This window comes from Ramlibacter sp. (assembly GCF_050250995.1).
Taxonomy (GTDB): Bacteria; Pseudomonadota; Gammaproteobacteria; order Burkholderiales; family Burkholderiaceae_C; genus Ramlibacter.
In genome coordinates this window covers 1-56668 of sequence record NZ_JBFWNP010000004.1, presented here as the reverse complement: position 1 = coordinate 56668, position 56668 = coordinate 1, and the positions used below count along the sequence as shown (strand labels likewise).

At 69.0% G+C, this 56668-nt stretch carries 50 protein-coding genes (1 of these 50 cut by a window edge); 22 read left to right on the top strand and 28 right to left on the bottom strand.

Annotated elements, in window-relative coordinates; translation table 11 throughout:
* The 8 genes in view from AB7E83_RS05610 to AB7E83_RS05575 are tightly spaced (at most 41 nt apart) and all read right to left on the bottom strand, a layout consistent with a single transcriptional unit that may run on beyond the window.
* Window positions 1–5, bottom strand: partial view of a glycosyltransferase gene (locus AB7E83_RS05610; protein WP_428566299.1) — the 5' end (the start) only. The gene continues 724 nt to the left of window position 1, outside the view; only the first 5 of its 729 coding nucleotides appear in the window; it begins with the start codon at window positions 3–5; its stop codon lies off the left edge, out of view.
* 41 nt (window positions 6–46) lie between these two features.
* Window positions 47–1726, bottom strand: coding sequence for a M10 family metallopeptidase (locus tag AB7E83_RS05605; RefSeq protein WP_428566296.1), 1680 nt, complete (start codon window positions 1724–1726; stop codon window positions 47–49).
* Between the two features lie 35 nt (window positions 1727–1761).
* Window positions 1762–2607 carry a SapC family protein gene (locus AB7E83_RS05600; RefSeq protein WP_428566294.1) on the bottom strand — a complete coding sequence of 282 codons (846 nt, stop codon included), beginning with the start codon at window positions 2605–2607 and terminating at the stop codon, window positions 1762–1764.
* Entirely contained in the window at window positions 2604–3944 is a 1341-nt protein-coding gene (locus tag AB7E83_RS05595; RefSeq protein WP_428566291.1) for a TolC family outer membrane protein, read from the bottom strand. Before AB7E83_RS05595 ends, AB7E83_RS05600 begins: the two co-directional genes overlap by 4 nt.
* On the bottom strand, window positions 3941–5308 hold the full coding sequence (locus AB7E83_RS05590) for an HlyD family type I secretion periplasmic adaptor subunit (RefSeq protein WP_428566290.1): 1368 nt from the start codon (window positions 5306–5308) through the stop codon (window positions 3941–3943). The genes AB7E83_RS05595 and AB7E83_RS05590 overlap by 4 nt, the downstream gene beginning before the upstream one ends.
* A 34-nt stretch (window positions 5309–5342) precedes the next feature.
* Entirely contained in the window at window positions 5343–7085 is a 1743-nt protein-coding gene (locus AB7E83_RS05585; RefSeq protein WP_428566287.1) for a type I secretion system permease/ATPase, read from the bottom strand.
* A 7-nt stretch (window positions 7086–7092) separates the two neighbouring features.
* A complete protein-coding gene (locus AB7E83_RS05580) occupies window positions 7093–8865 on the bottom strand; it encodes a type I secretion system permease/ATPase (RefSeq protein WP_428566284.1) in 1773 nt (590 codons plus the stop codon).
* Window positions 8862–9464, bottom strand: coding sequence for a hypothetical protein (locus AB7E83_RS05575; protein ID WP_428566282.1), 603 nt, complete (start codon window positions 9462–9464; stop codon window positions 8862–8864). The genes AB7E83_RS05580 and AB7E83_RS05575 overlap by 4 nt, the downstream gene beginning before the upstream one ends.
* Window positions 9465–9569: 105 nt before the next feature.
* Between AB7E83_RS05575 and AB7E83_RS05570 the strand changes: the two genes are divergently transcribed.
* Complete coding sequence (locus tag AB7E83_RS05570; protein ID WP_428566279.1) at window positions 9570–10076, top strand: tetratricopeptide repeat protein; 507 nt, start codon at window positions 9570–9572, stop codon at window positions 10074–10076.
* Between the two features lie 10 nt (window positions 10077–10086).
* Here the strand turns inward: AB7E83_RS05570 and AB7E83_RS05565 are convergent, their stop codons facing one another.
* The 7 genes from AB7E83_RS05565 to AB7E83_RS05535 all read right to left on the bottom strand — a co-directional run bounded on the left by AB7E83_RS05565 (window position 10087) and on the right by AB7E83_RS05535 (window position 21220).
* The gene (locus tag AB7E83_RS05565; RefSeq protein WP_428566276.1) at window positions 10087–11325 is read right to left on the bottom strand and encodes a glycosyltransferase family 4 protein; all 1239 of its coding nucleotides are present in this window, start codon (window positions 11323–11325) and stop codon (window positions 10087–10089) included.
* Window positions 11326–11363: 38 nt separating this feature from the next.
* The gene (locus AB7E83_RS05560) at window positions 11364–11996 is read right to left on the bottom strand and encodes a class I SAM-dependent methyltransferase (RefSeq protein WP_428566273.1); all 633 of its coding nucleotides are present in this window, start codon (window positions 11994–11996) and stop codon (window positions 11364–11366) included.
* A 7-nt stretch (window positions 11997–12003) separates the two neighbouring features.
* Window positions 12004–13887 carry a tetratricopeptide repeat protein gene (locus AB7E83_RS05555; RefSeq protein WP_428566271.1) on the bottom strand — a complete coding sequence of 628 codons (1884 nt, stop codon included), beginning with the start codon at window positions 13885–13887 and terminating at the stop codon, window positions 12004–12006.
* Window positions 13888–13967: 80 nt separating this feature from the next.
* On the bottom strand, window positions 13968–16352 hold the full coding sequence (locus AB7E83_RS05550) for a beta strand repeat-containing protein (protein WP_428566268.1): 2385 nt from the start codon (window positions 16350–16352) through the stop codon (window positions 13968–13970).
* A gap of 261 nt (window positions 16353–16613) precedes the next feature.
* The gene (locus AB7E83_RS05545; protein WP_428566265.1) at window positions 16614–17969 is read right to left on the bottom strand and encodes a tetratricopeptide repeat protein; all 1356 of its coding nucleotides are present in this window, start codon (window positions 17967–17969) and stop codon (window positions 16614–16616) included.
* A complete protein-coding gene (locus AB7E83_RS05540) occupies window positions 17932–19860 on the bottom strand; it encodes a CHASE2 domain-containing protein (RefSeq protein WP_428566262.1) in 1929 nt (642 codons plus the stop codon). Before AB7E83_RS05540 ends, AB7E83_RS05545 begins: the two co-directional genes overlap by 38 nt.
* A 22-nt stretch (window positions 19861–19882) precedes the next feature.
* Entirely contained in the window at window positions 19883–21220 is a 1338-nt protein-coding gene (locus AB7E83_RS05535; protein WP_428566260.1) for a FecR family protein, read from the bottom strand.
* A gap of 135 nt (window positions 21221–21355) precedes the next feature.
* On the opposite strand from AB7E83_RS05535, the gene AB7E83_RS05530 reads away from it, so the two are divergent.
* The 7 genes from AB7E83_RS05530 to AB7E83_RS05500 are packed head-to-tail and all read left to right on the top strand — an operon-like array spanning window position 21356 to window position 29153.
* A complete protein-coding gene (locus AB7E83_RS05530; RefSeq protein WP_428566257.1) occupies window positions 21356–22042 on the top strand; it encodes a Crp/Fnr family transcriptional regulator in 687 nt (228 codons plus the stop codon).
* 15 nt (window positions 22043–22057) lie between these two features.
* Window positions 22058–22861, top strand: a complete 804-nt coding sequence (locus AB7E83_RS05525) for an ABC transporter permease (protein WP_428566254.1) — start codon at window positions 22058–22060, stop codon at window positions 22859–22861.
* A complete protein-coding gene (locus tag AB7E83_RS05520; protein WP_428566251.1) occupies window positions 22851–24077 on the top strand; it encodes an ABC transporter ATP-binding protein in 1227 nt (408 codons plus the stop codon). The genes AB7E83_RS05525 and AB7E83_RS05520 overlap by 11 nt, the downstream gene beginning before the upstream one ends.
* Complete coding sequence (locus AB7E83_RS05515; RefSeq protein ID WP_428566249.1) at window positions 24074–25120, top strand: hypothetical protein; 1047 nt, start codon at window positions 24074–24076, stop codon at window positions 25118–25120. The genes AB7E83_RS05520 and AB7E83_RS05515 overlap by 4 nt, the downstream gene beginning before the upstream one ends.
* A complete protein-coding gene (locus tag AB7E83_RS05510) occupies window positions 25117–25869 on the top strand; it encodes a hypothetical protein (protein ID WP_428566246.1) in 753 nt (250 codons plus the stop codon). The genes AB7E83_RS05515 and AB7E83_RS05510 overlap by 4 nt, the downstream gene beginning before the upstream one ends.
* 58 nt (window positions 25870–25927) lie before the next feature.
* Window positions 25928–28093, top strand: coding sequence for a methyltransferase domain-containing protein (locus AB7E83_RS05505; RefSeq protein WP_428566244.1), 2166 nt, complete (start codon window positions 25928–25930; stop codon window positions 28091–28093).
* Window positions 28071–29153, top strand: coding sequence for a glycosyltransferase family 2 protein (locus tag AB7E83_RS05500; RefSeq protein ID WP_428566241.1), 1083 nt, complete (start codon window positions 28071–28073; stop codon window positions 29151–29153). The genes AB7E83_RS05505 and AB7E83_RS05500 overlap by 23 nt, the downstream gene beginning before the upstream one ends.
* On the opposite strand, the gene AB7E83_RS05495 is transcribed toward AB7E83_RS05500, so the two are convergent.
* Window positions 29137–30210 (bottom strand): acyltransferase family protein, encoded by a 1074-nt coding sequence (locus tag AB7E83_RS05495; protein ID WP_428566239.1) that lies wholly within the window; start codon window positions 30208–30210, stop codon window positions 29137–29139. The genes AB7E83_RS05500 and AB7E83_RS05495 overlap by 17 nt on opposite strands.
* Before the next feature lie 48 nt (window positions 30211–30258).
* Here AB7E83_RS05495 and AB7E83_RS05490 point away from each other — a divergent pair, with 48 nt between their 5' ends.
* The 7 genes from AB7E83_RS05490 to AB7E83_RS05460 are packed head-to-tail and all read left to right on the top strand — an operon-like array spanning window position 30259 to window position 38033.
* Window positions 30259–31236 (top strand): glycosyltransferase family 2 protein, encoded by a 978-nt coding sequence (locus AB7E83_RS05490; protein WP_428566237.1) that lies wholly within the window; start codon window positions 30259–30261, stop codon window positions 31234–31236.
* The gene (locus AB7E83_RS05485; protein ID WP_428566234.1) at window positions 31233–31580 is read left to right on the top strand and encodes an EamA family transporter; all 348 of its coding nucleotides are present in this window, start codon (window positions 31233–31235) and stop codon (window positions 31578–31580) included. Before AB7E83_RS05490 ends, AB7E83_RS05485 begins: the two co-directional genes overlap by 4 nt.
* The gene (locus AB7E83_RS05480) at window positions 31577–32920 is read left to right on the top strand and encodes a DUF2142 domain-containing protein (RefSeq protein WP_428566232.1); all 1344 of its coding nucleotides are present in this window, start codon (window positions 31577–31579) and stop codon (window positions 32918–32920) included. Before AB7E83_RS05485 ends, AB7E83_RS05480 begins: the two co-directional genes overlap by 4 nt.
* 5 nt (window positions 32921–32925) lie before the next feature.
* Entirely contained in the window at window positions 32926–34605 is a 1680-nt protein-coding gene (locus AB7E83_RS05475; RefSeq protein WP_428566230.1) for a PIG-L family deacetylase, read from the top strand.
* Between the two features lie 13 nt (window positions 34606–34618).
* Entirely contained in the window at window positions 34619–35974 is a 1356-nt protein-coding gene (locus AB7E83_RS05470) for a hypothetical protein (RefSeq protein ID WP_428566228.1), read from the top strand.
* Window positions 35974–37149 carry a glycosyltransferase gene (locus tag AB7E83_RS05465; protein WP_428566226.1) on the top strand — a complete coding sequence of 392 codons (1176 nt, stop codon included), beginning with the start codon at window positions 35974–35976 and terminating at the stop codon, window positions 37147–37149. Before AB7E83_RS05470 ends, AB7E83_RS05465 begins: the two co-directional genes overlap by 1 nt.
* The gene (locus AB7E83_RS05460) at window positions 37146–38033 is read left to right on the top strand and encodes a glycosyltransferase family 2 protein (protein ID WP_428566224.1); all 888 of its coding nucleotides are present in this window, start codon (window positions 37146–37148) and stop codon (window positions 38031–38033) included. The genes AB7E83_RS05465 and AB7E83_RS05460 overlap by 4 nt, the downstream gene beginning before the upstream one ends.
* 15 nt (window positions 38034–38048) lie before the next feature.
* On the opposite strand, the gene rfbC is transcribed toward AB7E83_RS05460, so the two are convergent.
* From rfbC to AB7E83_RS05435, 5 genes are all read right to left on the bottom strand, one after another.
* Window positions 38049–38603: a dTDP-4-dehydrorhamnose 3,5-epimerase gene (gene rfbC / locus AB7E83_RS05455; RefSeq protein WP_428566221.1), complete on the bottom strand. Its 555-nt coding sequence runs from the start codon at window positions 38601–38603 to the stop codon at window positions 38049–38051.
* Window positions 38600–39487, bottom strand: a complete 888-nt coding sequence (gene rfbA, locus AB7E83_RS05450; RefSeq protein WP_428566218.1) for a glucose-1-phosphate thymidylyltransferase RfbA — start codon at window positions 39485–39487, stop codon at window positions 38600–38602. The genes rfbC and rfbA overlap by 4 nt, the downstream gene beginning before the upstream one ends.
* Before the next feature lie 55 nt (window positions 39488–39542).
* Complete coding sequence (gene rfbD, locus AB7E83_RS05445) at window positions 39543–40436, bottom strand: dTDP-4-dehydrorhamnose reductase (protein ID WP_428566215.1); 894 nt, start codon at window positions 40434–40436, stop codon at window positions 39543–39545.
* A 7-nt stretch (window positions 40437–40443) separates the two neighbouring features.
* Complete coding sequence (rfbB, locus tag AB7E83_RS05440) at window positions 40444–41499, bottom strand: dTDP-glucose 4,6-dehydratase (RefSeq protein ID WP_428566212.1); 1056 nt, start codon at window positions 41497–41499, stop codon at window positions 40444–40446.
* A 98-nt stretch (window positions 41500–41597) separates the two neighbouring features.
* Entirely contained in the window at window positions 41598–43583 is a 1986-nt protein-coding gene (locus AB7E83_RS05435; RefSeq protein WP_428566209.1) for an SDR family oxidoreductase, read from the bottom strand.
* A 148-nt stretch (window positions 43584–43731) separates the two neighbouring features.
* On the opposite strand from AB7E83_RS05435, the gene AB7E83_RS05430 reads away from it, so the two are divergent.
* The 4 genes from AB7E83_RS05430 to AB7E83_RS05415 all read left to right on the top strand — a co-directional run bounded on the left by AB7E83_RS05430 (window position 43732) and on the right by AB7E83_RS05415 (window position 46303).
* The gene (locus AB7E83_RS05430; RefSeq protein WP_428566207.1) at window positions 43732–44238 is read left to right on the top strand and encodes a phasin family protein; all 507 of its coding nucleotides are present in this window, start codon (window positions 43732–43734) and stop codon (window positions 44236–44238) included.
* Window positions 44239–44271: 33 nt separating this feature from the next.
* Window positions 44272–44943 carry a TetR/AcrR family transcriptional regulator gene (locus AB7E83_RS05425; RefSeq protein WP_428566204.1) on the top strand — a complete coding sequence of 224 codons (672 nt, stop codon included), beginning with the start codon at window positions 44272–44274 and terminating at the stop codon, window positions 44941–44943.
* A 33-nt stretch (window positions 44944–44976) separates the two neighbouring features.
* Complete coding sequence (locus AB7E83_RS05420) at window positions 44977–45750, top strand: hypothetical protein (RefSeq protein ID WP_428566202.1); 774 nt, start codon at window positions 44977–44979, stop codon at window positions 45748–45750.
* 94 nt (window positions 45751–45844) lie between these two features.
* Window positions 45845–46303: a hemerythrin domain-containing protein gene (locus tag AB7E83_RS05415; protein ID WP_428566200.1), complete on the top strand. Its 459-nt coding sequence runs from the start codon at window positions 45845–45847 to the stop codon at window positions 46301–46303.
* A 22-nt stretch (window positions 46304–46325) separates the two neighbouring features.
* On the opposite strand, the gene AB7E83_RS05410 is transcribed toward AB7E83_RS05415, so the two are convergent.
* Window positions 46326–47828: a wax ester/triacylglycerol synthase family O-acyltransferase gene (locus tag AB7E83_RS05410; RefSeq protein ID WP_428566197.1), complete on the bottom strand. Its 1503-nt coding sequence runs from the start codon at window positions 47826–47828 to the stop codon at window positions 46326–46328.
* A 50-nt stretch (window positions 47829–47878) separates the two neighbouring features.
* Between AB7E83_RS05410 and AB7E83_RS05405 the strand changes: the two genes are divergently transcribed.
* Window positions 47879–48133, top strand: coding sequence for an acyl-CoA-binding protein (locus tag AB7E83_RS05405; protein ID WP_428566194.1), 255 nt, complete (start codon window positions 47879–47881; stop codon window positions 48131–48133).
* A 20-nt stretch (window positions 48134–48153) separates the two neighbouring features.
* Here AB7E83_RS05405 and AB7E83_RS05400 read toward each other — a convergent pair whose 3' ends face one another.
* The 4 genes from AB7E83_RS05400 to argE all read right to left on the bottom strand — a co-directional run bounded on the left by AB7E83_RS05400 (window position 48154) and on the right by argE (window position 52998).
* On the bottom strand, window positions 48154–48564 hold the full coding sequence (locus AB7E83_RS05400; protein ID WP_428566191.1) for a polyhydroxyalkanoic acid system family protein: 411 nt from the start codon (window positions 48562–48564) through the stop codon (window positions 48154–48156).
* Window positions 48557–49615, bottom strand: coding sequence for an aminopeptidase (locus tag AB7E83_RS05395; RefSeq protein WP_428566688.1), 1059 nt, complete (start codon window positions 49613–49615; stop codon window positions 48557–48559). Before AB7E83_RS05395 ends, AB7E83_RS05400 begins: the two co-directional genes overlap by 8 nt.
* A 35-nt stretch (window positions 49616–49650) precedes the next feature.
* Window positions 49651–51729, bottom strand: a complete 2079-nt coding sequence (locus tag AB7E83_RS05390; RefSeq protein ID WP_428566686.1) for a molybdopterin-containing oxidoreductase family protein — start codon at window positions 51727–51729, stop codon at window positions 49651–49653.
* Between the two features lie 81 nt (window positions 51730–51810).
* Window positions 51811–52998 carry an acetylornithine deacetylase gene (gene argE / locus AB7E83_RS05385; RefSeq protein WP_428566188.1) on the bottom strand — a complete coding sequence of 396 codons (1188 nt, stop codon included), beginning with the start codon at window positions 52996–52998 and terminating at the stop codon, window positions 51811–51813.
* A gap of 60 nt (window positions 52999–53058) precedes the next feature.
* Here argE and AB7E83_RS05380 point away from each other — a divergent pair, with 60 nt between their 5' ends.
* Both AB7E83_RS05380 and AB7E83_RS05375 read left to right on the top strand, forming a co-directional pair.
* On the top strand, window positions 53059–54255 hold the full coding sequence (locus AB7E83_RS05380; RefSeq protein WP_428566186.1) for a M20 aminoacylase family protein: 1197 nt from the start codon (window positions 53059–53061) through the stop codon (window positions 54253–54255).
* Window positions 54252–55355 carry a M14 family metallopeptidase gene (locus AB7E83_RS05375; RefSeq protein WP_428566183.1) on the top strand — a complete coding sequence of 368 codons (1104 nt, stop codon included), beginning with the start codon at window positions 54252–54254 and terminating at the stop codon, window positions 55353–55355. The genes AB7E83_RS05380 and AB7E83_RS05375 overlap by 4 nt, the downstream gene beginning before the upstream one ends.
* Window positions 55356–55428: 73 nt before the next feature.
* Here the strand turns inward: AB7E83_RS05375 and AB7E83_RS05370 are convergent, their stop codons facing one another.
* The gene (locus AB7E83_RS05370) at window positions 55429–55872 is read right to left on the bottom strand and encodes a hypothetical protein (protein WP_428566180.1); all 444 of its coding nucleotides are present in this window, start codon (window positions 55870–55872) and stop codon (window positions 55429–55431) included.
* Window positions 55873–55877: 5 nt separating this feature from the next.
* Window positions 55878–56668, bottom strand: a 791-nt coding sequence (locus tag AB7E83_RS05365; RefSeq protein ID WP_428566177.1) for an RHS repeat-associated core domain-containing protein, incomplete at its 5' end; no start/stop codon positions are given.

The following is a 56668-nucleotide window of genomic DNA, read 5'->3' as shown; positions in this document are numbered from 1 at the left end:
CTCACTATCGATATCGTGATGCTGCGCGAATGATCCACGTTTCTATTCAAACACCGGTCCACGCCGGCTCTGCGATGCCTGCCAGCGCCACCGGCCCCAGGTTGTTGTAGTCGATTGTCAGCCGGCCCGCCAGCGTCGCCGCCGCCTGGCCGTACACGGCATCGCCCTCGAGGTTCGCCAGGAGGTTGACGAGATTCAGGACGACCTGGCCGCGGGCAACACTGTACACCGTAAAGATAATGTCGACCGCGTCCCGCAATGCGGTATAGCTTTCCCCCGGCACCGCGCCCCCGAGCGTGTTGGCCTCGATGCCCAGGCGCAGCAGCACGTCCGCGGCGAGCTGCGCGCTGGGCACCTCTGTAAATCCGCGCCCCACGGCGAGTGCGAAGGCCGACGCGCCCTCGGTGGCGACCGTCGTGGCCGAAGCCTGGTACTGGCTGCTGCCGGGGGCGAAACCGTAGAAGGCCTCGCTGATGCCCAGCACGATGCGGGCCGTGCCCTGCACGGGCGCCGCGATCGCGAGGGCGCTCGCGCCGCGGGCGCCATCCGAGAACTGGAACTGCTCGACGCCCGAGACCACGTCGATGCCGTCGCGCGCAGCCAGCCGGTCGGCCACCGTGTAGCGACCGGTCGCCGAATTGAAGAGCACCACGTAGTCGGCCGCGGCTCCGCCGTAGAGGGCTATGTCCACGCCCGCGCCGCCTTCGATCCGGTCGTTGGCCGCGGCGCCCTGCAGAGTGTCGGTGCCTGCGCCGCCATCGAGCTTGTTGGCCACGCCATTGCCCGTGACGCGGTCGTTGCCCGCGCCGCCCGTCGCGTTCTCGATGGTTGCCGCATCCGCGATCCAGATGTTCGACACCTGCGTGGTCCGCGCGCCGACGGCGTTGAGCACGAAGACCGCATTGCCCATGGTGGAGCCGGCCCCGGAGCGCAGGTCGATGACGCAGTTGTCGGCCCCGCTGTAGCTGAAGGCGTCGATGCCGCCGCCGTCCCACACCGTCTGGTGGTAGTCGGCGCCCTGGGCGAAGACGTAGGCCGAATCGCCCGCGTTGTACGAAGCGTTCGCGCCGTAGAGCTGCTGCATCGCCAGGATGTCCAGCCGCATCGGCGTGGTCGGGCGGTACGTGAAGTCGCTGTCGATGTCGCCCGAGGCGGCGCTGTACGACATGACGGTGTTGCTCAGGTTGTCCAGCGCGGCGCCGAGGACGGCCGCGTTGCCGGGCACGCCGCTGAACGGATGCTTCAGGCCCAGCGCGTGGCCGGTTTCGTGGACCATCGTGAGATAGTTGTACGTGCCTTCGGCGAAGCTGCGGGACCGCTCTGTATAGCTGAACCACACGTCGCCCCCGGAGGCCTGCCCGGGCGAGTAAGCGTGCGCCTGCGCGTCCCCGATGTCGGAGAAGCCGAAGCGGATGTCGCCGCAGGTGTTGCCGCTGTCCGGCAGCAACTGGAAGGTGATCTGGGCGACGTTCGCCCATTTCGCGAGCGCCGAGGTCGCCGCCGCCTGTGCCTGCGAGCCGAACACGCCGAAGCGAAAGCTCCAGGGTTCGGCCGAGGGCGAGCCATACCCGATCGTCGGGTCGGTCGAAAAGCTGCTGGTCGACGTGAGGAAACTGTACGAGACGGCGCCACTGGCCCAGCGCGTGCCGTAAAGAAGCGCGTTGACGGTGGGGTCAGCGCCCAGGGCCTGCTCGATCGAGCCGAGCCCGCTGGAGGGTGTCGCCATGGAACTGCGGAGGCTGGGGCCCTCGCGGGCGGATTTCAGGAGAACCGCAGGGTATCACCGCCTTGCAGGAACGACAGGTCCAGATCGCCACCGGACGTGACGGGCATCACGGGCGGATTGCGGGAGGCGAAACGGGCTCGGCCGAGCTCGCCCAGAAGGGCGATGTGCTGCGTCGACAGCAGATGCGCATAGATGGCGGTCAGCGCTCCGGTTTCACGGAGTTTCAAAAATTCATCGGAGCTCAACGCGGCGAGTTTCTCCTCGTCCACGCGCAGCAGCCCCTCGGTGCGGCGCTCGCCGTTGTCCGTCTTCACCTGGATCGCCCAGGGCACGAGCACGCCCGAGGCATGGATGGCGTCGCAGGCGCGGGCCATGGCCTGGCGGGCATTCTCGAGCTGGGAGAGGAAATCGAAAACCTGTCCGACCACCCCGGCGAGCTTGCCTTCGGCATCGAAGAACGGCTCGCCCGCGCCCCCCACCTGCACGCGGCCCGCCGCCTCGTCGACGCACAGCACCCGCCGGCCATCGGGCGCCGGCAGCAGCAGGAAAGGGCGGGAGCGCAGCATCGCGGGCACGTAGCCGCCGATCCAGCGCCCGTCCGCGCCGACAAAGAGATTGACGCCCGGCTCGAGACCGAGCACGGCGACGCTCGCCACCGTGCCGGGCTGCTGCACGAATGCGATCGGCAGCGTGACCGCGGCCCGCGCGAGCTCCATGCCGACCAGCGGCACGATGACCTGGGGCGCGGCCCAGTCGTAGGAAACGTAGCGGTGCCAGCGGCGCTCGGTGTGGCGTGCGGGGGTGACGGGATGAAGGGTGGACGTCTGCGCGGTCTCGGCGTTCTGCGCGCCGCGCGGATCCTGGGAGTCGGGGTTGCTCAAGGTTTCAGCCATGCGTTGATTTCGTCGAGGACGGCCGATCGCTCGCCGCCCGCCAGCGCGTTCAGGCGAACGCGCGATACGAGGTAGACATAGCGCGCCTGGGCCAGGTCGCGCTGCGCGGTCGCGAACTGCTGCTCGGCATTGAGCACGTCGACCAGCGTCCGCGCGCCCGCGCGGAACGACATGCGGCTCGACTTCACCAGCTGCTCGGCCGAGCGCACGGCCTGCTCGAGCGCGCGCACCTTCGCCACGCCCTCGGTCACGCCGCGGAACTCGCGGTGGATGCGCACGCCGAGGTCGCGGCGCGTGGCTTCCAGCGCCTCGCCGATGCGCAGCCAGTCGGCGTTCGCCTGGCGGATCTGCGACTGCACGTAGCCGCCGGAATAGATCGGGATGTTGACCTGCAGGCCCACCGACTTGTTGTCGAACTGCGAGTCGATGCGCGTGGGGTTGTCGCTGTCGCTGCGCGAGATCTGCACGATGCCGTCGACAGTGGGATAGTGGCCCGCGCGCGCCTTGTCGATCTCGAAGCGCGCCGCTTCCCGCTGCGCCGTCAGCGCCCGGATCTCGGGGCTGTTCGCTTCCGCCCGCGCGGTCCACTCGTCCAGCCGGTCGGGTTGCGGCGCAACGAGCTTCATCGCCGCCGTATCGAGGCGGGCGAGTTCGCCCAGCGGCTGCTCCACGAGCACCTGCAGCTCGCGCCGGGCGAGGTCGAGCGCCTGGCGCAGTTCGAGCTCCTGCGCGAGCGCGAGATCGAGCCTCGCCTGCGCCTCATCGATGTCCGTGCGCGTCCCCGCCCCGCCCGCCAGCCGCTGTTGCGCAGCGGCGAGCTGAGTGCGGTAAGCGGCCTTCTGCGCGTCGACCAGCTGCAGCTGGTCGGCGGCCAGGAGCGCTTCGAGGTAGGCGCCGCCGACTTTCGCGACGAGGTTCTGGTGCTCGCGCTCGAGGTTCGCGTTCGCCTCGTCGACGATCGCGTGCGCCTGCCGGTAATCGGCCCACAGCGCCATGCGGAAGATCGGCTGGCGCAGCTGCACCGTATCGCTGGCGCTCGTGTAGCGCTCACTGTCCTCGAGCACGCGCCCCAGCGCCGGCTGACGGCTGTGAAGCCAGTTGAGGTTGCGCGAGACGCTGGCCGATATGTTGGGCAGCAGCTGGGCGCGCGACTGCGGCAGGCGCTCGCGCCGAGCATCGGCGGCCGCGCGAGCGGCGCGGATGTTCGCGTCGTTGGCGAGCGCGGCGCGCCATGCCTCGGACAGGTCGATCGCATGCGCCGGAACGAACGCGCAGGCGAGCGCGGCTGCGGGAAGAAGAGTACGCAGGGGATGCGGCAAGCTCATTCCTCCTTCATGGACGCGGCGACGCGCTTCGTCAGCGGGTTCAGCAGGTACGTGAGCAGCGAGCGCTCTCCCGTGGTGAACACCACCTCGACCGGCATGCCCGGCTGCATGCGGCGCGCGCCGAGCTTCTTCACGCCCTCGGGCGTGACCGACGCGCGCGCGAGGTAGTAGGACTGGTTGGTGGCCGGGTCCGTGAGGAGGTCGCGCGAGATCGAAGACACCTTGCCCTCGACCACGAGCTGCGGCGAATGCGCGAACGCCGAGAAACGCACGTCGACCGGCTGGCCTTCGTGGACGCGGTCGATCATGTGCGGCGCCACGCGCGCCTCGAGCACGAGCGGCTCGTCCTCGGGAACGATGTCCATCAGCTTCTGGCCCGGTTGCAGCACGCCGCCGACGGTCTGGATCGCGAGCCCGACGACCTGGCCGCTCGCCGGCGACTTGATGTCGATGCGCTCGAGATCCTGCTGGAGCGCGCGGAACTTGCCCTCTTCCGCGATCACGTCGCGGTTGACATCGGTGAGCTGCGTCTCGAGCTCCTTGCGGTATTCCTGCTGGCGCTGGATGCTGCGCTGCTTCAGCTCGCCGATGGAGCGCTGCGAGCGCGTGATGTTGCCCAGCAGCTCGGCCATCGACGAATTCATGTCGGCCACGCTGCGCTCGAGCTCGAGCTGGCGGTTGCGCGGCGCATAGCCATCCTTCACGAGCGATCGCGTGTTGCCCAGCTCCTCGTTGACCAGCGCGAGCTGCGCCTTGCGGCTGACCAGCATGCTCTGCAAGGCCTGGATCTGCGCCTCCTGGCCCTGGATGCTTTCCTGGATGCCCTGCAGATCGGCCCTGAGCGACGCGCGGCGCGACTGGAACAGCTGTTCCTGCGTCAGGATCTGCTGGCGGATGAGCGGATCGGACGCGGCCTCCGAGAGTTCGGGATGGAACTTGATGGCGCCCGCTCCCGCCTGCTCGGCGACGAGCCGGGCATGGATCGCGCGCAGGCCCAGGTAGCGCTGGCGCGTGGCCTCGTAGTTGGCCTTCGCCACCGCGGGGTCGAGGCGCACGAGCAGCTGGCCTTCCTTCACGCGGTCGCCCTCGCGCACGAACACCTCCTTCACGATGCCGCCGGAGATGTGCTGCACCGGCTTGCGCTTGGTGTCGACGGAGACCATGCCCTGGCTCGGCACGCCTTCGTCGAGCGGCGCGAAGGCGGCCCAGACGAGGAAGCCGCCGAAGAAGAGGACCAGCGCGCCAATGCCGATGCGGCTGGCCCGGTTGCGCTCGCGCGTGAAGTGCTCGTCGCGTTCGTTGCGCGCTTCCGTGCCCGCCGCGAGGCCGGCATTCAGGGGGTTGGCTTGTTCGTTCGATGCCATGGGCGGTTCGTCCGGTGGGAATTGGGGGCCGCGCTCACGCGGGATTCGGAAGGGTGGCGCCGTCGCCGGCCGCCGATGCGGGGGCGGGCGGCGCGGCGGGCGAACGAAGCGCGGCGAGCACTTCGTCGCGCGGGCCGTCGGCCATGACCATGCCATTGCGCAGGAGGATGACGCGGTCGGCGGTGGCCAGGGCCGAGGGACGGTGCGTGATCAGCACGACGGTCCGCCCGCGGGTCTTGAGCTCCTGCACCGCCTTGGCGAGCGCGGTTTCCCCGGCGTCGTCGAGGTTTGCGTTCGGCTCGTCGAGCACCACGAGCGCCGGGTTGCCGTAGATCGCGCGTGCCAGGCCGATGCGCTGGCGCTGGCCGCCCGAGAGCAGGTTGCCCGCCTCGCCGATCGGCGTGTCGTAGCCCTTGGGAAAGCGCAGGATCATCTCGTGCAGGCCCGCCGAGCGCGCGGCTTCGATCACGCGGTCGGAGTCGAGGTCGGTGAAGCGGGCGATGTTGTCGGCGATGGAGCCCTCGAACAGCTCGACGTCCTGCGGCAGGTAGCCCAGGTGCGGGCCGAGCTCGACGCGGTTCCAGCCGGCCAGCGGCAGTCCGTCGAGCAGGACTTCGCCATGCACCTCGGGCCAGATGCCCACCATCACCCTCGCGAGCGTCGACTTCCCCGAGCCCGACGGCCCGACGATCGCGACGGTCTGCCCCGCGGGAATTTCGAAGCTCACGTTCTTGAGGATCGGCTCGGCGCGGTTGGCCGCGGTGGCGACGGCGTCGCGCAGCGTCACCCGGCCCTCGGGCGCGACACGCCGCAGCGCGGGGTCCTGCTCGGGGTACTGCTCGAGCAGCTTCTCGAGCCGAAGGTAGGCGCCCCGCGCGCTCAGGAAGCTGCGCCAGGTGCCCACGAGCATGTCGATGGGCGCGAGCGCGCGCGTCATGAGCACGTTGGCCGCGATCATGCCGCCGGCCGAGAGCTGCCCGTCGATCACGAGCAGCGCGCCGGCGCCGAGCGAGAGCGACTGCTGGGTATAGCGCAGGAACTTGCTGACGGCCGTGATGCGGTGCGTGAGGCCCTGCGCAGAGCCGTGGCGGTCGAGCGCCTCGGCGTGCTGGCCGCGCCAGCGCTTCGCGAGGTTCGGGATCATGCCCATCGACTCGAGCACTTCGGCATTGCGCAGCTTGCTCTGGAGGTAGGCGGTGGCATCGGCCTGGGCGCGCTGCGCCTCCTCGGCCGGCCGCAGGCTGCGGCTGTGGCCATACCAGGCCACGCCCATCTGGACGATCGCGAAGCCGACCGCGAGCCAGCCGAGCAGCGGATGCATGATGAAGGTCACCGCGATGTAGATCGGGGCCCAGGGCGCGTCGAACATCGCGAAGATGCCCGCGCCGGTGATGAACTGGCGGATCTCGATGAGCTCCTGGAACGCCCGCGACGGATTGCGCGTGAGCTGACCGAGATAGGACTCGAAGCTCGCGTTGAAGACGCGCGTGCCCAGCCGCTCGTCGAGGCGCATGCCCGCGCCCACCAGCACTTGCGAGCGCAAGCGCTCGGAGAAAGCCATCACGCCGAACAGGAAGAGCGTGATGAGCGAGACGGCGACCAGCGTGAACTCGCTGTAGCTCACGAGCACGCGGTCGTAGACCTGCAGCATGTAGAGCGTGGGCGCGAGCATGAGCACGTTGGCCACGGCGGACAGCAGGCCGACGATGACGAACTCGCGGCGGAAGCTCCAGAGCGTGGCGCCGAGTTCGCTGCGATTGAAGAAGTTGGAGCGCATGCGGGCCTCAGGCGACGACGAGGGTGGAACCGGACGACGCGGGCCGGGCCGGGCCGGCCTGCGGACCCTGGCCCTGGGCCTGCGCGGCGGCGCGCGCGAGGCCGGCGAGCACTTCATCGCGCGGCCCGAAGGCATGCTGCGCGCCATCGCGCAGCACGAGCATCTTGTCCGCGACCTGGAGCACGCTGGTGCGATGCGTCATGACCACGAAGGTCGTGCCGCGCTTCTTCATTTCCATGATCGCCGAGGCGAGCGCGGCGTCGCCGGCATCGTCGAGCGACGAGTTCGGCTCGTCGAGCACCACGTAGACCGGATCGCCGTAGAGAGCGCGCGCGAGGCCGACCCGCTGGCGCTGGCCGCCGGAGAGGATCGCGCCCTCGCGGCCGACCGCGCTGTCGTACCCGTCGGGAAGCGTAAGGATGTACTCGTGCAGGCCGACCAGGCGCGCCGCCGCCTCGACCTTCGCCGCGTCGACGGCGCCGAAGCGCGCGATGTTCTCGGCGATGGTGCCGTCGAACAGCTCGATGCCCTGCGGCAGATAGCCGACGTACGGGCCGAGCTCGGCCTTGTCCCAGTGGAAGACGTCGACGCCGTCGAGGCGCACCTTGCCGGCGGCCGCGGGCCAGATGCCCACCAGCAGCCGCGCGAGCGTGGTCTTGCCGGACGCCGAGGGACCGACGACGACGAGCACTTCGCCCGGCGCGATCTGGAGCTGGATGCCGCGCAGGATCGGGGTCTGCGAGCCGGGCGCGCCCGCGATGAGGCTTTCGACCTGCAGCGCGCCGCGCGGCTGGGGCAGCGCCATGGTCGGAGGCCGGGCCGGCAGCGCCTGCAGGAGCTGGTCAACACGCCGCCACGACTCGCGCGCATTCACCACCAGCCGCCACTGCGCCACCAGCTGCACGAGGGGTTGCAGGACGCGGCCGCCCAGGATCGAGGCCACGATCATCATCCCCGCGCCACCGTGCATCTCGTTGCGCAGCAGCAACCAGGCGCCCAGCCCGAGCAGCAGCGACGCCATGGTGGTCGAGACGAACTTGCCCATCGCCTGGTAGGCGCCCGCGCGGTCGGAGGCCACTGCCTGCAGGTTGAGCATGGTGCGCTGCTTCAGCATCCAGCGCTTGTGGATGTCGCGCAGCATGCCCATCGACTCGATCACCTGTGCATTGCGCAGCGAACCGTCGGCGTATTGCTGCGCCTCGATGGCAACGCGGTTGGCCATCGCGAGCGGGGGCTGCGTGCCGCGGTCGTTCAGCCAGCCGATGAAGGTCTGCACCAGCGCGCCGACGACGGCGGCCCAGCCCAGGATCGGGCTGATGAGGAACATGAGCGCGAGGAACACGATCGAGACCGGCGCTTCCATCGTGGCCATCAGCGCAGGCGAGGTGAGGAACTCGCGCAGCGTGCGGAAATCGGCCAGCGGCTGCGTGCTGCCGCCGGGCACGCGGCGCAGGTTGGCCTCGAAGCTCGCATTGAAGATGCGCTCGGACAGGCGGCGGTCGATGGCGACGCCGGCCGCATGCATCAGCTCGCTGCGCGCCCACTCGAGCACTTCCATCAGCATGAAGGCGGCGACCACGACCACCGTGAGCATGGTGAGCGTGAGGTGGTTGCGGCTGTTGACCACGCGGTCGTAGACCTCGAGCATGTAGCCGCTCGGCGCGAGCACGAGCAGGCTGGCCAGCACGCTGAACCAGAGGGCGCGAATGAAGATGGGGCGCTGCTCGGCGAAGGCCGCGCGCAGTTCGCTTTCGGCGGAGCCGGGTCGTGCGGGCGTCATGCGGCGGCCTCCACCATCACGTAGTCGGGAATGCGGCCGTCGTTGGCGGCCGCGAAGGCGGAAGGCGCGCCTTCCTCCTCGGAGAACATGAAGCAAAGCTCGAAGCGATCTTCCGCCGCGCGCGACAGGACGATCTCGCGCAGCTTGCGTTCGCCGAACAGGGCTTCCGATTCCGGCCCGAGCGCGAGCTGGAAATGGATGCGCCCGTCGAGGGTGTACATCGACAGCTTGCCGTCCTTCACGCTCAGCGTGTGACGGTCGAAGTACACGGGACAGGTGTCCGCGAAATTGAGCAGCGGCAGTCGCCCCGGGGCAAGCCGCGCCAGGTTGAAGGGACTCTCGGGATGCTGGAAGACCTGGCGGCTCGTGCGCGAGACGGAGTAGATCGCATTGCACGCCATCTGCGAGCCGAGGTGCGGAAACCGTTCGCGCAGAGTCTTGTAGGCGAGGTGATGGAGGGTCACCCGATTCCAGCAGCGCGTCTGCCGCACCACGGGCGCGAGCGCGTTGCAGGCCTCGGCGAACGCCGCCTGCAGCGCGAGGAGGCGCGCGGACTGCTCCGGCGTGGTGTCGAGGGGAATCCGCAGGAAGGAGTTCATATAGGAGGCGGATTGTAGGGCTTCCTATATGAATTGCCGTCAGCTCGACAACAGCGTTCCGGATAATCGGCGGTCCATCAGTGAACTTCTCACGATCGCGATCGAATGTCCACGACCAATCCTTCCTTCGAAGATGCCCTGCGCCAGGCGATCGACCACCACCGGGCTCGCCGCTTCCACGAGGCCGAGGTCCTCTACCGCGCGATCCTCCGCGAACATCCGGCCAACCCGGATGCCAATCACAACCTCGGCTTGCTGGCCGTCGAGGCCGGCCGACATGCGCAGGCCCTCCCGTTCTTCCGCGCTGCGGCCGAATCGCATCCCTCGTTTCCGCAGTTTCGCGTTTCCCTCGCGACGGCACTGCTGGACACGGGCGACCGCGCCGGGGCGCTGCAGGCGCTCGACGATGCGGCGGCGCAGGGCGTGAAGGCAGAGGCGCTCGACGTACTTCGCCAACGACTCGGCCAAGTGGGCGCGGTCGACCGCCTGATGGCTTCGCTGCAGGCGATGGTGGCCTCGGGCCAGCTGGTCGAACCGGGGACGATCGGCAATCGGGCACAGCGGCGCGCCGCGGCTCGCCAGAAGCCGGCAGGCAGGCGCCGCAGGTCTTGAGCCACCGGGCTCAGGCGCCATTGGCGGCTGCGAGCCCTTCCACCCACGCCACCTGCCTCGGCAGGCAAAAACTCGCGAGGTCGTAGTTCGCACGGATGTGGGTGCGCGCGTTGCGGCCCAGCCGCTCGCGTGCCGCTTCGTCGCCGAGCAGCGACGCGATTTCGCGCGCCAGCGCATCGCCATCGAAGAACGGCACGAGTCGGCCCGTGTGGTCGTGGCGGATGACTTCCCGCACCGGCGCGGTATCGCTCCCGACGATGGCGCAGCCGATGCTCATCGCCTCGAGCAGGCTCCAGCTCAGCACGAAGGGGTAGGTCAGGTACACGTGGACCGCCGATAGCTGAAGCAGCGCGACGAACTGGCCGTACGGCAGGGTGCCGAGAAAGGAGATTCGTTCCAATTCGCCGGGCGAGATCCGCGGCCGGATTTCCGACAGGAAGATGTCGCGCCACGTCGCTCCCTCGGGCGGCGCCTTGCCGTAGCCGGTGCCGGCGCCGCCGACGATGAGTACGCGCGCGCGCGGCCGCTCGCGCAGCAGGCGGGGCAATGCGCGCATGAAGACGTGGTAGCCGCGCTGCGGCTCGAGGTTGCGGTTGACGAAGGTGACGACTTCGTCGCCGCGCGTCAGCGGGACGCCGCCCACGGCGAGCGACACCGCGGGATTCGGCGCGAGGCCCTGCGTGTCGATGCCGTCGTGGACGACGGCGATGCGATCGCGAAACGGCTGCGGGAAAGTGTCGGCCTGCCACTGCGTGGGCGCGACCCCCGCATCGGCCACCTCGAAATGCAGCAGGTTGTTGATGTTCTTGAGCCTCATGCGTGCGGCGGTCTCGTCGCCCGAGGAGAATTCCGGGTCGAATCCGATGTCGCCGCCCTGCTCGCGATAGAAATACTCGCAGTACATGCCCAGGCGCGCCTCGGGCCACGCATCCTTCAGGAACAGGCTCTCGCCCCAGCCCGGGTGCGCGACGACGACATCGGGGACGTAGCCCTGCGCACGCATCGCGCGTGCGGCCTTCAGCGCGGCCTCGCCGCGAATCGTCTTCGTCTCGAAGTCCACCAGCCACGGGTGGATGGCCGGTGTGCTGCCGCGACTCGCGCCGTACGCGACCTGCTTCACGCCCTGCCAGAGCGGCACGGCATCGGCGCGCATGGTCATCGCCGTGACGTCGTGGCCGCGCGCGGCGAGCGCAGGGGCGAGGTGCCTGAACTGCCCGGGAAAATTCTGGTGGACGAAGAGGATGCGCACGCGCCAGCTCTCGGCTCTCAGCTCTCGGCTCTCGGCTCTCAGGCGGGGAAGTGCTCCGCGGCAAGCGCCCGGATCTCGTCCTCGTTCCGCACGCGCTTCGAAGCGAGCGCCCAGAGGTCGAAGGCCTGCGGCCGCGCAAGCGTTGCCACGGTCACGAAGCCCGCGACCTGCAGCGTCGCGTCGAGCACGCGGCGCGTGAAGCCGCAGCGGTGCGCCATGTAGAGGTTGCCCGCCGCGAGGGCGGGACGGTGGCCGTAGAGGATGTCGATGGGCGCAATGGGTCCCATCGACGACACGTAGGCCGGCTCCGTGAGCTTGTCCTGCGCGACGAGCGCGCAGACGGCGGCGAGGTCCGGACACGTGATCACGGCGAAGCCGTCGTCGTCGAGCACGCGCAGGAATTCGGCGAGTGCCAGCGGCACTTCGTGCGGATACAGGTGCTCGATGTTGTGGCTGGAGAAGATCGCCTGCACGCTTCCCGTGGACACGGAGGACATGTCGGTCATCGTGCCGACGACGTCGGGCAGCACGTCGGCATCGATGTCGAGGCGAAGTTCGCGCCACTGTGGCGTGTTGAAGCCGCGCGTGGTGTATTGCTTGTTCTGCCGGCCGCTGCCCACGTGCAGGAAGGTCGGCATGGGGGCTTCCGTGGCACGGATGGGGGTCGACATGCGGCGATTATCCGCGAGCGACCTCGCACCATTGCCGCCACATGCCCCGGTAGGCGGCCTCGACTTCGCGGGCGTTGCGCGCCTCGTCGAGCAGCGGCGAAAGCCGCATCCGTTCGCGCAGCTGCGCCCGCGTCGACGCCAGCCTCGCGGGATCGCGCGCCAGCGCAACGGCCGTGTCGACATACGCGTCGGGGTCGTGCGCGACGAGTTCGGGCACCCCCACGGCCCGCAGCAGGGCGCGGCCCATGCGGCTGGAAAATCGCGGCGCGAAACCGCCCCCCTCTCCCGTGCAGGTCACCAGCGGCACGCCCATCCACAGCGTCTCGTAGCTCGTCGTGCCGCCATTGAATGGAAACGGATCGAGCGCGATGTCGATCTCGCCATGCATCGCCCAGAAGCGCTCGTGCTGCATCTTGTCGTAGGCATCGATCCGGTTCGCCGCAACGCCTCGTGCCTCGAAGAATCGCGCCGTCGCGCCCCGCGTCGCGCCCGCCGGCAGGCCGATGGCAAGCCGGCTGCCCGGCACCTGCTGGAGAATGCGGGCCCAGCATTCGAGCGCGGGACGGGACACCTTCGAATAGCGGTTGAGATGGCCGAACGTGACGACGCCCTTGCGCTGGAACGGCGGCGGCGCCACCTCCGGCATGCCGAGGAGCGGCCGCCAGCCCCACATCCCGGTGTCGAGCCGCCAGCTCCGCTCGGTGTAGTCGGCGTCCGCGTCGGGCGGATCGGTCTCCGCGTAGGTCATGCGCCAGCCGATCGCGCCCACGCCCGTCGTGAGCACGTAGCCGAGCCAGTTCACCTGCACCGGCGCGGGCCGGCGCGCGAACGTGAGCAGGCGGTTGTTCTCCGTGTGTCCGGCGAGGTCCACGAGGATGTCGATCCGGTCTTCGCGAATGCGCTGGGCCAGGACCTCGTCGCTCATCGCCGCGCAATCGACCCATTGCGAGGATGCCGCGCGAAGCCGTGCGGTCCACTCATCCTCCAGCGTCGAGCTGTTGTAGCAAACGACTTCGACGGCATCGCCGTGCGCCTCGAGCAGCGGAAGAAGGAAGTAGGCAACCGCGTGGCGATGCAGGTCGGGCGAGACGTAACCGACGCGCAGGCGCCTGTTTTCGTCCGGGTTGTTGTCGTGACCGACGGCGGGCATGAGCGCGCGAGCGCAATTCCGGTCGAATTCCTCGGCAGCGTGTCGGACGTCCCGGGGACCGTACGACGGCGAATAGTTCAGGCACACGATCAGGTTCGACCAGCACGAATGCAGCGCGGGCGCGAGTTCGAGCGCCTTGCGATAGCAGCCGATCGCCTCGTCGTAGTTGCCCGCCGCCTGGTGGATCATGCCCAGGTTGTTGTGCGCCGCTGCATTGGCCGGCAGCAAGGCCGCCACGCGGCGATAGAGTTCCAGCGGCTGGTCGATCTGGCCCAGTTCGCGCAGCACATGCGCCGTTGCAGTGAGCACCTCGGGGTCGTCACGGCCATGAACGCCGGAGATCGAACGCAAATACCGCCGCGCCGCGGCTTCGGGCTGCTGCGCGCGTTGCCAGGCCGCCGCCGCCGTTGCGTCGCCGTTGGGGAGGTCGGGTTTCAGTTCCAGCGCCCGCTCGTAGGCTTGCGCGGCTTCGAGCCAGCGCTGCTGCCCGGTGAGTGCATTGCCGAGACCATGCCAGCTCTCGGCGCGGCCCGCATCGAGGGCGAGCGCCCGGCGGATGGCAGACTCCGCAGCGGCCCATTCGGCGAGCTCGACGTGGGCAGCGGCCAGGTTGGCCCAGTAGACGACCTCCTGCGGCGCGGCATCGACCACGCGCTTCAGCGCATCCCGTGCCTCCAGCTTGCGGCCCTCGCGCCAGAGCGTGAGCGCAGCGACGTAGTCGCGATGGACGGAATCGGTCATTTCATAAAAAAACCCGCCCTTGCGGGGCGGGTTTCTATCGGTCGGCAGCGCTTGCGAAAAGCGCTGCGTCGCGAGGCCGATCAGACGAACACGAAGTCCGCAGCGGTGACCGTGCCGGTCACGCCGGTGACGTTGATCAGCATGTCCGTCGCCGAGTTGGAGGCCAGATCGTCGTTGGCGTCGACGTACAGGTACGTGCCCGCGGCGAGGCCAGCGGAGACCGTCACCAGCTTCGCGCCGACGTTCGCATCGGCGGCGGTGCCGCTGGAGGTGCCCACGCCCGCCCAGACTTGCGTCAGGGTGTCGGCGGTTGCCACGGTCACGGCAGCGTTCATGGTCACCGCGGTGGGGCCGAACACCAGAGCGATCTTGTCGGAGCCTGCCACGAAGTCGGTGATCTTGACGATCTGGGCCGTGCCTTGCGACTGGGCCGCGCCTTCGAAGCGGAACTGGTCGGCACCGTCACCGCCGGTGACGATGTCGCCCTGGTTCACTGCGGCAGAGCCGAAGCGGATGCGGTCGGCACCTGCGCCACCGACGATCTGGTCGGCGCCATCGCTGCCGAACAGGGTGTCGGCGCCAGCGCCGCCGGTGATCTGCATGCCACCGTTGGTGACCGGCACGCCGGCGCTGAAGCCAGCGCCCGCGGACGCGGCGGTCATGTTCAGGCTGCCCGTGAACGTGGAGGCGTTGACGACGTCGGCTTGCACCGCGCCCAGCGTGATGCTGCGCGCGCCGCTCACGTTCAGCGTTTCCACGGCGGCGGTGGCCGTCATGGTGATCGCGCCGGTGGAGTTGGCCGCACCCAGGGCGCCCGTGGACGACAGGTTGATCGTCTCGAAGCCGGTGCTGGTCGTGGCGGCCAGGTCGACGTCGGTCGTCGTCGCGGTGCCCAGCGCCAGGTTCAGCACGTCGGTCGTGGCAGAACCCGAGGAGTTGACGGTCGACGCGCCGGCCTGGTCGGCACGGATCGTCAGGCCGGCCGTGCCCGCACCGTAGTTCACGGTGTAGGCGGCGGCGGAGGCCGTCGTCAGGATCAGGGTCGTCGCACCGCCGAAGGCCGCGGGCGTGTACGTCGCGGCGGTCACCGCGTCGGACAGCAGCAGGTTCTCAAGGTTCGTCAGGTTCGTCTGGTTGGCGGTCACGCCGGCCGCCGCGGCTTGCACCACGGAGATCGTGTCGGTGCCCGCGCCGCCGTTGTAGACATCGGCACCCGTGTAGAACGCGCCGAAGACAGCGGTGTCGCCGTTGGCCGTGCCGGTGATCGTCACGGCGTTGACGGCCGTGTTGGCGTTGACCGTCAGGACGCCCGTGCCCGTCATGCCCGAGGCATTGACGGTCAGCGCGTTCGTGCTGGTGCCGGTGTTGACCGTCAGGCTCGTGGTGCCGGTGGCGGCAACCGTGGCGCCAGCCACGTAGTTGGCCGCACCGCCGCTCGCACCCGCGCCTTGCGACAGGGTGATGGCGTTGGTGGCGGGGCCGCTGCTCACGACGTTGATGGTCTCGTAGCCGGCCAGGCCGACGATCGGCGCGGCGACGACGGCGCCACCGACCTGGTTCAGGTTCAGGGCGATCGTGTCGGCGGTGCCGGCGATGGCAGAGGCGATGCTGTTGACGACAACACCGGCTTGGGTGTTGGACAGCGACACGGAAGTCATGGCGGCCTGCACGTTCTGCAGAGAGACTTCGCCGCCGGCTGCGCCGTTCGACACGCCGATGGAGGCGAGGCCCGTCGAGTTGATCATGTCGATCGACGTGGCGGCCGTGCCCGTGGCGTTGACCGACAGGTTCTCGATGCTCGTCAGCGCGGCAGCAACGTTTTGGGCGCCGCCGTTGTTGAAGCCGACCGTCAGCGTGTCCGTGCCGGCGCCGCCGTTGACGGAGTCACCGGTGTTCAGCGTCTGGAAGAACGTGCCCGACGGCGCGTTGAAGAACAGATTGCCGTTGATGTTGTCGTTGCCGGCGGTTCCGGTCACGACGTCGCCAGCGTTGACGCTCAGCGGGGTCGTGGTCGTGATGGCGCCGAGGGTCGTGGTCTGCGTGTTCTGCGAGTTGGAGGCGTAGACGTAGCTGGCCGTGACCGACTGGTTGAACACTTGCGAGACCGAGCCGAACGTGACGTCGCTCTCGAGGCCCGTCAGGATGTTCGTCAGGTTCGTGACGACGATGCCGCGCTGCGTCGGGAACGCGGCGAAGGCTTGCGTCAGGGCCGACAGGAGGGCCGTGTACGAAGCGGCGGGAACCGTGGTGGACGTGATGCCGAGGTTCGTCAGGACGCGCGAAGCCAGGTCGGCATCGCTCACCGTGGCGAACTGGTTGCCCAGGGTCAGCGCGAAGGCGATCGGGCTGGATGCACCAATGACGCCGACATAGTTTGTAAACAGCGGATTGCTGGGGGCTGCGCCGAAGAAGGCCTGGTACAGCTGAATCGCGGTTGCCGGTGCGCCAAAGATTTGTGCGGGCATGTGATCTTCCTAAAAAGGTTAATGAAGAACTAAACCATAGAGACCAGGTTCGCTCGGACTGCCTTCATTCGAAGACACGCCGACCCAAACCTGACCCTGACAAGTTCGCCGGGCATTATCACACACGCTTTTGCCTTGCCAAGCGTTGTGTGGCCCTTTGCCAACTTGGTGACAGCGAGTGTCGTCGACTCCGCCGGCATCCGAAGTGACGCGCGTCACACGATCGTGCAGATCGTTCGCGCGAACTTAGGTTCGCGTGCGTCACCACACGCGCCGCACGGCGACGTAGGGGCTGAAGCTGCGGCTGCCGAACAGCGCGAGCGACGCATGCTGCACCGTCCATTCGGCGCCCGCGACCCACAGCGCGCCGTACGCGAGCGGGTGCTGGAACTCGACCCGGAGCGTACCGCGGGTGACCGACCGCAGCCGCCCGCTCTCCAGCAGCGCGCTGTAGCCCGTCCGGTCGCGCGACACGCTCACGTCGGCATCGGCCAGCAGCTGGCCCTGCGGCGCGTCGCCCCAGCCCACGCCGGTCCAGACCGCGGCCGCGCGAATTCCATATTGGACCTGGTCGCCGCCCGGCCGCGCGGCATCGGCGGCGCGGTCGCGCCCGGCTTTCGCACCGACGAGCCACTGCATGCCCCGTCCTTCGCAGGCCAGGACCCCGGACACGCCCGCGTAGCGTCCGGACAACACCGGGTTGCTCTGGTACTCGCGGATCTGCAGGTCGATTCCCGCGCGCGCATCGCATCTTGCCGCCGCGCGCAGGCTGCCGACGCCGGCGGACACCCCCGTGGCGCGGTAGTCGATTCCGGTGCGCGCATGCAGCGCCGACACCGAGGCGCCCATGTAGCCGCCCCAGCGTTCGCTGGATCGTTGATAGGTGTTGTACTGCGCGGCGACGTCGATCTGATCGGAACTCGCCTCGCCGACCGTGTCGCTGCGCCGGCTGCGCACGCCCGCGAACAGGTCCCATTGCCCCGTTCCGCCCTGGTCCCGGCGCGCCTCGACGTGCGCGTCGGTGCGCAGGTACATGCCCGAGCGGCGGCGATAGCTCTCGTCCAGCGGCAGATTCACCGTCTGACCCGGAAAGGTGAGGGCGAGCGAGCTCAGGTTCGGCGAGCCGAGCAGGTTGCTGTCGTAGCCGAGCCGCGCGCTGGCGACGAATCGCAGTTGCGTCCCGCCGGCCCGCGCCCAGCGCGTGCGCTGGCGCTGCAGCACCGGTCGAAGCGCGGCGGGCAAGCCGGGGTCGGCCAGCAGGCTGTCGACGAGCGCCGCGGCGGAGGCGATGTCGCCCAGGCCCGCGAGCGCGATCGCGTAGTCGACTTGCGCGCCTTTCAGGTCCGGTTCGAGCAGGAGCGCGCGCTCGAGATGTTCGGCCGCTTCGTCGTAGCGCGCCTTTTCGTTGAGGAAGTGGCCGATGCCCGCGAGATACGCCGCGTCGCGCTGGCACTCGCCGAGCCTCGACAGCAAGGCTTCGAGCGCGCGCGCCTCGGGCGCTTCGCGAGGGAGTTCGCACTGCGCCGCCTCCGCCCCCGCGCCCCCGCCGAGGACGAGCGCGCAGCCGAGCACCAGCGACCTAAGCGAGAGCGGGGGCCGGCTGCAATGGGTAGGCATAGACGTGGTGGGGCACCCGCATGCCTTCCAGCAGGAAGGTCCCCAGCGACTCGAGCCCGGCCGCGCCCACCTGGGCGGCCAGTCCCTCGCCGACGAGGATCGGGTGGGCCAGCTCGGCCGTCATTTCGACGAGGCGGCTGGCGATGGTGACGGTCCGTCCCAGGACCATGTGCGTGCGACGGCTGGCGAGGCCGAACGAGCCGGCCATGGCGGGCCCGGTCTCCACGCCGATGCCGAGCGCCAGCGGCTCGAGGCCGCCCGGCGCGGGGTCGGGCAGCACGCCATGCATGGCGGCGTGCAGCTTCACGGCGGCTCGCAGGGCGCGCTGGGAGTGATCCGCGCTGCGCGTCTTGGCGTCAAGGCCGGCCGGCGCGCCCGCTCCGGCCGGGTCGCCGTTCCACACGGCCACGACGGCATCGCCCTGGAACGATTCGATCACGCCGCCTTCGCCCTCGACGATGCGCGCGGCCGTGGAGAAGAAGGCGTGCAGCACGGCCGCCGCCTCCTCGGGCGGACGCGCTTCGCAGTAGGCGGAAAAGTTGCGGATGTCGGCGAACATCACCGACACCTGGTTCGTGCTGGCGGTGATCGCGCTGGAGGGCGACTGCGAAGCGAGCGCTGCGGCCACCGGCGCGGGCAGGTAGCTGGAGAGATGGCTGTAGAGGCGGTCGCGGTCCACGCGCATCTTCGCGTGCTGCAGGATGCCCATCGCGATGCCGGCGACGACCACGAAGAAGCCCGGCTGCGCCCAGCCGAGCCACAGGGCCGAGCGATCGAGCTGCACCGCGTGCAGGACCCACAGCACGCCGCACCACAGCAGCGCCGCGATGGGCAGCAGGTATACGGGGAACTTGCGGCGGTCGCGGCCGAGCGCCGCGAGCAGTGCGAAGCCCGCGGCGGCGGCGAGCAGCTGGTACCAGGGCGCGAGGCGGGGCGTGCGCGGCACCTGGCCATCGATCAGGCCGGCGATGAGTTGCGCATGCACCTGCAGGCCCGCGCCGGCCGCGCCGAACGGCGTCGCGATGGAGTCGTTGAGGCCGAAAGCGGTGCTGCCCACCAGCACCCACGCGTTGGCCAGCAGGCCCGCGGGAACTCGGCCCGCCAGCACGTCGGCCGCCGACACGCTCACCAGGCTGTCGGGGTGCAGCCGCCAGGGAACGCGCAGGTCGCCGCGCGCATCGACGGGAATGGCCCCGAGCGGCAGGTTCTTGCCCGCGAGCATCCAGCTCGCGTCGAGCGGCGAATCGCCGCGGTCGACGGCCAGCCCTTCGTCGCCGGTCGCTCGCAGGAAGGCGGCCAGGCTCAGCGTCGCATAGGCCTTGCCCTGGTGGCAGATGACGGCGGGAACGTGGCGCACCAGGCCGTCGCTGTCGAGGCGGGGCGTGATGTGCCCCGCATGCCGGCTGGCGATGGCGCTGGAGTTGCCGATGTAGCCGCGGGCTTCAGTGAAGGGCGGCGGACAGCCTTGCCAGGCGAGCGCGCCGCTCAGGGCGCCGACGGAGTCCGTGCCGCCCTGCTGCAGCGCGAAGACCTGCGCCAGCACCACGTTGTGCTTCTCCACGGCCGCGGCCAGCTCGGAATCGCCGGGCATGGGGTCGGTGAAGACGATGTCGAAGATCTGCTGGCTCGCGCCCTGCGCGGCGATGCGTTCGATCAGCTTCGCCTGCGTGCCGCGCGACCATGGCCACGCGCCCACCTCGCGCAGACTGCGTTCGTCGATGTCGACGACGATGAGCCGGCGTTCGTCCTTGCGCTCCGCGCCGAGCCGCCACACGATGTCCCCGGAGCGCTCCTCCGCGTCGGCCAGCCAGCCGGGAACGAGCACGGCCTGCGCCGCCCAGAGCACACAGGCGATGAGCAGACCGACTCCGGCCACCCAGTTCGTGGCCAAGGCACGCGGCGATCGCGTCAAATCACCTTCCCCAGAGGGTGATGCCGGTGAGGTTGCCCGCGGGGAACGGTTTCTCGAAGAAGTAGCCCGCTTCCTTCGCGTCGAGGCTGAGCGCGCCGGCCACGTAGGCGGTGCCGCCTTGGCCGATCAGATAGCCGTTGGGCCGCACGATGCCGTTGGCCTGCAGGTTCTGCGCGCCGATGGCCGGATTCGACACGTTGAGCGAGGTCGCGAACGTCGAACGCGAGAAGTCGACGTTCAGGGTGCCGGACTCCACCTTCACCGGCTGCGCGGTGGTCCCGCGACCGTCGGCCACGTTCAGCTGCGCCACGCCGCCGCCCAGGCGGAAGCTGGCGGCCGTGTCGGCGGTCTGCAGCAGGGGGTTGTCGGACGGAGCGGTGCGATAGAGGCCGTAGGCACCATTGCCCACCGTGCCCACGCGCCCGTTTTCCGTGGCCTGCTCGAACGTGCGCGACAGCAGGTCGCCATCGACCGGCTTCACCCATTCCCAGCGGCCCCACATCAGCTGCGGAACACTCGGCAGCGCGGGGACCGTTGCCACGGCGACGGGCACGGCAACGGCGGTGCCGGCGGCGACGACCACGGCCGAGCGCGACTCGTTGACCACCGTCTTGTCGGCCGCGAGGTCTTCTCGCGGGCTGGCCGCCACGATGGGCTTGTCGATCTTGGCCTGTGCCTGGCTCGGACCCATGCGCCGGTTCTGCGCGAGCAGGTCCACCAGAGGCACCAGTTGCGGCGTGGCCTGGTTGCGGCTCAGCTCGAGCATCTGGCCCTTCATGTCCTCGGACAGCAGCTTTTCCGCGCCGGTGCGGCACGGCCCCAGGGCCGAAGTGCATCCCGCAAGGGGCGACAGGACGATCGCGCCGGTGTAAACCGAGGCCGACGTCTTTTCGGCGTCCGACTTCACCACGAAGTCGGTGCCCTTCACCCCGATGGCGGCCACCGGCGTGTTGAGCCGGAAGCGGTCGCGCGCGGCCTCGCCCCAGGCGCCGGTGATCGAGCGGACCACGCCCTCGTCGAGCCGGAACTTGATGGCCGTGAGCGCGCTGCCGGAGTTGTTGTAGCTCTCGATGTGCAAGCGGCTCGAGGGCCGGATGCTGATGCGGCCGCCGTCGACGAAGCGGTAATGCACGTGGCCACCGGCCTCGGTCTCGACCCGGTCGCCCACACGGATCGGCATGCCGCGCTCCACCGTGCGCGGGGCGGCGTCGCCGGAGACGATGCGGGCCATGCCGATGACCAGCGTCGCCTCGCCCACGATGGCGCTTTGCTGCTGCGCGAAAGCGGGCAGCGCGGCGCAAGCCAGTGCGGCAACGGCGAAGTAGTAAGGAATAGTCATGATGAGCCTTTCGGCCGGTCGCCCGGGCGAACCGATCCAGCTTGTATTCTGCCGCGAGCCGATGCACTCGCATGTGCGCGGGGTCACACGTCCCGCCGGATGCGACGGGCGCGCGCACCTTAAACTCGCGTCCGAATGCCGGTCTCGCTCCAACTGCTCAGCCAGTTCCCGCTGTTGCGCCCCCTGTCGCGCGAAGTCCTGGAGCCGCTGTCGGCGTCGATGTCGCTGCGTTCCTTCGCGCGCCGCGCGATGGTGATGGCCAAGGACAGCCCCAACTTCGAACTCGGCTTCCTCGTCGAGGGCCGGCTGCAGGGCATCGACTTCACCGTGGACGGGCGGGGTGTCGGCCTCTACTTCGTCGACCCGGGCGACTATTTCGGCGAGCTCTCGGTGGTCGATGGCCAGGGCGCCTCGGAATTCGTCGTCGCCGCCGCGAAATCGACCGTCGCCTTTCTCGAAGCCCGTTCCGCACGTGAACTGATCTCGGTCCACCCGGAGCTTGCGCGCGCCGTCATGTCGCGCCTGGCGCAGCGCGTGCGCCTGGTCACGGCGCAGCGCACGCTACTCGGGCTGGCCAACCCGTTCCAGCGCCTGTGCGTGCTGATCCTACAATTGCCGCAGCAGGATGGCAGCGTGCTCAACGTGCCGACGCACCAGGAGATGGCGATCATGATCAACGCGAGCCGCGAGACCGTGACGCGCGCGTTCCAACTCTTGTTCCTGCACAAGCTGCTGGTGCGCGAGGGGAACACGCTGAAACTGGTGCAGCTGCAGGTGCTGAAAGACATCGCCGAGGGCCGCGCCGACCCGCCGAAAGCCTGACTCCCCCATTCATCCTTGACTTCGCTCGCTTCCTATCTCTGGCCCCGCCGCCACGCCTCCCTGATCCGGCAGTTCGCCAGCCGCGAGGTGCACTCCCGCTACCGGCAGTCGTGGCTCGGCGCGGCGTGGGCGGTGCTCACCCCGCTGCTGATGCTCGCGGTGTACACGCTCGTTTTCCGCCACGTGTTCGGCGTGCGCTGGGGCACGACGAACGAGGGCGACCTCGCATTCGCCGTGCGGCTCTACGCGGGTCTCGCCGTTTTCCAGTTCTTCGCCGAGTGCGTGGGCCGCGCGCCGCGGCTCGTGCTCGACCAGCCGCACCTGGTGAAGAAGGTGCGCTTCCCGCTCGAGGTGCTGCCGTGGTCGACGACGCTCGCGGCCGCCGTGCATCTCGTCATCGCGCTCGTGCTCCTGGTCGTGCTTTCGCTGTGGGACGCCGGGCGGGTGCCCGTCACGCTCGTCGCCCTGCCGCTCGTGTGGCTGCCGCTGCTGCCGCTCACCGTCGGCCTCGGCTGGTGGCTGTCGGCGCTGGGCACCTACGTGCGCGACGTCGGCCAGGTCATCGCGCTGGTGCTCAGCCTGCTCATGTTCCTGAGCCCGATCTTCTACCCGGTCGAGGCGGTGCCCGCCGCGCTTCGGCGCTGGCTCTTCCTCAATCCGCTCGCGCCCATCATCACGCAGACGCGCCAGGTCCTGCTCGAGGGCGTGTGGCCCGCGTGGACGCCGCTCGCGCTCAATCTGCTCGTCTGCCTCGCCATCGCCGCGGCGGGCGCGGCCTTCTTCCGCGCCGTGCGTTCGGGGTTCCCCGATGTCGTCTGAGGCCACCGGCGGCGAGTTCGCCATCCGCGCTTCGGCGATCGGCAAGTGCTACCAGCTCTACGACCGGCCGACCGACCGGCTGAAGCAGTTGCTGTGGGGCGGCCGCCGCCGCTATGCGCGCGAGTTCTGGGCGCTGCGCGACGTCGAGTTCGCGATCCGTCCGGGCGAGGTGATCGGCGTGGTCGGTCGCAACGGCGCGGGCAAGTCCACGCTGCTGCAGCTCGTGTGCGGCACGCTCGAACCCACCGTGGGCGACCTGCACGTAGGCGGGCGCGTGGCGGCGCTGCTCGAACTCGGCGCGGGGTTCAGCCCCGACTTCACCGGGCTGGAGAACATCTACATGAACGGCGCGATCCTCGGGCTGAGCCCGGCGGAGGTCGACGCGCGGCTCGACGAGATCGTGGCCTTCGCCGACATCGGCGAGTTCATCCGCCAGCCGGTGAAGACGTATTCCAGCGGCATGTTCATGCGGCTCGCGTTCGCCGTCGCGACGGCGGTCGAGCCCGACATCCTCGTGATCGACGAGGCGCTGTCGGTCGGCGACGGCGCGTTCGCGCGCAAGTCCTTCGACCGCATCATGAGGCTGAAGGACGCGGGCAAGACGATCCTGTTCTGCTCGCACTCGATGTACCAGGTCGAGGCGCTGTGCTCGAAGGCGATGTGGATCGACGCGGGCCGGCTGCGCGAGTTCGGGCCGGCGGCAAACGTGACGAGCGCCTACCAGGCGAGCCTCAACGCGGCGATGGCGCCGGCCTCCGTCACGCCGCTCGCGCCCGGCGCGGCCCTGCCGGCGTCCAGCGGCACGGCGCGCATCACGAAGGTGACGGCGAGCGCGGACGGCGTCGAGGGCCAGGAGCTCGCGATCCGCAGCGCGCGCAGCGACCTGGCGCTCACCGTCGAATTCGCGATCGACCCCAGCCTGCCCGCGCCTGCGGTGGCGCTGGGCATCAACGACGCGAACTCACTCACCGTGGCAAGCGCGACGACGCAGAACGATGGCGTGACATTGCACAGGGATGCGAGCGGTCGCGGCCGGGTCGGCGTCGTGTTCCCGCGCCTGCCGCTGCTGAAGGGCCAGTATTCGGTGACGGTCTTTCTCATCTCCGAAGACGGCGTCCACGTCTATGAACAGGTCGAACGCTGCCTGCTCCTGAACGTGACGCAGACGGGGCTCGAGCAGGGGCTCGTCGCGCTCGAGCACGAATGGCAGGCGTGACGGCAAGGCAAGCGCCGGGGGCGACGCCGGCCGTCACGCCGGTCGAGATCGGCGGCCGCGCGTTCGAGCTGCGCGACCTCGCGCCCGAAGACGGCGCGGAGCTTCGCCGCTTGCACGTCGACGTGTTCGGCGACGGCGCGGACGCGGCCTGGTACGACTGGAAGTACCGTCGAGGCGGCGGGCTCGGCAGCGGCATGTGGCACGAAGGCCGCCTGATCGCGCACTGCGGCGGCGTGCCGCGCGCGCTGCACGTCGAGGGCGAGCGGCGCGGCGGCATCCAGATCGGCGATGTCATGGTCGCGACCGCGTGGCGGGGCGTGCTCACGCGGCGCGGGCCGTTCTTCCATGTGTCCGATGCCTTCTACCGCGCGCACGTCGGCGAAGGGACGCCCCACGCGATCGCGTTCGGCTTTCCGAGCGAGCGGCATCTGCGGCTCGCCGTGAAGACCGGCCTGCTGCACGATGGCGGGCCGGTACAGGGCTTGTCGTGGATGGTGCCGTCCGCCTTGCCGGATCCTGCGACGACGGACCTGCCGTGGACGTGGCGCTGGGTGCCGCTCGACGCCGGCTCGCCCGAGTTCGACCGCAGCATCGAACAGGCGTGGGACACGATGTCCCGGGCGACGCGCGAGTTCGTCGTCGGCGAGCGCACGCCGGCCTACGTCCGCTGGCGCTTCTTCGAGCGGCCGGCTCGCAGCTCGCGCGCGTTCGTCCTGCGCCGGGCCTGGTCGCGCCGCGCGCGCGGCGTCGCCATCCTGGACCTTGCATCCGACCCCGCCGACGCGAAATGGCTCGACTGGATCGGCGATCCCGCGGACGCCCCGCTCGCCTGCCGCGCGAGCCTCGCCGAAGCGGCGCGCGCGAAGGCGACGAGCCTGTCGGCCTGGGCGACGACGGCGGTGACACAATCGCTGCGCGACACCGGCATGGCCGCGCCCACGGTGACGGCGTGGCTGGGCATCCCGTGCCGCTCTGCCCTCGATGCCGCCGACGTCCCCCGCCTGCGCTGGTGGCTGATGGGCGGCGATACCGATTTCCTATGACGCAAGCGACGCAACCGACGCCACCGATACCTGCCGACGCACTCGTCTTCGTGGCCGCCGTGAGCCGCCTCGAGGTGCTGCGCGAGCGCCTGTGCGCGTCGCCCTGCATCGCGCAGGGACAGCGGCCGCTGGTCGCGCATTTCAATGCGGCGTCGGCGGCGGATGCATTCAACGCGGCGATGCGCTCGCAGGCCGCGCGCCCCGGCACGTGGCTCGTCTGGGTGCATCAGGACGTGACGCTTCCTTCGGGCTGGGACGAGACGTTCCTCGCCGGCCTCCGCGCCGCCCAGGACACCCTGCCCATGCTCGCCGTGGCCGGCGTCTATGGCCTGAGCGGCGATTGTCGCGCGGGCCATGTGCTCGACCGCGGCCGGTTGCTGCGCGAAGCGCTGCCGCTGCCGCACGCGGCCGACAGCCTCGACGAACTGCTCGTCGCCGTGCGCGCCGACAGCGGACTCGCGTTCGACCCCGCGCTCGGCTTCGACTTCTACGGCACCGACGTCGTGCTGCAGGCGCGCGAACGCGGCCTGCAGGCGGCGGTGATCGACGCGTATTGCGAACACTGGTCGGACACGCCGGCATCCACGAAAGTCCCCCGCGCGATGGCCGACCGCATCGAGCGCAGCGGCGCCGCCTTCGAGGCGAAATGGGCGCATCGCTTCCCGATCCACACCTCGTGGCTCGCCCTGAACGCGCCGGGCGATGTCGCACGCTTCCTGCGTCCCTTGCGCGAGGACTCGTGCGAATGAGCGGCCGCTGCACGTCGATGCTCGTGGAAATGCAGCGCGCCGCGCGGAGGCTCGCTCCGTGACCGAACCGGCACGCGAAGGCTGGCGCGACGCCGCGTGGCGCGCGGCGCGACGGGCGCACCATGCCGATTTCGCGCATGTGCTGCCGGCCCTCGCGAAGCTGCCCATCGAGCTGGGCCAGACGCTGGCGCACCTGCGCGGCGTGTTCAACGCGGCGGTCGGACGCGACTGGCGCTCGATGGCGCTGGGCTTCCGCCACGTGCGCTCGCACTGCGCGATCGGCTATCGCGAGATGGCGCTGCCGGGCGGCGAGGCCGCAGTGGCGGACGCGAGGCGCGGACGCTTCATCGCCGAAGCCCGCGACGAATACGAAGCGCGGCTGATCGCGGCGGGGCGCGTCGACGCGTTGAAGTGCGAGGTCGTACCCGCTGCACCCGGATTGGAGCTGCTGCGCCAGCGCGAGCGCGGCCTGGTGCTTCTCACGCCCCATTTCCAGAGCTTCTTCCTCGGCGTCGCCTTCCTCGCGCGCAGCGGCGTCAAGGTCAACCTCATGTCATCGTCGGTCACGCACGATCCGCGCGTCGACCCCGCCGTGCAGGCGCACTTCTCGGCGAAATACCGCGGGCTCGAGCGCTATCTCAACGGCGGCGAGGTGATCGATCTCGAACGCGGCACGCGCCAGTTCTACCGCATGCTCCAGCGCGGGGAGGTGCTGGTGATCCTGGGCGATGCGCCGGTCCTGCCGGACGGCGTGTCGATGGACGTGGATTTTCTCGGGGCGCGGCGTCGACTCTCCGGTGGACCCCTGCGCATGGCGCAAAGCACGGGAAGCGACCTCGGCGGCTATGTGTGCCGGCACCTCGGCGGCGACAGGTACCGGCTGGAGATCGGGCCGGTCGGGCCGGCGCGGACGCCGTCGACGGTGGAGAGCGTCTACCGGTTCTTCTCGGACGCGATCCTGCGCGATCCGGGGGGATGGTGGGCATCGGACCTGTTGCCGGCGATGCCAGCGGTGCCGGCCGATGCCGCAGGGCCTGCACGGCAATTCGAGGCCATTGGCGCGCGAAGCGTCGATGCGCTCGTGCTGACCGACAGCGTGCTGGAAGGCAGCGACGAACTCGCACTTGGCTTGCGGCAACTGCGGGCGACGGTTCGTTCGACCGTGACCGAATGGCACGAGTCGAAGATCGAAGCATCGAACCCGGCGGCATTCCTCGCGCAGTGCCGCGCCGACCGACTTCTCGTCCTCCTCCAGCCCGCGCTGCTGGCGAGCGAGCATCTCGTCCCGGCCCTTGCCCAGAGCCTCGACGAAGACCCCGTGAAATGCGCCGTCGCCGCTGACCCGCGCGATGCGAGCGGCGAATGGGCGCCGGCCTACACCACGCAGGCCGACTTCGAAGCGTACGTGGCACGCCGCGGTTCACTTCCCGCCAGCGCCCCGGCGCCGCTGCACATCCCGCACGCCTTCATGGTCGATGTGGCCGCGGCGCGCGAGGCGATCGCCGCGCGCCCCGACCTCACCTGGGCCGAGCTGCCGGGGGCCCTCGGCGAACACGCCGTCCTCGCTCCGCGCGCCTTCGTTCATTCGTACGCCGCCTACCAGCAGAACGACCGCGCCGAGATGCTCGAACTCCTGCCCGCCTCGGTGCAGCGCCTGCTCGACGTCGGCGGCGGCGAAGGCGGCTTCGCGCGCGCCTTCGTCGAACGGCGGGGCGGCGAAGCGTGGCTGGTCGAGCCGAGCGCCGCTGCAGGACGTGCGCCGGCCAGCGACAAGCTTCACGTCTTCCGCGGCAAGCTCGACGACTTCGCCCCCACGCACGACGCGACCTTCGACGCCGTGAGCTGCCTCGACGTGCTCGAGCATCTGGACGACCCGCTCGCGCTGGTGCGCGAGACGCGCCGCTTCCTGCGGCCGGGCGGCCACCTGCTGCTGTCCGTGCCGAACGTGGGCCACGCCTCCGTCGTTCGCGACCTCCTCGCCGGCCGCTTCGACTACCTGCCGGTGGGCGTGCTGTGCGGCACGCACCTGCGCTTCTTCACGCGCCGCGCCATCGAGCAGCTCCTGCGCGAAGCCGGGTTCGAGGCCGTGGAGTGGCGGGGCGCGGGTCCGGCGCCCGCGGCGGACCACGAGCGGCTCATCGCCGCGGCACGGTCGGCGGGCCTGCCGGTGGACGAAGAGAGCCTGCGAACCGAGAGCCTCCATGTCCTCGCCGTCCTCCGTTGACGTCTGCATCGTCAACTGGTTCGGCGCGGCGGACGTCGAGCGTTGCGTGCGCGCGCTGGGGCCTTGGCCGCACGGCCGCACCTGGATCGTCGACAACAGCGACGATGCCGCAGAGGCGCGGCACCTGTGCGAGATTGCGCGCCAGAACCCCGGTATCGAGGTCATCGACACGGGGGCCAATCTCGGATTCGCGCGCGCCTGCAACATCGGGTTCGAGCGCTCGGACGCCGAGCTCTTCCTGCTGCTCAACCCCGACGCGATCATCGTGTCGCGGGACCTGACCGCGCTCGTGGAGGCCCTGCGCGGCGAGCCCCGCTTCGCCGCGCTGTCGCCGCGCATCTGGTGGAACGAGCAGCGCTCGTTCCTGCTGCCCACGGCGTCGCCGCAGACGCCGCGGGCGTCGATCGAGCAGGTGCTCGCCGCACGCCTGCGCGGGCGGACCATGCGCGCGTCCGGTCGCGAACTCGCGCGCCAGCAGGACCTCATGCACGGCGGTGGCGTCCACGAAGTCGACTTCCTCGCGGGCGCCGTGCTGCTGGTGCGGCGCGACGCCGCGCTGGCCGCGGGCGGACTCTTCGATCCGGACTATTTCATGTTCTACGAGGACAGTGACCTCTCGGTTCGCCTGCGTCGCGCCGGCTGGCGGCTGGGCGTCGCAAGCGGCGTGGATGCGGTCCACGAATACCGCCACAAGGCCTTCAAGGCGGAGCTGATGATGCAGACGCGCGAACGGTACTTCCGCAAGCGCTTTCCTCTGTTTCGCCGATTCATGCCGGCTTTCGACTCGCTGGCGCGTCCGGTTCCGGTTGACGTGTGGTTCGATGTGCTGCCGCAAGCGTGCGCAAGCGCCGACCACTTCCGCGCGATGACGGCCGATGCGGCGGTCCTCGCGTTCAGCCCCTCCGCGACCACGATGCCCGCGATCTTCCGGCCGCGCGGCCATGCGCCCATGCCCTTCTCGCACGAGGAGTGGGAACTGCTCGAACCCGCGCCCTACGTCGCCCTCGTCGCCCTGCCCGACGTGCCGCCGCGCTGGGTGTCGTTCACGGTGACACGTTAGTCGCCGCGGGCTGCCCCCGCCAACGCGCGCTCAGGGCACGCCCGTAATTTCGCGCGGGCGCCTCGACGGCGTGATGCAGCAGCCACGCCACGACGAGCGTGGCGGCCAGGCACACGAAGACCGCGCCCCAGCCGCCGATGTCGAGGCTGGTGCGCGACAGCACCTGCGGCATGGCGTTGTGGAACAGGTAGATGCCGTAGCTCAACTGCCCCGCGAGCAGGCACAGTGAGAGAGCGATGCCTTTCGGCTGTGCACCGCCCGCGAGCGCGCTCACGACGAGCGCATAGCCGAATGCCGCGCCGAGGCCGACGTTCCCGGTGAGCCAGGGCGTCGTCGTCGCGGCCTCCTTCGGATCGGCGACGTACAGGGTGAAAAGCACGGCCATGGCCACGAGCACGGCGAGACCCGACATGCCGCGTGCAAGGCGGCTGCCCCGCGCGCCCCGCGACTGCGCGATGCGCGCGGCCCAGGCCCCGAGGCAGAACTCGATGAGTACGCCCGGCAAATGGACGGTTGCGATGGCGCGCGGCGTCACGCCCTCGCCCGGCACGGCCAGCGCCACCAGCGCCATGTGCATCGCGAGCGCGAACGCGACGAAGAGGCCGAAGCCCCGGCCGCGCAGCACCCCCGCCACGAGCGGCAGCAGCAGGTAGAACTCCACCTCCGGCGGCAGGCTCCAGAAGGCGGCGTTGTAATAGAAGGCAATGTCGAGCGAGCGCAGCGTGTGCGCCATGAACAGATGCTCGACGAAATGCTTTCCGGCGTCCGGCGAAGGCAGCTTCAGCGCCACATAGGCGAGCAGCGCGACCAGGTACAGCGGATAGAGCCGGAAGAACCGGCGCGCGAGGTGCGGCAGCCATTCGAGACGCCGCTCCGCCAGGTAGGGCGCGAAGACGAAGCCGCTCAGCACGAAGAAGAGATCGACGCCCGTGGTCGCGAAGCCCCAGGGGCCGGGGGTCTTCACGACGAGGTACGCGTAGTGCGAAGCGACGACGATGAGCGCCGCGAAGCCGCGCAGGGCTTCGATGGCGGCGTCTTCGCCCGGGGGGTGCTGCATCGTTTGCGAGATGGGTTCCTTACAATGCCGCGCAACGACACGAGCCCGATGCGTAGCAAGATCGCCGCCATTATTCCCTGTTACCGCGTCAAGGCGCAGATCCTCGGCGTCCTCGCGCGCATGGGCGAGGAAGTCGACCGCATCTACGTGGTGGACGACGCCTGCCCGGAAGCCAGCGGCGCACACGTGCAGGCGAACTGCCGCGACCCGCGCGTGACCGTGCTGCGCAACGCCGAGAACCTCGGCGTGGGCGGCGCGGTGATGGCCGGCTACGCGGCGGCGATGGCCGACGGCTGCGACATCCTCGTGAAGGTCGACGGCGACGGGCAGATGGACCCGGCGCTCATCCCGCGCTTCGTGCGGCCGATCGTCAACGGCCAGGCCGACTACACCAAGGGCAACCGCTTCTACGACCTCACGCACATCGGCCAGATGCCCGCCGTGCGGCTCGTGGGCAACGCCATCCTGTCATTCATGGCCAAGCTCTCCACGGGCTACTGGAACCTCTTCGACACCACCAACGGCTACACCGCCCTCCATGCAAGGGTGGCGCGGCACCTGCCCATGGGCAAGGTGAGCCGCCGCTACTTCTTCGAGACCGACATGCTGTTCCGGCTCAACATCATCCGCGCGGTCGTCGTCGACGTGCCCATGGCCGCGGCCTACGGCGACGAGAAGAGCAACCTGCGCATCGGACGCATCGTGGGCGAGTTCTTCGTGAAGCACGCGCGCAACTTCTTCAAGCGCATCGCGTACAACTACTTTCTGCGCGACATGACCGTGGCCTCGCTCGAGCTCGTGTTCGGCGCGGCGCTCTTCGCCTTCGGCCTCGTCTTCGGCGGCTGGCACTGGTGGCGCTCGGCCAGCGTCGGCACGCTCACCCCCTTCGGCACGATCATGCTGTCGGCCCTGCCCCTGCTCGTGGGCCTGCAGATGCTGCTGGCCTTCGTGGGCTTCGACGTGGCGAACGTGCCGCGCCGGCCCATCCACCCCGACCTGCCGGAACGCGAGGGCGCGAACGCATGACGAGGCTGAACCTGCTGCTGCTCGTGCTGACCGTGGCCGCGCTGTCGGTCGGCCAGATGCTCTTCAAGCTTGCCGCCGGCGGCATGCGCCCGGGCGGCGCGTGGCACGAGTGGCTGCTCAACAAGCACCTGTTCCTTGCCCTCGTCGTGTACGCCGGCGCCACGGCGCTCTGGATCGCGCTGCTGCGGCAGGTGCCCCTGTCGGTCGCGTACCCGTTCGCCGCGCTCGCGTTCTTCTTCGTGCCGGTGCTCGCGTACTTCGGCCTGGGCGAGCCGCTGCGCTGGCAGACCTTCGCGGGCGCCGCCATCATCTCCGCGGGCGTGTGGGTGTCGGGCCTCGAATGAGGTTCGCGCGCGCACTTGCGGCGTGGCTGGCCGTGCTGCTGGGCGCCATCGCGCTCAGCGCACTCATACCGCCGCTTCAGTCGCCCGACGAGCACAGCCACATCTTCCGGGGCTATGCGCTGTCGAAGGGGCGCGTCGCGCTCGAGACGCCGCCGGGCGAGAGCACCGGCAGCCGCTTCGACGAGGGCATCCTGTACTTCGTGCGGCCCTATCTGCTGCACATCGTGGGCGAGAAGACGAAGCGGCTCACGCCCGCCGACGAGGCCTTCGCGAAGTCGCAGACCTGGCAAGGGAAGGAACATTTCTTCTCGATCCCCGGCGCCGGCTACTATTTCCCGGCCGTGTACACGCCGCATGCGCTCGCCTTCGGCATCGGGCAGGCGCTCGACCTGAGCGTGGCCCACACCTACCGGCTTACGCGGGCGCTGTGCATCGTCGCGGGCCTGGCGCTGCTGGCGCTCGCGATGCGCGTGCAGCGGCCGCCGCCCCTGGCCGCGGCGCTGCTGCTGCTGCCGATGACGCTGTTCCAGCTCGTCCTGCCGACGATCGACGGCATCACCACGAGCGCGGCGGCGCTTGCACTCGCGCTTTTCATGCGGCGCAGCCTCGGCGATGGCGATGCGCCCGCGTGGCACGCCTGGGCGCTCGCCGCCAGTCTTTTCCTGCTCGCGACGACGCGCGTGCATCTCACGCCGCTGCTCGTGCTGCCTTTCGTGCTGTACTGGCGCTTCCGCACGCGCCGGGACCTCTGGCTGGGCCTCGCCGTGGCGGCCGCCTCGCTCGCCTGGACGCTCTACGCGCTCGCGCACACGGTCGATGCGCGGATCAAGCGCGACCATGGAACGACCGAGCTGCTGCTGCACTATGCGCGCCATCCGCTCGACTTCTTCCGGGTGGTCGCCGCATCGTTCACCGACGAGAAACTGTCGACTTTCTACAGCCAGTCGTTCATCGGCATCCTGGGCTGGCTCGACACGATCATGCGGCCCGGGTTCTACGTCGCGCTGTGGATCGGCCTCGCCCTGTGCGCCGGGGCCTCGCTCGCCGGCGTGTCGCTGCGCCGGGCCGCGCCCGAGCGACTGCTGCTCGCCGGCGCGGCGGTCGCGAGCGTGCTGCTCGCCTTCTTCGCCCTGCTCGTGACCTGGACGCCGCATCCCGCGGCGACCGTCGAAGGCGTGCAGGGCCGCTATTTCATCGTGCCCGCCCTCGCGGTGGCCTATGCATTCGCGGCCGCGCCACACGACCGGCCGCGCCGATGGGCGACGTACGGGCTGCCCGCGGCCTTTGGCGCGCTCTCCCTGTACGCGCTCATCGCCACGCTGCTCGCCCGCTATCATTGAGCGCCTTGGAAAACGAACTCGTCCCCTACCAGGCGGTCGCGGGCATCTCGGCGCGGCGCGTGCTCGTGCTGGCCCCGCATCCCGACGACGAAGCCTTCGGCTGCGGCGGCGCGATCGCCGCGCATGGGGCCGAAGGCACGCCGGTCGACGTGGTCGTGCTGACCGACGGCGCGGCGTACGGCGATGTGGCCGAGCGCCAGGCCGAAAGCCGCGCCGCCGCGAAGGTGCTGGGCAGCGCCGAACCCTCGTTCTGGGGCATACCCGACCGTCAACTGCGCGCCGACGACGAGCTCGTTCGACGCATCGCGGAACATATCCGCACCAGCGGCGCCGACCTGATCTACGCCCCGTCGCCGTGGGAGATCCATCCCGACCACCGCCAGGCCGCTCAGGCCGCCGTGCTTGCCGCGCAGGCGACCGGCGCGCGCATCGCGTTCTACGAGATCGGCGCGCCCCTGCGGCCGAACCTCCTGCTGGACATCACGCCGCACCTCGCGAAGAAGCAGGCGGCCGCCGCGTGCTTCGCGTCGCAGCAGGCGCGCCAGGACTACGCGGGCCATGTCTTCGCCCTGAACCGCTACCGCACGTACACGCTGCCACCGGAGGTTGTTGCCGCCGAGGCCTACCTGCTGCTCGATGCCGCGCAGTTGCGCCAGCAGCTGCCGATGCTGCTCGCTTCGCATCCGGTGACGGCCGCGATGTCGGTGGCCGCCGCGACCCAGCCGCTCGTGTCGGTCCTCGTGCGCAGCATCGACCGCGCGACGCTGCAAGGGACGCTCGATTCGATTGCGGTGCAGTCGTATCCGTCCGTCGAAGTCCTCGTCATCGCGGCGAACCCCGGCCACCAGACGCTGCCGGAACGCTGCGGGCCGTTCGCGATGCGCCTCGTGCCGACGGACATGCCGCTCGCTCGCAGCCAGACCGCGAATCGCGCGCTCACCCTCGCCTCGGGCGACTACCTGCTCTTCCTCGACGACGACGACTGGCTGCTGCCCGATCACCTCTCGCGCCTCGTTGCGGTGCTTCAGGCGCAGCCACAGGTCCACGCCGCGTACACCGGCGTGTTCCTCGCCGACGAGAGCGGCAAGCCGCTGGGCCAGGTGCTCGACCTGCCCTTCGATTCCGTGCGGCAGCTCGCGGGCAACCTCACGCCGATCCACGCCGTGCTGTTTCGCAAGACGCTCGTCGATCGCGGGCTTCGCTTCGACGAGGCCCTCGACCGCTACGAGGACTGGGATTTCTGGCTGCAGGCGGCGCGGCACACGGTCTTCGCGCACGTGCCCGGCGCGAGCGCCGCCTACCGCATCCACCAGAGTTCCGGCGTGCATACGGACGCCGGCCCCATGGGCGCGGCAACGCAGCTCATCTACGAAAAATGGAAGGCCGCGTGGTCGGCGGGCCAGGGCGCGAAACTGATGGAGCGCGCCTGGGCACTCGACGACGTGGAGCGGCAGCTCGCGCAATCGTCCCAGGAAGTCGCGAAGCGCGACGGGCAGCTCGCGCAAATGCGCGACACGCTGCATCAGCAGGCCGTGACGCTCGAACACCAGCATCACCAGGCCGAACACCTCCATGCCGCGATCGCCGCGCGCGACTCCGAAATCAACGCATTGCGCGGCAGCACGAGCTGGCGCGTGACGGCGCCGCTGCGCTGGCTCATGGCCCGCCTGCGGCCGGGCGGCTAACAAGAATCCAACGATGTTCGACGCACTCGAGAGGGCGCTGCGCCACCAGCGCATCCATGGCACGCGCAGCATGCTGCGCGAGATGATGCGGCGCGTGCGCCGGCGGCTCGGGGGCACGAGCGCGACGGCCGCCGCGATCCCCGGCATCGTGGTCGACGACGCCGGCTGGGTCAACGCGCGCGAGCTGGTCCGCAAGCACCGGCAGGCGTGCGCGCCGCTGCGACTCTTCACGATTCCCCGGGCCGACGTCGGGCGGATCACGCTGGTCACCGACAGCATCAACCGAGGCAGCCTCTACGGCGGCGTGGGCACCTCGCTCATCTTCGCCGCGCTGCTGGCCCGGGCGCGCGGCGAACGACTGCGCCTGCTCACCCGCACCGAGAAGCCGCAGCCCGGCGGGTTGCAGACCGTGCTCGGCGCCTATGGCATCGCGCTCGACCACGAGGTCGAGTTCGCGTTCGCGCCCTTCTACGACGAGCGCTACGAGGTCGATGCGTTCGAGGACGAGCAGTTCATCACCACCTCGTGGTGGACCACGTCGGCCACGCTCGGCGCGGTGGCGAGCGGGCGCATCGTCTACCTGCTGCAGGAAGACGAGCGCATGTTCTACCCGCACGGCGACGAACACCTGCGCGCGTCGCAGGTCATGTCGCATCCCGACCTGCGTTTCGTCGTCAACACGCGGCTGCTGTTCGACCATCTCGTCGGCTCGGGCCTCGCCAACGTCGAACGCAACGGGATGTGGTTCGAGCCTTCGTTCCCGCCCGCGGTCTTCCGCCCCGCGGCCGACCGCCCGCCGGGCAAGCGCACGCTGTTCTTCTATGCGCGGCCGAACAACGTGCGCAACCTCTTCGTGCTCGGTCTCGACGTTCTCGAGACCGCCATCGCGCGCGGCGTCATCGATCTCGCCACCTGGGACATCGTGTTCGTCGGCAAGGACATCCCGCGGATCCGCCTGGACGACGGCCGCTACACCCCGCAGCGGCTCGAGAACCTCGACTGGGGCCAGTACGCCGCGCTTGCCGGCCGCACCGACCTCGCGCTGTGCCTCATGTACACGCCGCACCCGAGCTATCCGCCCTTCGACCTCGCGGCGAGCGGCGCGGTGGTCGTGAGCAACCGTTTCGCGAACAAGCAGGACCTCGGCGGCTACAGCGCGAACATCCTGTGCGCCGACGCGAACACCGAAGCGCTCGTCGCCGCGCTGGCCGATGGCGCGCGGCTTGCGCTCGACACGCCGGCGCGCGAGGCGAATTTCCGCGCGGGCCGTCTCGGCACCGACTGGAAGGCATCGTTCGCCTCGGTCATCGGTCGCCTGGCCACGGCGAGTGCGACGACTGCGGCCACGGCGGCCCCGCCGCGCGACTGATGTTCTCGCTCGCGTCGGTCCCGGCCGTCCCCTACGAAGACCCGTGGCAGGCGCCGCTGGCCGAGCGCCTGCGCTCGCTCGCCAAGGGCCGCCGGCGCGTGGCGTACTGGTACGAGATGCCGAACAACAGCTCGTTCCGCTACCGCGCCTACAACATGGTCCAGGCGCTGCATGCGCACGACGGTGGCGCGGATGTGTCGGCCTCCTGGTTCTTCCACGCGGACCTCGAACGAGTCGACGAAATCGCCGGGCTCGCCGACGTGCTGGTGATCTGCCGCTCGCGTTACGACAGCCGCACCGCGCGGCTCGTCGGCGCGTTCCGCCGGCTCGGCCGGCGCGTGCTGTTCGACGTGGACGACTTCGTCTTCAACCCCGACTACACGCACCTGCTCGTGAAGTCGCTCGACCTCGACGTCCAGAATCCGCAGGTCTGGGACGACTGGTTCGCCTACACGAGCCGGCTCGGCGCGACCTTCAGGCTGTGCGACGGCGGCATCGCAACCAATGAATTCCTCGCGCGGAAGATGAGCGACTTCGCGGGCGTGCCGGCGGAGGTCGTGCCGAACTTCATGAATCGCGAGCAGCTTGCGGTGTCGCAGCAGGTCCTCGAGGCGAAGCGCTCGCAGCGGCCGGGCGCGGACGGGCTCATTCACTTGGGTTACTTCAGCGGCTCGCCCTCGCACAACCGCGACTTCGCGCTCGTCGCGCCCGCGCTGGAGGAGCTGCTCGCGAGCGATCCGCGACTCGGCATCGCGGTTGTCGGCTACATCGAAGCCGGCCCCGGACTGGAGCGCTTCGGCGCGCGGGTGAAGCGCTTTCCCTTCCACGACTTCGTGAACCTGCAACGGGTGATCGGCAGCGTCGAGTTCAACCTCATGCCGCTTCAGTTCAACACCTTCACCAACAGCAAGTCCGAGTTGAAGTACTTCGAGGCGGCGGCCGTGGGCACGCCGAGCATCGCTTCGCCGAGCACGGTGTACGCCGCCGCGATCCGGCACGGCGAGACCGGTTGGCTCGCGCAGTCGCACCGCTGGGAAGCGGTGGTGCGCGAAGCGCTGGCGGCGCTCGAGGACTACGACGCCCTCGTGCAGCGCGCGCACGACGACGCGATGCGGCGCTACACCTATCTCGCGATGCGCGAAACGATCCTGCGCGCGCTCGGACTCGACGCGTGAAAACGGTCTGGGCCTGCGTCGTCTGCTGGCGCGCGCCGGTCGAGCAGGTGCGCGCGCTGGTCGACGCAATCCGCGACCAGGTCGACGAAGTCCTGCTGCTGGACAACGCGGCCGGCGCGGACCGCGCACTGTCGCAACTGGTCGACGACAACGTGCGCTACATCGCAATGCCCGCGAACCTCGGCACGGGCGGCGCGATGAATTGCGCGTGGCGGCTCGCGCTCGCCTCCGGCGTCGACGCGATGGCGAGCTTCGACCAGGACAGCATGCCGGCGCCGGACATGGTCGAGCGGCTGTGCGGCACGCTCGCGTCGCTGCGCCGGCAGGGCGTTCGCGCCGCGGCCGTCGGCCCGGTGAAGATCGATCCGCGCACCGGCCTGGCCGGCCGCCTGCTGCGTCCGATCCGCTTCCTGCGGCGGCATGCGCCCGGCACCGCGCCGGGGCCGGTGGAAATGGACCATCTCATCACGTCGGGCTGCCTGATCGCCGCGGATGCCTTTGTCGACGTCGGCGAGTACGACGAAGGCCTTTTTCTCGACTACGTCGACATGGATTGGTGCGTGCGCGCGCGCGCGCGGGGTTGGCGGCACTACGTCGACACTGCGGCAAGTCTCAGCCACCGGATCGGCGACGACGTCTACCGGATGGGCGGACGCATGCTGTCGATCCATCAGCCGATGCGCAACTACCTGCTGCTGCGCAACCATCTGCTGCTGTGGAAGAAGCCGGCCTTTCCCCGGGGCTGGCTCGCGAGCGACTTCCTGCAGGTGGCCAAGAAACTCGCGGCCTCGCTGCTGCTGGGTGCGCAGCGAACGCAGCGCCTGCGCTGGATCGCGAAGGCTTGGCGCGACGGCCTGCGGGGGCGCAGCGGCCCGCCGCCCTGACGGCGCGCGCACGCGCTACGCGAAGACCTCAGCGTCCTTCAGGAGCAGGCCCTTGCCGTCCTTGGCGGACAGCGCCGGCTCGCCATCGAAGCCGTGCGCGAGCCAGTCGATCCCGAGCTGCGGGTCGTTCCACATCACGCAGCGCTCGTGCTCGGGCGCGTAGTAGTCGGTCGTCTTGTAGAGGAACTCGGCGCTCTCGCTCAGCACCAGGAAGCCGTGGCCGAAGCCCTCGGGCACCCACAGCTGCTTCTTGTTCTCCGCGCTCAACACTTCGCCCACCCACCTGCCGAAGGTGGGCGAGCTCCGCCGGAGGTCGACGGCCACGTCGTACACCGCGCCCTCGGTCACGCGAACGAGCTTGCCCTGCGGACTGCGGATCTGGTAGTGCAACCCGCGCAACACGCCCCGCACGGAGCGCGAATGGTTGTCCTGCATGAACGACACGTCGCGGCCCACGGCCTCGTCGAACACGCGCTTCGTGTAGCTTTCGAAGAAGAAGCCGCGGCTGTCGCCCCACACCTTGGGCTCGAACACCACCACGTCGGGGATCGCCGTGCGTGTCGCCTTCATGCGAATCCGGGCTGGTGCAGCAGCCGCAGCAGGTACTGGCCGTAGCCGCTCTTGGCCAGGGGCTGCGCGATGCGTTCGAGCTGTTCGCTCGTGATGAAGCCGTTGCGCCAGGCGATCTCCTCGGGACACGCGATCTTCAGGCCCTGACGGTGTTCGAGCGTGGCGATGAACTGGCCCGCCTCCAGCAAGCTGTCGTGCGTGCCGGTGTCGAGCCAGGCATAGCCGCGCGCCATGATCTGCACGTTGAGATTGCCCTGCTGCAGGTAGACCTGGTTGACCGCGGTGATCTCGAGCTCGCCGCGCGCGCTCGGCTTCACCGATCGCGCGATCTCGACCACATGACTGTCGTAGAAGTAAAGGCCGGTGACCGCGAAGCTGCTCTTGGGCTCCCTGGGCTTTTCCTCGATGCTGCTGGCACGGCCCTTCTCGTCGAATGCCACCACGCCGTAGCGCTCCGGGTCCTGCACATGGTAGGCGAACACCGTCGCGCCCTGCTCCCGCTGGTTGGCCTGGCCGAGCAGCACCGCGAAGTCGTGGCCGTAGAACAGGTTGTCGCCCAGCACGAGCGCGCTCGGCGAGCCGCCGATGAAACGGTCGCCGATGATGAAGGCCTGCGCCAGTCCGTCCGGGCTGGGCTGCACCGCGTAGTGCAGGTTCAGGCCCCACTGGGATCCGTCGCCCAGCAACTGCTCGAAGCGCGGCGTGTCCTGCGGCGTGCTGATGACCAGGATGTCGCGAATGCCCGCCAGCATGAGCGTGGTGAGCGGGTAGTACACCATGGGCTTGTCGTACACCGGCAGCAGCTGCTTGCTCATGGCCAGCGTGGCCGGGTGCAGCCGGGTGCCGGACCCGCCGGCCAGGATGATGCCTTTGCGCTGCGTCATGCGCGTCCTTTCGTCCGCCACGCACGAGCCGTGGTCTTCTGCGTCGTCGTCATCGTCATGTCAGTGCCTCGGTCAGCATGCGGGACACGCCTTGCTGCCATGGCGGCAGGACGAGCCCGAAAGCGGCCTGGAGCTTCGAGGTATCCAGGCGCGAGTTGGACGGCCGCATCGCGGCCGTGGGAAAGGAAGAGGCGGGCACGGGCCGCACGGCGTCGGGGCCGGCCCGGAGTTCGACGCCGAGCGCGAGCGCCTGCTCGAGCACGAAGCGCGCGTAGCCATGCCAGCTCGTCTCGCCGGCGGCGGCGAGGTGATACAGGCCGCAGCGCGCGGGGTCGGCCAGGCAGGCGCGCACGGCATGCGCCGTCACGTCGGCCAGCAGCTCCGCTCCGGTCGGTGCGCCGAACTGGTCGTCGACCACCGTCAGCGTGTCGCGCTCGCGGGCGAGGCGCAGCATCGTCTTCGCGAAATTGCCGCCGCGCGCCGCATAGACCCAGCTCGTGCGGAACACGAGGTGGCGCGGATGCGTGCGCACGATGAGCCGCTCGCCTTCGAGCTTGGTGCGGCCGTAGACGGACAGCGCGCCGGTCGCGTCGCCTTCCTTCCAGCGATGCGTGCCGCTTCCGTCGAACACGTAGTCGGTCGAATAGTGGACGAGCAAGGCGCCGCAGTCGCGCGCCGCTTCCGCGAGCACGCCGGGCGCCTGCGCGTTCAGGAGGTGCGCACGCTCGGGCTCCGACTCGGCCTTGTCGACCGCGGTGTATGCGCCGGCATTGACGATCACGGCGGGCCGGATCGCGGCAACGGTCGCCCGCAGGGCGTCGAGTCTGCCGAGGTCGCCGCAGGGCGACTCGCTGCGCGAGCCGAGCGCGACCAGCTCTCCCAGGGGGGCCAGGCTGCGCTGGAGCTCCCAGCCGACCTGCCCGTCCTTGCCCAGAAGCAGGATCTTCATCGCGCCTTCATGCGTACTGTGCCGCAACCCATTCGCGGTACGCGCCGCTTTGCACGCGCTCCACCCAGTCGGCATTTTCGAGATACCAGGTCACGGTCTTGCGAATGCCGGACTCGAAGGTTTCCGCCGGCTTCCAGCCCAGCTCGCGCTCGATGCGCGAGGCGTCGATGGCATACCGGCGGTCGTGCCCGGGGCGGTCCTTCACGTAGGCGATCTGCGCCGTGTAGGGCTTGCCGTCCGCCCTCGGTCGCAGCTCGCCGAGGAGCGCGCAGATCGTCTGCACAATCTCGATGTTCGGCTTCTCGTTGTGGCCGCCCACGTTGTAGACCTCGCCCGGCGTCCCGGCTTCGAGCACGCGGCGGATCGCGCTGCAGTGGTCCTTCACGTACAGCCAGTCGCGGATCTGCATGCCGTCGCCGTACACCGGCAGGTTGCGGCCTGCCAGGGCATTGACGATCATCAGCGGGATCAGCTTCTCGGGAAAGTGATAGGGGCCGTAATTGTTCGAGCAATTGGTCGTGAGGACCGGCAGGCCGTACGTGTGGTGGTAGGCGCGCACCAGATGGTCGCTCGCGGCCTTGCTCGCGGAGTACGGCGAATTGGGTTCGTAGCGATGCTGCTCGGTGAAGGCCGGGGCGCCGGCATCGAGCGAGCCGTAGACCTCGTCGGTCGACACATGCAGGAAGCGGAAATCGGCCCGAGCCGCGCCTTCGAGCTTCAGCCAGTGGTGACGCACGGCCTCCAGCAGGCGGAAGGTTCCGACCATGTTCGTCTGGATGAAGGCCTCGGGTCCGGTGATCGAGCGGTCGACGTGCGACTCGGCCGCGAAGTTGAGGACCGCGCGCGGCTGGTGCTGCGCGAGCAGTTGCGCCACGAGATCGCCGTCGCCGATGTCCCCGCGCACGAACAGGTGCCGCTCATCGCCGTCGAGCGAGGACAGGTTCTCGCGGTTGCCCGCGTAGGTGAGCTTGTCGAGGTTGACGACGGGCTCGCCCGTTTGCGCCACCCAGTCGAGAACGAAATTGGAGCCGATGAACCCAGCCCCGCCTGTCACGAGAATCATCCAATCCCCTTCGAACGAGGCCGGATTATCGCAGGGGCACCGCAGGGAGTCACTTTCGGCTTAATCGCCAATGTGCGCCCCGTCACTTTCGCGTTCGGCTAGAAGTGAATGCCCCGCATCATCTGCTGCAGCGCCACCGCCTCCGCGGACAGCGCGGGCTTCGCAGACTTGTCGCCTTTCGCCGCAGAGGAATCCGGGAACATCCGGAAGCTCGTGTTCATCGCGATCTGCGCGACGCGCGGCACGAGCGCATGCAGCAGCTGGCCCACGATCCCCAGGCGCGTGGCGATGCGGACCGGCTTGTTGATGCAGGCGTCCGCGATCATGTCGGCCGCCTCCTCGGGCGCGAGCGTCGGCACGTTGTTGTAGATCTTCGTCGGCGCGATCATCGGTGTGCGCACCAGTGGCATGTTGATGGTCGTGAACGTGATGCCCTGGTCCTGGAATTCGCTCGACGCGCAGCGGGTCCACGCATCGAGCGCCGCCTTGGACGCGACGTAGGCGGAGAATCGCGGCGCATTCGTCAGCACGCCGATGGAGCTGATGTTCACGACGTGGCCCTTGCGCTTTGCGACCATCGCAGGCAGCAAGCCCATCGTGACGCGCAGGCAGCCGAAATAATTCAGCTGCATCGTCCGCTCGTAGTCGTGGAAGCGGTCGTAGCTCGACTCGATGGCGCGGCGGATCGAGCGGCCGGCGTTGTTGATCAGGAAATCGACGCCGCCATGGTTCGCAACCAGGAGCTGCACGAAGCGGTCGCAATCGGCCATGTCGGCGATGTCGGCGGGATAGGCGACGAACGCGTAGCCCTTGGCCTTCGCCTCCTTGCACGCCTCGTCGAGCTTGTCCTGATCGCGGCCGCAGATGATCGTGACCGCGCCCGCTTCGGCGAACTTGTGCGCCGCCGCCAGGCCGATGCCCGAGGAGCCGCCGGTCACGAGCACCACCTTGCCGCCGACGGTGCCGCGCAGCGTGCGGTCGACGTGCAGCGCGGGGTCGAGGTGGCGCTCCCAGTAGTCCCACAGGCGCCACGCGTAGTCCTTCAGGTTCGGCACTTCGATGCCGGACCCTTTGAGCATCGCCTGCGAATCTCGGCTGTCGAAGCGCGTCGGGTAGTTGACGAAGGCGAGGATGTCCTCGGGCAGCCCCAGGTCCTTCATCACCGCGTTGCGCACGCGGCGCACCGGACCCACCGCCATCAAACCCTTCTTCACGCTCCTGGGAATGAAGCCGAGCAGGGCGGCGTTGACGAACAGGTTCATCCGCGGCGCGTGGGCCGCGCGGCTGAAGATATCGAGCACGTCGCCCACGCGATAGCCCGTCGGGTCGACGAGGTGGAAGGCGCGCTTCTCGATGCCCGGCTTGTGGCTGATGAAGTCGAGCGCATCGACCACGTAGTCGACCGGCACGATGTTGACGCGCCCCCCTTCGAGTCCCACCGCCGGCATCCACGGCGGCAGGACCTGCCGCATGCGCTGGATCAGCTTGAAGAAATAGTAGGGGCCGTCGATCTTGTCCATCTCGCCCGTCCGGCTGTCGCCCACGACCATGGCGGGGCGATAGACCGTCCACGGCACCTTCGATTCCTTGCGCACGATCTTCTCGCTCTCGTGCTTGGTGAGGAAGTAGGGGTGCTCGTAGTTCTCCGCTTCGTCGAACATGTCCTCGCGGAACACGCCTTCGTACAGCCCGGCGGCGGCGATCGACGACACGTGGTGCAGGTGCCCCGCATCGATCGCCTTCGCGAACTCCACCGTGTTGCGCGTGCCGTCGATGTTCACCGCGACCTGGCTCTCCTCGTCGGCGCCGAGGTCGTACACGGCGGCGAGATGGTAGAAATGATCGATCCGGCCCTTGAGCGCCTTCACGTCCTCGGCGGCCACCCCCAGCTTGCGGGCCGTGAGGTCGCCGTACACCGGCACGGCCTTCGCCGCGCTCGCGCCCCAGTACTCGCGCAGGAGGGCGATCTTGGCCTCGCTCTCCTTGCGAATGAGGAAGTGGACGACGGCGCCCTTGCGTTCGAGCAGTTTCTTCACGAGCCGCTTGCCGATGAAGCCGGTCGCGCCGGTCACGAAATAGTGCATGAAGCCTCCGGTGTTGTCGCGCGATTCTCGCCAATGGAGAATCCGCGACGATCCGCATTAACCCCGCCCGATCCGGGTGATGCCACTCTAACGGACAGCGGCCATTGGCCTTAAAGTGCGGCGAACCACCACAGGAGAGAGACACACCATGGTCAAGAAATTGAAACCGGGCGGCTCGGACGGATCTTCGGGCGATCGGGGCGGCACGCCCCTGGCGGGAACGATCAAGGACTCCGCCTCGCAGATCTGGCTGGCCGGGCTCGGCGCCTTCGCCAAGGCGCAGGAAGAAGGCGGCAAGGTGTTCGAGGCGCTGGTGAAGGAAGGCATGTCGCTGCAGCGCAAGACGCAATCGGCCGCCGAGGAGAAGATCGGCGAGGCCACGGCCCGCATGACGGGCATGGCCACCGAACTCTCCTCCCGCGCGTCGGGCCAATGGGACAAGCTCGAAGGCATCTTCGAGGAGCGCGTGGGCCGTGCGCTCAAGAGCCTGGGCGTGCCCGCGTCCGCCGACCTCGAAGCGCTGGTCGCCCGGATCGAGGCGCTGGAGCGCGCCGCGGGCAAGGCATCGGCCCGCGCCACGCGCTCGCGCGGCCCGGCGGTGAAGGCGGCGAAGCCGGCGCGCAAGCGCGCCGCGCCCGCGCGCAAGTCGGCCTGACCGCCGCCTGCCGCCCTGCTGCACCGCAGCAAGATGACGAAAAAGGCGCCCCGCCGCACCGCCGAGCGCATCCTCGAGGTGACGCTCGACCTGTTCAACCGCTTCGGCGAGCCGAACGTGTCCACCACGCTCATCTCCGCCGAGCTGAACATCAGCCCGGGCAATCTCTACTACCACTATCCGGCGAAGGACGAGTTGATCAACTCGCTCTTCGACCGCTACGACAAGGCCCTCGGCGAACTGCTGAACGCGAGCGACGGGGTGCGCGACGTCGAGGACGCCTGGTTCTTCATGCACACGCTCTTCGAGCTGATCTGGCAGTACCGCTTCCTCTACCGCGACCTGAACGACCTGCTCTCGAAGAACCGGCGGCTCGAAACGAGCTTCCAGCGGGTGCTCAAGGACAAGATGCGCGCCATCCGCGCGCTGCTCGACGGCATGAGCCGCACGGGCGCCGTGCAGATCGACTCGCGCGAGGTCGAGGCGACCGCCGCGAGCATGGTGGTCGTGCTCACCTACTGGCTGAGCTTCGAGTACGTGCGCGACCCCCGCCACGCGCTCGAGCCCGACAGCGCGCAGCTCGCCCTGCTGCGCGGAGCCCACCACGTGCTGCATCTGCTGGTACCCTATCTGGAACAGGGCCAGCGGATGCATTTGCTGAAGCTGGTGGGCGCCTACAGCGGCAGTCCGGCCGGCGAGAGCTGAAGGGACGCGCAAACCAAAGGAGACGGGCTCGGCATGGGCAAGTGGATCGCCTGTCCGCATGCGGGCGAATATGCGTTCGACGCGGCCGCCGTGCGCAGGCATTGGGCGCGACTGCACGCGGGCGACGCGGAGCCGCTGCCGGCCGACGCCGCCGTGGTCGACGCCTGGGCGCTCTTTCACAGCGGCGAATTCCAGAAGGCCGTCGAGGCGGGCCTGGCCGCGGGTGGCGACGGCATCACGGTCGCGAACAAGGCGACCTGCATCTACGCGAACTATCTGGAAAAGAAGGAGAAGATCCGGCTCGACCTGTTCCTCGAAGCCGCGATGCGCGCCGAGTCTCAGGCCGCCGAGCGTCCGGAGTGCGCCAACGCGTGGTACTGGCAGGCCTACGCCCTCGGCCGCTACAGCCAGGGCATCAGCGTCGCGAAGGCGCTCGCACAGGGTCTGGGCACGAGAGTAAAAGATGCGCTCGAGCGGACGATGCAGCTGCAACCCCGCCATGCGGATGCACGCGTGGCGCTGGCCGCCTTCCACGCGGAGGTGATCGACAAGGTCGGCATGCTCATCGGGGGCATGACCTACGGCGCGAAGAAGGAAACGGGCCTGCGGCTTTATGACGAGGCGCTGGCGCTCAATCCCGCTTCCGCGATCACGCTGGTGGAGTACGCGAACGGGCTCGTCATGCTCGAAGGCGAGATGCGCATGAAAGAGGCGACGAGGCTCTACGAGCAGGCCGCGGCGATGCAGCCGCTCGACGCCGTGCAGCGGCTCGACGTGGAGCTGGCGAAAAGCGAGCTGGAGAACTGAACGACGTCATGCCCGCGAACGCGGGGATGACGTTCAGGCGGATCAGTTCAAGACCTACAGAGTCAGCGCCGTCGCGCCCCAACAATCCTGCCTCATGAACATCTTCAAGGCGCTCATCGCGAGCCACGACACGCAGCGCTCGCTGTCCGCGCAACTGCGCGACAGCCTGGGCAACGACACCGAGCGCGCCCGCATCTTCGAGGAGCTCAAGCTCGAGCTGCAGGCGCACGAGACGGCCGAGGAGCGCTGCTTCTACGTGCCGCTGTTCGAGCACGACGACACGGTCGATGCCTCGCGCCATGCCATCGCGGAGCATCACGAGATGGACGAGATGGTGGAGTCGCTCGAGAAGATGGACCCGCACTCGCGCGAGTGGACGGATTGCATCCACAAGCTGCTCGACAAGATCGAGCACCACCTGAAGGAGGAGGAAGGCAAGTTCTTCCAGCAGGCGGGCGAAGTGCTGACCGAGGCGCAGAAGGAGTCGCTCGGCCGGGACTACGTCGCCGAGCACGCCTCGATGCGGGAGAAGGTCGAGCAGGCCGAGGAGTAAGCCCTCCGCGCCCGACAGGCGCTCAGGCGCCGGCTTCGCCCCAGGGCAGCATCAGCGTCACGAGCGACAGCTTGGCGAATTCCGGCTCGAAGGCGTCGATGATCTTCTGGGGATGCGGGCACAGTTGCGTGTCCGTGATCACGCCGAACTGCACGCCGCCGCCGTAGCTGAGGATCGACACGCCCAGCCCGATGTCGCCCGACTGCGGCACCCAGAACATGCTCTGCTCGAGGGTCGAGCCCAGGAGCTTCAGCTTCTCGCGCGGCCCGGGCACGTTGGTCATGACGGCCGTGGTCTTCTTGCCGAACAGGCTCAGCATCGCGTCCTGCGCGGGCTTGATCAGCAGACCCGCCACGGCCAGCAGGCCGAAGGCGAGCAGCGGCTGCGTGCTGCCCTTGAGCGCGTTCATGCGCCTGCGCACTTCGTAGACGCGCTCGATGGGGTTGTCCATGCCGATGGGCAGCACGAGCGGCACGAGGCCGAAGCGGTTGCCCAGCTTGTACGCCTGGTCGAGCGGACGCAGGTTCACCGGGATCATCGCGCGGATCTCCTGCCCTGCGACGTCGTCGCCCTGGCCGCGCAGGTACTCGCCGAGCGCCCCCGCGACGCAGCTGAGCAGCACGTCGTTGATCGAACAATTCAGCGCCTTGCCGACCGCGCGCACTTCGTCGAGCGGCAAGGGATCGCACCACGCGACGCGCTTGCGCGTGCCGGGCTTGCCCTTCAGCCGCGTCGGCGAATCGTCCGGCATCAGGGCCAGCGCCGCGGCGTCGCTCACGACCTGGTACGCAAGCTTCGCGAGATCCATCGAGCCGCTCATCCCTTTCTGCGGCTCGCGCAGCATCCCCAGGGACTTCGCCGCGCCGTCGCCCGCGAAGTCGAGCGCGCGAACGGAAATTTCGGTAAGAGGCTCGATCAGCGTCCGCGCGATCCAGTCCTCCGCGCCTTCGGGCCGCACCCGCCGCTGGCGCTCCGGCGGCGCGGCACCGCCATCCACGAGGGACATCGTGACCGAGATCAGCGCGATGCCGTCGGCGATGCAGTGGTGGATGCGCACGACGAGCGCGCTGCCGCCCTCGTAGTCCTCGACCAGATGCAGCTGCCACAGCGGGCGCTTGCGGTCGAGCGGCTGCATGGCCAGCTCGCCCACGCGGTCCTGCAGCGCCTGCTGCGCGGAGACGCCGCGCCTGCGCTTCAGCGTCTCGCGAACGATGTGACGGGAGAGGTCCACGGGCTGGTCGACCCAGCTCGCGCCCGCGGCGTCCTCATGCACGCGCTGGCGGAAGCGGGGGTACTTCAGCAAGCGCTCCTCGACGCGGCGGCAGAGGTCCTCGTACGAAACGCGCGGCTTCAGCGTCCACACGCCGACGATCATCATCAGGTTGGACAGCGAATCCATGCGCAGCCAGGCCGTGTCGACCTTCGACATGCGTTCGCCGGCGAGGCCGAGGACGCCGCGCGCGGCCCGGTTGGCTTGCCGGGTGGCTTCCCCGGCCATCTGCCGGACGACGGTGCGTGTGACCATGGGCGCTCCTTCAGACGTTTAAGATACCTCGAAATCAACCAGGAGTCCGCATGGCCGACCTCAAAGCCGAATTCGAAGCCGCAGTCGCCGACTCAAAGAAGCTGAGCGAGCGGCCCGACAACGCCACGCTCCTCAAGATCTACGGCCTGTACAAGCAGGCCACCGTCGGCGACAACACCGAGAAGAAGCCGGGCTTCGGCGACATGGTGGGCCGCGCGAAATGGGACGCGTGGAACGGCCTCAAGGGCACGGGCAACGACGCTGCGATGCAGCAGTACATCGACTTGATCAAGTCGCTCGGCTGACGCTCGTCGGCGGGGGGCGGCTACTTCGCCTTTTTGGCGGCGACTTTCTTCGCGGGCGCTGCCGCTGCCTTCTTCGCCGCCGGCTTCTTCTTTCCCTCGGTGCGTTCGGCCAGCCCTTTCTCGAACGCCGAGTGCGGGTCTTCCTGCGCGAGCAGGAGGTCGAGGTTCTTCACGATCTCGCCCTCGATGCGTTCCTTGAACACGCCGAGCAGAAAGCCCAGGCGCGCATTCAGCTCGAAGCGGTCCTTGGTCACGTGCAGTTCGCCGTTGACGCCGGAACGCGTGAAGGTCACGACGTCCGCCGTGCGCCCCTCCTCGTAGCTGCACGCCATGTCGAGCTTCTTCTCCGCGGCCTCGGCCCACTGGAAGGCCAGCTTGCGCGCGCCGGGCAGGCCGAGCGCGTGCTCGCGCGTGATGTGGATGTCAGGCATCGGCCAGCTCCTTGAGTTTCTTGTGGCGCTCGGCTTTGGTCAGCTTCGCGAGTTCCTTCGCCGCATCATAAAACCGGGCGAAGTCCGAGCCCGAGGCGCGAAACAGGGCTTCGAAGCCCGGCACGAGTTCGTCGTACGCGGCCTGCGCGCCGAAGGTTGCATTGTTCGCGCGGGCCACGGCCTGGTCGTAGCCGCGATAGCGCGCGGGGTCGCCGCCCCAGCCCGCCTTCATGCGCGCGTACGCGTCGCGGAAGTCGGCCATGATCTTCCGCTTGCCGGCCTCGCGCGCTTCGGGCGCCATGCCGGGCGTGTCGTAGAGCGTCTTCAGCTTCTCGCGCGTCGCCTGCATGAAGGCGCGGAAGTCGCGGCGGCGCCGGTCGAACTCGGCATATTCGGCCGTCGTCTTCTCGGTGGACTGCCGTGCGAGCCAGCGCGCCCCGCCGATGCGCTCGACGGCCACGGCGAACGACTCGTTGAACATGGTGTCGTCGCGCGTGTAGACGACCTGATGCGCGAGCTCGTGAAAGAGCAGCCGCGCGAGTTCGCCTTCCGGGTAGTGGATGAAGGTGGAGAGCAGCGGGTCGCCGCCGGCCCAGTTCATCCAGCCGAGCGTGGAATACGCGGGCACCGGGTACACGCTCGACTCGTAGCCGAGCGCACGCTGCGCGGCGGCTTCCTTCTGCGCCTCGGCCTCGTCGAAGTAGCCACGGTAGCCGACGCAGCCCGTCACGGGGAAGCACCAGGTCTTGAGCGTCAGCGAGTAGGCGGGCGCGGCCACGACGTTCCACACCACGGCGCTGCGATGCAGGTCCACGTAGCGGCGATAGCTCGGGTTGTCGGGCAGCTTGAGCTCGGTCACCGCGAACTCGCGGATGCGCTGTGACAGCACGAGCTTCGCCTTCACGCGCTCGTCGGCGCCCGCGTCCTCCAGCCATTCGCGCACGGGCCTCGCGTCGCTCATCAGCTTGAGGTGGCCCGTGGCCGATTGCCAGTAGTAGCCCAGGTTCGCGCACCCCGAGAGGCACGCCGTGGCCGCCACCGCGGCCAGCATCGTCGCTGCGAGTCCCACGATCCAGCGTCTCCCGCTCACGCCGGACGCACGTCCACCAGGCAGTCGTAGAACACGGGTCCGCGTCCGAGATCCGTGAGCCGCTGGCTGGTGAGCTGGTTGACGTTGGTGCCCTGCAGGCCGAGCTTGCGCCACCACACGCCCAGGCCATTCACGACGCCGGGCCGCGCGCGCGGCGACACCTCGGCGCGGCACACGTATTCGCCCCGGTCGTTGAACACGCGCACGACGGCGCCGCTCGCGATTCCGCGCGCGGCGGCATCGGCCGGATGCATCTCGAGCAGGGGCTCGCCCTCGATGTCGCGCAGGCTGCGCACGTTCACGAAGGTCGAGTTGAGGAAATTGCGCGCGGGCGGCGAGATCATCGCGAGCGGGTAATCGGGCGACGCGCCGAGGGCCTCGTGGTTCGGCACGTGGTCGGGCAGGCCGTCGTGGCCCTGCCGCGCCAGACGTTCGCTGAAGAACTCGCATTTGCCCGAAGGCGTGGCGAAGCCGCCCCGCGCGAAGGGCGCGTCCGGGATCTTCAGGCTCGCGAACCCGCGTTCGAGAAGCTCACCATAGTCGACCTTGTCGCCGTAGGCCACGCGGCACAGCGCCTCGTCGTCGTCGGCGAAACAGGGCTCGTCGAATCCCATCCGGCGCGCGAGTTCGCGAAACACCTGCGCGTTCGGCTTCGCTTCCCCGACCGGCGCGATGGCCGGTCGATTGAGCAGCACGTCGGTATGGCCGTATGCGACCTGGATGTCCCAGTGCTCCAGTTGCGTGGTGGCGGGCAGCACGTAGTCGGCGTAGTCGGCGGTGTCGGTCTGGAACTGCTCGATGACCACCGTGAAGAGATCCTCGCGCGCAAAGCCGGCGACCACGCGCGCGGACTCGGGCGCCACCGCGACGGGGTTGCTGTTGTAGACGACGAGTGCCTCGATGCGCGGGCCGAAGGCGGCGGAGGCGGGACGCAGGAGATCGTCGCCGATGGTGCTCATGTTGATCGTGCGGGGCATGCGGCCGCGCAACAGGTCGGGCCGTTGCAGCGCGGCCCGGTCGACGGGAAACTGCCCCGAACTCGACAGCAGCAGGCCACCCGCGCGGTCGCGCCATGCGCCCACCAGCGCGGGCAGGCAGGCGATGGCGCGCGCCGCGTTGCCGCCGCCGCGCACGCGCTGCATGCCGTAGTTGAGGCGAATCGCAGCGGGCTTCGTGGTGCCGTACGCGCGCGCCAGGTCGCGAATCTGCTGTGCCCCAATGCCGCACACCGCGGCGGCGCGTTCGGGCGACCAGCGCAGGGCGCGCTCGCGCAGCGCCTCCCAGCCGAGCGTGTGATCGCGCAGGTAGGCGTGGTCGAGCCAGTCGTTCACGATCAGCTCGTGCATCATCGCAAACGCCAGCGCCGCATCGGTGCCCGGCAGGAGTTGCACGTGCTCGTGGCACTTCTCGGCGGTTTCGGTGCGGCGCGGGTCGATGCAGACCAGCTTCGCGCCCTTGCGCTTCGCCTCCTGCGCGAGCCGCCAGAAGTGCAGGTTGCTCGCGATCGAATTGCTGCCCCAGATCAGGATGAGGCGCGACTCGGCGAAGAACTCCACCTTCATGCCGCCCTTGAGCCCGTAAGTGTGGATCATCGCCTCGCCGCCGGCCGCAGAGCAGATCGTGCGGTCGAGCAGCGATGCGCCGAGGCGGTGGAAGAAGCGCGCCGCCATGCCCTCGCCCTGGACCAGCCCCATCGTGCCGGCGTAGCTGTAGGGAAGGATGGCCTGGGGGTCGCGCCCGGCGATGGCTTTCAGGCGCGACGCGATGTCGTCGAGCGCCTCGTCCCAGGCCACGGGCTCGAAGCGTCCCGCACCCTTGGGGCCGACACGGCGCAGCGGCTTCAGGAGCCTCTCGGGGTGATAGGTGCGCTCGGTGTAGCGCGACACCTTGGTACACAGCACGCCGGCCGTGTGCGCGTGCCCGGGGTTGCCCTGCACCTTGATCGCCACGCCGTCCTTCACCGTGGTGACGAACGCGCAGGTGTCGGGACAGTCGTGCGGACAGGCGCCTCGCACCTCGACGGATTGCGCGGAGGAGGGCGCGGTCGCGCCCGCAAGGGCGCCGGCGGCGTGCATGTCCTGCATGAGTTGTCCGGTGGATTTCCGGCGCGATGCGCCCGACACCGTCATCCTAGCGTGCCAGCGGCGATGCTGCCTTCAGGCGAGCTCATCCACGACGGCCAGGCCGCGCATGAACGCGGCGCAGCGCGCCAGCTGCTCGAGCGACACGTACTCGTCGGGCTGGTGCGCCTGCACGATGCTGCCCGGTCCGCACACCACCGTGGGGATGCCCGCGCCCTTGAACAGCCCGGCCTCGGTCCCGAACGCGACCTGGGTCACGCGCGTCTCGCCCGCGAGGCGCTTCGCGAGCCGCGTCACCGCGTCGTCCTCGGCGCCGAGGAAGCTGGGGATCTCGCAGATCGTGTCGAAGCTGAAACCGGATTCGGGCGCCACGCGCTGCATCTTCGGCTCGAGCGACCGGGCGAACGCCACGATCTCGGCCTGCATCGCGCCCGCGTCGGCCGTCGGCAAGTCGCGGAATTCGTAGCGGAACTCGGCGTCGCGCGGCACCACGTTGTCGGCGATGCCGCCGTGGAACTGGCCCACGCTCGAGGTGGAGAACGGCACGTCGAAGCCCTCGTAGCGCGGCTCGTCGCGCTCGAAGCCCTCCGCCATGTCGCGCAGCTTGCCGACGACGCGCGCGGCCATCTCGATCGCGTTCACCGACTGCGGCGTGAGCGAGGAATGCGCCTCCTTGCCGCGCACGCAGCAACGGTAGCGGTACACGCCCTTGTGCGCGATGGCCGGGATCATGGAGGTGGGCTCGCCGATGATGCAGGCGAGCGGCCGGATGCCTGCGTCGCGCATGTCGGCGATGAGCTCGCGCACGCCGAAGCAGCCCACTTCCTCGTCGTAGCTGAAAGCGAAGTGGAAGGCGAAAGGCGCCTTGCTGTCGAGGAAGAGCGGCGCATGCGCGAGGGCCGTCGCGATGAAGCTCTTCATGTCCGCCGAGCCCCGGCCGTACAGCCGGCCGTCTTTCACGGTGGCCGACAGCGGATCGACCGACCAGTCCTGCCCGTCCCACGGCACGGTGTCGGTGTGCCCGGACAGGATCACCCCGGCAGGCTTGCCTTCCCCCAGTGTCGCGAAAAGGTTCGCTTTGGTCTTGTCGGCGTTGTAGGTCAGCCGTGAGGCGACGCCGAGCTTCGCCAGTTCGTCGCGAATGAAGTGGATGAGCGCGAGATTGCTGTTCTCGCTGACGGTGTTGAAGCGCACCAGCGCCCGCGCGAGCTCGAGTGCGCGGGCGTTCGTGTCGGGGGACTGCATCGGACGATTGTCGCGCATGTGCTTTCCTCGCGTTGTCCCCGGTGGCGTCGACTCCACCACGGGGCTAGACTTCATTTCATGAAGTTGCTCGATTCGATCGTCACCCAGGCCGCCTCCATCGTCGCCGTGCGGCGCGACATTCACGCCCACCCCGAGTTGTGTTTCGAGGAGGTTCGCACGGCCGACCTCGTGGCCGCGAAGCTCACCGAATGGGGCATCCCCATCCACCGGGGCCTGGGCAAGACCGGCGTCGTGGGCATCGTGAAGAACGGCACCGGCACGCGCGCGGTGGGCCTGCGCGCCGACATCGACGCGCTGCCGATGCAGGAGTTCAACACCTTCGCGCACGCCAGCAAGCACACGGGAAAGATGCACGCCTGCGGCCACGATGGCCACACCGCCATGCTGCTTGCCGCCGCGCAGCATTTCGCGAAGAACCGCAACTTCGACGGCACGGTGTACCTCATCTTCCAGCCGGCCGAGGAAGGCGGCGGCGGCGCGCGCGAAATGATCGCGGACGGCCTCTTCGAGAAATTCCCGATGGAAGCCGTCTTCGGCATGCACAACTGGCCCGGCAGCGCCGTCGGCCGGTTCGCGGTGAGCCCGGGGCCGGTGATGGCCTCGACGGCCGAATTCAGGGTGAAGATCCACGGGCGCGGCAGCCACGCCGCGCTGCCGCACAACGGCATCGACCCCGTGCCGATCGCCTGCGAAATGGTCCAGGCCTTCCAGACCATCGTGAGCCGCAACAAGAAGCCGATCGACGCGGCGGTGATCTCGGTGACGATGATCCATGCCGGCGAAGCGACGAACGTCGTGCCCGACGGCTGCGAGCTGCAGGGCACGGTGCGCACGTTCAGCACGCAGGTGCAGGACATGATCGAGCGGCGCATGAAGCAGGTGGCCGAGCACGTGTGCGCGGCGCACGAGGCGACCTGCGACTTCGAGTTCTCGCGCAACTATCCGCCCACGATCAACTCCGCGGCGGAGGCCGAGTTCGCGCGTGAAGTCATGGTGTCCATCGTCGGCGAGGAGAACGTCGACGTGCAGGAGCCCACGATGGGCGCGGAGGATTTTTCCTTCATGCTGCAGGCCAAGCCGGGGGCGTACTGCTTCATCGCCAACGGCGACGGCGCGCACCGCGAGATGGGGCACGGTGGCGGGCCGTGCATGCTGCACAACCCGAGCTACGACTTCAACGACGACCTCATTCCGCTGGGGGCGACCTATTGGGTGCGGCTGGCCGAGGCGTGGCTGGCCCGGGCGCCGAAATGAACGCGGGCGACGGCGATCCGTTCTCGGCGTCGTATGCCGAGGCGCGGCGAAAATTCCTGGAGGCGGCGCATGCGGCGGGGCTTGCTGTCGAGTCGATTCGCCACCCCGAAGTCGGCGTTGAAGGCGAGGAGCTCGCCATGGACCTCGCACGCGATGGCGCTCCAGATGCGCAGCGGCTGCTGATCGTCTCCAGCGGCTGCCACGGCGTCGAGGGCTATTGCGGCAGCGGCATCCAGGTCGACCTGTTGCGCGATCCCGGGTGGCGCGCGAGCGCGCAGGCGGCCCGAGTCGCGGTTCTCTACATCCATGGCCTGAACCCCTATGGTTTCTCGCACGTGCGTCGCACGACGCACGAGAACGTCGACCTGAATCGCAACTTCCACGATTTCGGGCAGCCTTTGCCGGTCAACAAGGTCTATCGCGACCTGCATCCGCTGATGGTTCCGGCGACCTGGCCGCCGCCGCTCGAGAACGGACAGGCGATCGCCGCCTGGATCGGCGCGAACGGCATGCCGGCCTACCAGGCCGCGATCAGCGGCGGTCAGCACGAGTATGCCGACGGCCTGTTCTACGGCGGCACGTCGCCGACGTGGAGCAACATGACGCTGCGCGAGGTCTTGCGTGCGCATGGCCGCCGCGCGGCGCACATCGCGTGGATCGACATCCACACGGGGCTCGGACCGAGCGGCGTTGGCGAGCGCATCCACGCGGGGCGCGACGACCCGACGCTCCTCGCGCGCGTGCGGAAGTGGTGGGGCGGGGAAGGCAAGACGCCCGTCACGTCGATCTACGACGGCTCGTCCTCGTCGGCGAAGCTCACCGGCATGATGTGGACCGCGATCCACGACGAGTGCCCGCAGGCTGAATACACCGGCATCGCGCTCGAATACGGCACCGTGCCGCCGATGGAAGCGCTACAGGCGCTGCGTGCGGAGCAGTGGCATCGTCAGCACCCCGAAGCGACGCCGGAGCAGGCGCGGCAGGTGCGCGAGCAGGTGATGTCCGCGTTCTTCACCGACACACCGGCGTGGAAGGAGCGCATCCTGGCGCAGGGGCGGGAGGTGGTGGGGCAGGCGGTGGCGGGGTTGGCGGAGAGTTGAGCCGGGCCTGCCAAGTGAGTCCAAGATCAATCTGGTGGAACCACCGCATGTGCCGGGGATAACTGCCCTCCGATCAACTGGACTCCATCGGATTCGAAACACTCAGTTCGACGCAGGTTTCGACGCTGGCCACAGTGAGGCTGTCGAGATCGATCTGATGTTGCTCAGCGAATCGATCGGGACGTTTTGGAAACTCGATTGAAAAGAAATGGCCCCGATGCACGTAAACGCGTGCGCGCATCATCTTGGCGACCGCCCCGTTCGAATCCTGAAGGGTAACCACTGAGACCATGAGATCGGGAGCGCTGGGTCGAAATTCCGGGACTTTGGCGCCACCGGGATAAAAGCAAAGCTTCGCGCCTCCCGCTTGCCTCTGAACCCTTCGCATCGCGGATAGTTGCAAATCGAGGACGCGCTTGGCAGACTCGGAGAGCGTGGCACGCCAGCCATCGAGGCACCGCTGCTCATAATTCAACAGCCTTGTGCGCTTGAAAAGAGTGAACAAGGACTCGAGCATCGCGTCTATTTCCCACAAGTGCAGCTGCTTGCCGAAACTGCACCGTAGCCAGCACCCGCAGCGCCCCCCTTAAATGCAGTGGGGAGCCGATCGAACTGTTGCCGGACAGGATTCCATTTGGGTCCGAAATCTCGCCAGCCTTTCGGGTAGCGGTAGGGATCATGATAATAGTGACGCGCCGGAGGAACGTAGTTGCCATTCCAGATCGTCCGGGATGAGCGCATGCTTTCCGGGAGCATTCTCCGTGGAATCCAGTGCGAGTATTCCAGACCCGCCGCCTTGCCACTGGCCATACGTGCACCACCGGCAAGGCCAGATACAAAGCCTGCTGCGACGCCTGCCCACTCACCCGCCCCGTATTCGCCGGAACATGGATCAACCCCGCCGTCGACATCGAACCATTCCCGTAAGCGCCCTCCTTGCCCGAAGAGAAGGACATCGCCCAGGCCTGCCGAAAAGTCGACGACGCCTTGCGGCAAATTCCCGTCCGGGTCCGTGTTGGAGAACGGGTCATTGTTGCCGTACACAAAGACATTCAAGCCACCGCGAAGGCCAAGTCTGTCCGCCTGCGGATACCTGCCGACAGCGTCCCAGTAGTAACGATTCCCGTTGTATTTGAGTCCGCTCTCGTCGTCTCTGATTTGTCCTGGAAACGCAAGGTCAAGAATTTGCCTCGGACTCGTCGTCTTCAGCAGCAGCGGCCGATTCGTCAGCGCCACCTGCGGATTCGGCGTCGCGGCCAGGATGCCTGTCGGCTTGTTGTCCCCGAACGCCGAATAGGGCCACTGCCACACCG

Bases quoted from the DNA above. Each gene is read 5' to 3' on its own strand.
- AB7E83_RS05605 (WP_428566296.1), bottom strand. From the start codon at position 1,726: ATGGCGACACCCTCCAGCGGGCTCGGCTCGATCGAGCAGGCCCTGGGC.
- AB7E83_RS05595 (WP_428566291.1), bottom strand. From the start codon at position 3,944: ATGAGCTTGCCGCATCCCCTGCGTACTCTTCTTCCCGCAGCCGCGCTC.
- AB7E83_RS05590 (WP_428566290.1), bottom strand. From the start codon at position 5,308: ATGGCATCGAACGAACAAGCCAACCCCCTGAATGCCGGCCTCGCGGCG.
- AB7E83_RS05585 (WP_428566287.1), bottom strand. From the start codon at position 7,085: ATGCGCTCCAACTTCTTCAATCGCAGCGAACTCGGCGCCACGCTCTGG.
- AB7E83_RS05580 (WP_428566284.1), bottom strand. From the start codon at position 8,865: ATGACGCCCGCACGACCCGGCTCCGCCGAAAGCGAACTGCGCGCGGCC.
- AB7E83_RS05575 (WP_428566282.1), bottom strand. From the start codon at position 9,464: ATGAACTCCTTCCTGCGGATTCCCCTCGACACCACGCCGGAGCAGTCC.
- AB7E83_RS05570 (WP_428566279.1), top strand. From the start codon at position 9,570: ATGTCCACGACCAATCCTTCCTTCGAAGATGCCCTGCGCCAGGCGATC.
- AB7E83_RS05560 (WP_428566273.1), bottom strand. From the start codon at position 11,996: ATGTCGACCCCCATCCGTGCCACGGAAGCCCCCATGCCGACCTTCCTG.
- AB7E83_RS05555 (WP_428566271.1), bottom strand. From the start codon at position 13,887: ATGACCGATTCCGTCCATCGCGACTACGTCGCTGCGCTCACGCTCTGG.
- AB7E83_RS05550 (WP_428566268.1), bottom strand. From the start codon at position 16,352: ATGCCCGCACAAATCTTTGGCGCACCGGCAACCGCGATTCAGCTGTAC.
- AB7E83_RS05545 (WP_428566265.1), bottom strand. From the start codon at position 17,969: ATGCCTACCCATTGCAGCCGGCCCCCGCTCTCGCTTAGGTCGCTGGTG.
- AB7E83_RS05535 (WP_428566260.1), bottom strand. From the start codon at position 21,220: ATGACTATTCCTTACTACTTCGCCGTTGCCGCACTGGCTTGCGCCGCG.
- AB7E83_RS05530 (WP_428566257.1), top strand. From the start codon at position 21,356: ATGCCGGTCTCGCTCCAACTGCTCAGCCAGTTCCCGCTGTTGCGCCCC.
- AB7E83_RS05520 (WP_428566251.1), top strand. From the start codon at position 22,851: ATGTCGTCTGAGGCCACCGGCGGCGAGTTCGCCATCCGCGCTTCGGCG.
- AB7E83_RS05510 (WP_428566246.1), top strand. From the start codon at position 25,117: ATGACGCAAGCGACGCAACCGACGCCACCGATACCTGCCGACGCACTC.
- AB7E83_RS05500 (WP_428566241.1), top strand. From the start codon at position 28,071: ATGTCCTCGCCGTCCTCCGTTGACGTCTGCATCGTCAACTGGTTCGGC.
- AB7E83_RS05495 (WP_428566239.1), bottom strand. From the start codon at position 30,210: ATGCAGCACCCCCCGGGCGAAGACGCCGCCATCGAAGCCCTGCGCGGC.
- AB7E83_RS05490 (WP_428566237.1), top strand. From the start codon at position 30,259: ATGCGTAGCAAGATCGCCGCCATTATTCCCTGTTACCGCGTCAAGGCG.
- AB7E83_RS05485 (WP_428566234.1), top strand. From the start codon at position 31,233: ATGACGAGGCTGAACCTGCTGCTGCTCGTGCTGACCGTGGCCGCGCTG.
- AB7E83_RS05480 (WP_428566232.1), top strand. From the start codon at position 31,577: ATGAGGTTCGCGCGCGCACTTGCGGCGTGGCTGGCCGTGCTGCTGGGC.
- AB7E83_RS05470 (WP_428566228.1), top strand. From the start codon at position 34,619: ATGTTCGACGCACTCGAGAGGGCGCTGCGCCACCAGCGCATCCATGGC.
- AB7E83_RS05465 (WP_428566226.1), top strand. From the start codon at position 35,974: ATGTTCTCGCTCGCGTCGGTCCCGGCCGTCCCCTACGAAGACCCGTGG.
- rfbC (WP_428566221.1), bottom strand. From the start codon at position 38,603: ATGAAGGCGACACGCACGGCGATCCCCGACGTGGTGGTGTTCGAGCCC.
- rfbA (WP_428566218.1), bottom strand. From the start codon at position 39,487: ATGACGCAGCGCAAAGGCATCATCCTGGCCGGCGGGTCCGGCACCCGG.
- rfbD (WP_428566215.1), bottom strand. From the start codon at position 40,436: ATGAAGATCCTGCTTCTGGGCAAGGACGGGCAGGTCGGCTGGGAGCTC.
- rfbB (WP_428566212.1), bottom strand. From the start codon at position 41,499: ATGATTCTCGTGACAGGCGGGGCTGGGTTCATCGGCTCCAATTTCGTT.
- AB7E83_RS05435 (WP_428566209.1), bottom strand. From the start codon at position 43,583: ATGCACTATTTCGTGACCGGCGCGACCGGCTTCATCGGCAAGCGGCTC.
- AB7E83_RS05430 (WP_428566207.1), top strand. From the start codon at position 43,732: ATGGTCAAGAAATTGAAACCGGGCGGCTCGGACGGATCTTCGGGCGAT.
- AB7E83_RS05425 (WP_428566204.1), top strand. From the start codon at position 44,272: ATGACGAAAAAGGCGCCCCGCCGCACCGCCGAGCGCATCCTCGAGGTG.
- AB7E83_RS05420 (WP_428566202.1), top strand. From the start codon at position 44,977: ATGGGCAAGTGGATCGCCTGTCCGCATGCGGGCGAATATGCGTTCGAC.
- AB7E83_RS05415 (WP_428566200.1), top strand. From the start codon at position 45,845: ATGAACATCTTCAAGGCGCTCATCGCGAGCCACGACACGCAGCGCTCG.
- AB7E83_RS05410 (WP_428566197.1), bottom strand. From the start codon at position 47,828: ATGGTCACACGCACCGTCGTCCGGCAGATGGCCGGGGAAGCCACCCGG.
- AB7E83_RS05405 (WP_428566194.1), top strand. From the start codon at position 47,879: ATGGCCGACCTCAAAGCCGAATTCGAAGCCGCAGTCGCCGACTCAAAG.
- AB7E83_RS05400 (WP_428566191.1), bottom strand. From the start codon at position 48,564: ATGCCTGACATCCACATCACGCGCGAGCACGCGCTCGGCCTGCCCGGC.
- AB7E83_RS05395 (WP_428566688.1), bottom strand. From the start codon at position 49,615: ATGCTGGCCGCGGTGGCGGCCACGGCGTGCCTCTCGGGGTGCGCGAAC.
- AB7E83_RS05390 (WP_428566686.1), bottom strand. From the start codon at position 51,729: ATGCACGCCGCCGGCGCCCTTGCGGGCGCGACCGCGCCCTCCTCCGCG.
- argE (WP_428566188.1), bottom strand. From the start codon at position 52,998: ATGCGCGACAATCGTCCGATGCAGTCCCCCGACACGAACGCCCGCGCA.
- AB7E83_RS05380 (WP_428566186.1), top strand. From the start codon at position 53,059: ATGAAGTTGCTCGATTCGATCGTCACCCAGGCCGCCTCCATCGTCGCC.
- AB7E83_RS05375 (WP_428566183.1), top strand. From the start codon at position 54,252: ATGAACGCGGGCGACGGCGATCCGTTCTCGGCGTCGTATGCCGAGGCG.
- AB7E83_RS05370 (WP_428566180.1), bottom strand. From the start codon at position 55,872: ATGCTCGAGTCCTTGTTCACTCTTTTCAAGCGCACAAGGCTGTTGAAT.